We start from the raw sequence: 55336 nt of genomic DNA, 5'->3' as shown, positions 1-55336 counted from the left end.
GGCCTGGCGACGGGGATTTCGGGTGCGCCTGCAACTCAGCATGGCCGGCCCTTTGTTCCTCGACGGTGTGCGCGACGCGCATAAAAAAGACGTCATGCGCCTGGTGCACGACGAGTTCACACTGCAATTGCAGGCCACCGATGTCGAGTGTGTGATGGGCGGGGCGTTGAACCTGCCACGACTGCTGGAGCACGGGGGACAGCCGTTGGTACTGATCAGCAGCTATCGACTGACCCGTTCGAAATCTCCGCATTGGGTGATTGTCACCGATTGCGACGACGAATTCGTCTACCTGCATGATCCCGATGTGGATCACAGCCAGCATCGCCAACCCATGGACTGCCAGCATCTGCCGGTCAGCCACGGGGAATTCGACAAGATGTGCACTTTCGGCCGGGACAAGCTGCGGGCGGCGGTCATTTTGTATCGTTGTGAGTGAACGCCCCGTTTTCTGTGGCGAGGGGGCTTGCCCCACGCCACAGGTATCCGCGTTACTTCAATCCCACCCTGTACAACCCGCCGTTTTCTTCATCGGTCAGCACGTACAAGTAACCATCCGGCCCCTGTCGCACATCGCGAATGCGTTTGTTCAGCTCACCCAACAAGCGCTCTTCGTGGACCACCCGATCACCGTCGAACTGCAAGCGGATCAACTCCTGAGTCACCAATGCACCGATAAACGCATTGTGCTGCCAGGCCTTGAATCGGTCGCCGTCGTAGAACGCCAGGCCGCTGAGGCCGGGGGATTGCTCCCAGACATGGTGCGGTGCGACGGTACCTACGGCGGTTGTGCCTTGAGCTTCCGGGATCGGCTGGCCGGAGTAGTTAATACCATGGGTGGCCAGCGGCCAGCCGTAATTCTTGCCACGCTCGATGATATTGACCTCGTCTCCGCCCTTGGGACCGTGTTCGTTTTCCCAAAGAGTGCCGGTCCAGGGGTTAAGCGCAGCGCCTTGCGGGTTGCGATGGCCGTAGGACCAGATTTCCGGACGCACACCGGCCTGACCGACAAAAGGGTTGTCGTCCGGCACCTTGCCGTCGGGGTAGATCCGCACCACCTTACCTTGCAGTTTGTCGAGGTCCTGGGCGGTCGGGCGGTCGTTGTTTTCTCCCAGGGTGATGAACAGATAGCCATCCCGGTCGAACACCAGCCGCGAGCCGAAATGGTTGCCGACCGACAGTTTCGGTTCCTGGCGAAAAATCACCCGAAAATCCTTGAGTGACGTCAGATCTTCGGACAGCCGCCCGCGACCGACGGCGGTCCCTGCCTTATCCCCCTGGCCACCGCCTTCGGCATAGGACAGGTAGATCGTACGGTCTTGCTTGAAGTCGGGTGACAGCGCCACATCCAGCAATCCACCCTGCCCCCTGGCCCAGACCTTGGGCGCGCCGCTGATGGGTGCCGACAGTTTTCCGTCAGGCGTCACCAGCCGCAGATGGCCGGGCCGTTCGGTCACCAGCATGCCCTGGCGGTCAGGCAGAAACGCCAGGGCCCAGGGATGTTCCAGCCCAGTCACAATCGGAGTGACTTCAAGCCTGCCCTGCTCGCTCTGCATTTCCTGAGCCGGCGCTGCCAGGGCGGACAAAGTGGTGGTCATCAAGGCGCTGGCGCAGACAGTGGCCAGCAGCGTTCTACGCAACATGCACGATTCCTTTTGTCAGGAAAATGCCCAACAGCCTGGCTGCCGGCCATCAAGGATTACGGGTGTCCGAGTCTCGATGAGGCGGATTGGGAATGAATTTGGGTGGGCTGGCGGGCGCCGGGCGATCCTGGGGATAGCGATTGCCGATACCGCCGTTATCGAGGGTCGGTGGCCTCGGTACCGGCACAGTGTTCGGCCCGCGGATGGCCGGCGCATTGGGCTGCGTGCCCTGCATGCTGTTTGGATTGGCGCGGCGAATCGGGCTGTTGTAGGGGTTGTTGTTGCCCGGCAGGTTTTGGGCGATCTGCAACGACGCACCTGCCCTTGCAACTTCAGCCTGCACCGATTGGCTGATGACGCCGCTCAGGGCGAGCGTGATGAGGACAAGCATGCCTCGGTTCATGGGGAGCCTCTCGACGTGAGCCAGAATAGAGTCTTCGATAGCACGCTACGCTCGGGGTTCGTATTTGTTAACAAAAACCTCCGACAAGATGTAACACGACGTTGACGCCCCATCGCGGCAGGGCTCAAGGCGGCTGAAACTTTTTCAAGAGGCCATGGGTCACCTGATCATCACTCACGAGTAGACGACCATGGCGCGGGCAATCTGGAAGGGCGCAATCAGTTTCGGCCTGGTGCACATCCCCGTGGCGCTGGTCTCGGCAACGTCTTCCCAAGGGGTGGATTTCGACTGGCTCGACAGCCGCAGCATGGATCCGGTTGGCTACAAGCGCGTCAACAAGGTCACCGGTAAAGAAGTCACCAAGGAACACATCGTCAAAGGTGTCCAGTTCGAAAAGGGTCGGTACGTGGTGCTCAGCGAAGAGGACATTCGCTCGGCGCATCCTTTGTCGACCCAGACCATCGACATTTTTGCCTTTGTCGATAGCGACCAGATTCCCTTGCAAAACATCGACACACCTTACTATCTGGCGCCGGATAAACGCGGGGGCAAGGTTTATGCGCTGTTGCGCGAAACGCTCACCCAAACCCAAAAAGTCGCCCTGGCCCGCGTGGTGCTGCATACCCGCCAGTATCTGGCCGCGCTCATGCCGCTGGAATCGGTCATCGTCCTGATGAAATTGCGCTGGCCGGCGGAAGTACGCAGCCTGGACGAGTTGGCGTTAGGCCCTGACGTGACCAAGGCTGAGCTGACCAAGGGCGAACTGGATATGGCCAAGCGACTGGTGGAGGACATGAGCGCCGAATGGTCGCCGGATGACTACCGGGATGAGTTTGAAGACAAGATCATGGCCCTTGTGGAGAAGAAAGCCCACGAAGGCAAGATTGAGGACGTTGAAACAGCCACCGGCGAAGAGCAACGCAAAACAGCGGATGTCATTGACTTGACCGAGCTGCTCAAACGCAGTCTGGGCAGCAAGGCGCCAGGCAAGGCGACCGCAAAGCCCAAGCCGTCCGCCAAACCGGCGGCGAGAAAAAAAGCCAGCACGTAATGGGCGGGCCGCCCAGGATCATCGCAGGCAAGCCCGCGACGCCCTCGGTCGGCCCGGCGAAAGAATCAGACGAGGATGAAGATGGCCAGCAACCCGCCAAAGATTGCCCACTTTTCCAGGTAATAGCGTGTGCGGTTGCGCTTTTTCAGGTCTTTGCCGCGCAGACGAATTTTGTAGATTCTGCCGAACAGTCGATTGATGCCGCCGGTTTTGTCACCCGCCTCATTCGGCGCGCCGGCCGCCGCCATCACATTGCGGCTGAACCAAGTGTTGAACGCGGCCGCCCAGCGATACTTCATCGGGCGTTCAACGTCGCAAAACAGAATGATGCGGTTCTGCTCGGTGGCATTTTCAGCGTAATGGATGTAGGTCTCATCGAACATCACCGCTTCACCGTCGCGCCAATGGTAGTTCTCGCCATCGACATTGATGTAGCAACCTGCATCGTTGGGGGTTTCAAGACCCAGGTGATAACGATAGGAACCGGCATACGGGTCGCGGTGACGTACCAGTTTCGAGCCCGGAGGCAATTCGGCGAACATCGCAGCCTTGATCGAACCGATGCTCTGCACCAGTTCGGTGGTGCGCGGACAGAGTTTCATCGCCGATGGATGGCTGTCGCCGTACCACTTGAGGTAGAAGCGTTTCCAGCCTGATTTGAAGAACGAGTTGAAACCGACATCGTCGTACTGGCTCGAGCGTTTGATCTCCCCTGCCCGCAACAGGTTTTGGCCTTCGGCGCGGATTTCTTCCCAGTGAGCCTGCAACGGGCTCAGGTCGGGAAAGTCGGCAGGATTGAGGAAAGGTTTGTTGGGTATCTTCGAGAAGAGATAGAGGAAGCAATTGATCGGGGCCAGAAACGTCGAGTGATCACTCAACTGGCGGCCCAGCTTGTGTCGCACCTGCCCTCGCAGATGGACGTATGCGATGGAGACAACATAGATAGCGGCAATAATGAGTTTCACGGAAATCGTCACACGTCAGAAGTGAACAAACTGCACCCCTTGGCAGCCCTGGCCCAGGGGTTTGTGCAGAGTCTTAATACGAAAGCTGTCCCGAGGGCACATCCTTGAGCCGGCGCTGCTTATCGGCACCCGATGATCGGTGGCATTTTAGCCACAATTTGTAACCAAAAGTGAACCGAAGCCGCGAAAAACTGTCCGCTCATACCGCCAAAACATCGCCACTGCCTTTTTGCCTTATGGCTTAGAGAGCCAGCCCACCCAAACTTTACGGGCCCCCTGATTGACCGGCCTCAGCGCGCTTCGACTTGGGCCAAGCGCTTCACATGCTCCTGTCCACTTATTGCCAGATGGATCTTCCGCTTCTGACCGGGGTGCGTTTCCCGTGATCCGAATGGCGGAACGGGGACTGATTCGGTACTGCCTCAACCCTGGCTATGAATCGCCCCCTGTTACTAGAATAATTCGGATTGCCAAATTTCTCTCTGCTCCGAAAGTTCAAGAGCATCCGCAACCTCAATCTCGCGTTGAGCCTCGACCTTCCTGACGAATTCTGGAATTTGATCTGTGGGCAATGGCCGGCTAAACAAATATCCCTGAGAAACTCCCACTGCGCCGGTGTTTCCACCCCCTCGGCAATAGTGATTAAACCCACGCTATGAGCCATTTGTACGATGGTCTTGACTATGGCTCGATCATCGGCATCGATTGCGATATCACGCACGAAAGACTGATCGATTTTGAGTTTAAAAATCTTGAACTTCTTGAGATAGCTCAACGAGGAATACCCGCCCCAAAGTCTTCACTGGACATGCGTACCCCGCGCGAGTGCAAGTTGTCCATGATCTCGATGGCGGAATGAAAAGGTGAGGCAGCCAAACCTGGTAGTAAATGACCAACCAATGGAAGCACCATGTGAAGAGTGCACCCGCCAAATTGCAATCTGTTCGATCTGAGGCTATTTGTTTAAGCATTGACATGATTACCACCACCCTCCTGCGCGGCCACGGCGTGGCCTTCTCCGGGTGTTCGTCGCCATGCTCTGATCAAGCTCTCGGCGACTCTGGAAGCCGCAGTTGCCCAAGCGCTGATCAAGAAGAACCCGGCTAACGCACCAAAACCGGAAAAATCGTTTCGTACCACTCAACGAACGTGCACTGCATGCGCTGGAGTTCGCCCGCCAGTACGCCGTGCGACCTGCAAAAGGCGTCGGCCTGGTAAAGACCACGCCCCAGGTGTTCCCGCCGTTGAAGAACAGCGAGTCCACCAAACAGACCTCCGATCTGCACAACCAGTGGGTGCCGGCACTCCAGGCACTGGCGATGCCTTATCGACCACCGTACAACTGCCGTCATACTTATGCGACAATATGCTCAATGTCCAACATGAACCCCGCATTCATCGCTCAGCAGCTTGGCCACAGTGTCCAAAGGTTGCTGACGACGTATGCGCGTTGGCTCAACTCAAGCTCAGACTGGGCGGAGCTGGAAAAGCTCCAGATTGGTATCAAATCGGTATCAGGCAAAAAAAGACCAGCTCTAACCCATTGATAGGTAAGGTAATTGATCTCCACAGCTAACATCACCATGCAGTTCGGCGCCAAGCCGTTGTTCGAAAACGTTTCGGTTAAATTCAACGGCGGCAATCGTTATGGCTTGATCGGCGCCAACGGTTGCGGCAAGTCGACCTTCATGAAGATTCTCGGCGGTGACCTCGAGCCATCCGGCGGCCAGGTCATGCTGGAGCCGAACGTACGCCTGGGTAAATTGCGCCAGGACCAGTTCGCCTACGAAGAATTCACCGTGATCGACACCGTGATCATGGGTCATGAAGAATTGTGGAAGGTCAAGGCCGAGCGCGATCGCATCTACTCGCTGCCGGAAATGAGCGAAGAAGACGGCATGGCCGTGGCCGAGCTGGAAACCGAATTCGCTGAAATGGACGGTTACACCGCCGAATCCCGCGCCGGTGAGCTGCTGCTGGGCCTGGGGATTCCCCTGGAACAGCATTTCGGCCCGATGACCGAAGTCGCTCCAGGCTGGAAACTGCGGGTATTGCTCGCCCAGGCCCTGTTCTCCAACCCGGAAGTGCTGTTGCTCGACGAACCGACCAACCACTTGGACATCAACACCATTCGCTGGCTGGAAACCATTCTCACGGCGCGTAACAGCACCATGATCATCATTTCCCACGACCGTCACTTCCTCAACAGCGTCTGCACCCACATGGCTGACCTGGACTACGGTGAGCTGCGCCTGTTCCCGGGCAACTACGACGAGTACATGACTGCCGCGACTCAATCGCGCGAACAATTGCTGTCGGACAACGCCAAGAAGAAAGCCCAGATCGCCGAACTGCAAACGTTCGTCAGTCGCTTCTCGGCCAACGCCTCGAAAGCCAAACAGGCCACTTCCCGCGCCAAGCAGATCGACAAGATCCAGCTGGCCGAGGTCAAGCCGTCGAGCCGCGTGAGCCCGTTCATCCGCTTCGAACAGACCAAGAAGCTGCACCGTCAGGCCGTGACCATCGAGCAGATGTCCAAGGGCTTCGACGGCAAGACCCTGTTCAAGAACTTCAGCTTCACCGTAGAAGCCGGCGAGCGCGTTGCGATCATCGGGCCGAACGGTATCGGCAAGACCACCCTGCTGCGCACCTTGATGGGCGAGCTGACCCCGGACGCCGGTTCCGTGAAGTGGACCGAAAGCGCGGAACTGGGCTACTACGCCCAGGACCACGCCCACGATTTCGAAGACGACGTCAGCCTGTTCGACTGGATGGGCCAGTGGACGCAAGGTGAGCAGATCATTCGCGGCACGCTGGGCCGCATGCTGTTCTCCAACGATGAGATCCTCAAGTCGGTCAAGGTGATCTCCGGTGGTGAACAAGGTCGCATGCTGTTCGGCAAGCTGATCCTGCAAAAGCCGAACGTGCTGGTGATGGACGAACCGACCAACCACCTGGACATGGAATCCATCGAAGCACTGAACCTGGCGCTGGAGAACTACCCGGGCACGCTGATCTTCGTCAGCCACGACCGTGAGTTCGTGTCCTCCCTGGCCACCCGCATCATCGAGCTGAGCCCGAATGGCGTGACCGACTTCAGCGGCACCTATGACGACTATCTGCGTAGCCAGGGCGTGGTGCTCTAAAGGCAGCTACCAGCCTTTAGCTGCAAGCTTCAAGTGAAAAGCCCTGTCTTTTGTGACGGGGCTTTTTGCATTTCAGACCAAGGTTTCTTGTCGGTGCATAAATCATCGCGAGCAACAGCGATAATGCCATGGCAAAGGTAGTTAGCCTGCTTTCTTTTATATCAATGCCAAGCCATCATGCCGCTCTCCCACCGCCGCCCGCGAACGAGCTCTCATGTCTGCGCAGCACCAGCCACCGCAAAGCTCCATGGCGATCACCCTGCAGATCGTCTCCATTGTTTTCTATACCTTTATTGCCTTTCTCTGCATCGGCCTGCCGATTGCGGTGCTGCCCGGCTATGTCCATGAACAACTGGGGTTCAGTGCTGTTGTCGCAGGGCTGACCATCGGTTCGCAATATCTCGCAACCCTGCTCAGTCGCCCCATGGCGGGACGCATGTCCGACAGTGTCGGCACCAAGCGGGCGATCATTTACGGGTTGTCCGGGATTGTGTTGAGCGGCGTGCTGACGTGGCTGTCGACCTTGTTGCAAAGCGTTCCTTTATTAAGCTTGTTGATCCTGATCGCCGGCCGCTTGCTGCTTGGGATTGCCCAAGGCTTGATCGGAGTCGGCACCATCAGTTGGTGCATGGGCCAGGTAGGGGCCGAACACACCGCGCGTTCGATCTCCTGGAACGGCATCGCTTCTTATGGCGCGATTGCCATCGGCGCGCCACTGGGCGTGGTGATGGTCGATCAACTGGGCTTCGTCAGCCTGGGCATCGCCCTGTCTGTGCTGGCCCTGGCAGCACTGCTGCTGATTCGTAACAAGCCGTCGGTGCCAGTGATCCGGGGCGAGCGGTTGCCCTTCTGGGCGGTGTTCGGGCGCATTGCGCCGTTCGGTGCGAGCCTGAGCCTGGCCTCCATTGGCTACGGCACCCTGACCACTTTCATCACTTTGTATTACCTCAACCGTGGCTGGACCGGCGCCGCTTATTGCCTCACCGTCTTCGGCGTGTGCTTCATTCTGGCGCGCCTGCTGTTCATCTCCAGCATCAGCCGTTTCGGTGGATTCACCTCGGCCATCGCCTGCATGACCATTGAAACAGTCGGCCTGATGTTGCTGTGGTTCGCGCCTTCGACCGCCTATGCCTTGATCGGTGCCGGCCTGACCGGCTTCGGCCTGTCATTGGTGTACCCGGCGCTGGGTGTCGAAGCGATCAAGCAGGTGCCCAACTCCAGCCGTGGTGCCGGGTTGAGCGCATATGCCGTGTTTTTCGACCTGGCGCTGGCGATTGCCGGCCCCTTGATGGGGGCGGTGGCGTTGAACTTGGGTTACAAGTGGATATTCTTCGCGGCTGCGTTGTTGTCAGTTACCGGCCTTTGCCTAACGCTGCTGCTGTCACGCCAAAGTGCGCGTCAAACCCGTTGAACGCTGACACGGACAAGGCAATAGATTAAAGCATTACAGAAGGATTCCAACGCAACATTCCGCATCGATTGATGCAAAGAGCCAGCATTGTTTGAAGCGTCAACTTTCACAGATGCTTATCGCGGCTCTTATGTAACAATCGATAAATGGAGATTAATAAGTATGCGTATATTGCCTTTAAGCCTGCTCGCGCCTGCATTGCTGTTTTGCCTCCACGGCACGGCCCATGCGCAAAGCTCCACACCGCAGCAAATCTGCCATAACGGTCAATGCTGGGACATCGGCGACGATATTGGAGATGAGTGCTGCCCATTCAGTGATGAACGACTGAAAAGCAACGTTCAACGCCTACAAAATCCCATGGAAAACCTCCTGAAACTCAATGGTGTAACGTTCAACTGGAAGCAAAACGACCAAGCCGATGTCGGCCTGATTGCCCAAGATGTACAGAAAGTTTATCCCCAGTTAGTGCGCGCTGATCGAGGCCACTTGCAAGTTGATTACCAAAAACTGGTGGCACCTCTTATCGAGTCCGTACGCGAACTTAATGCAAGGGTAGTAACACTGGAAACTTCTTTAGCTGATAAGTAACTAACGATAAACAACTGCCGATCTCCGTCACTGATCGGCAGTCTGCATCCCGGCCCGCGTCGCCTTGCCCAGCGTGCGGGTGAAGAAGCGTCCGGCTTCGGAGATCATGTTGCGGTGAATGTCTTCGCGGTCAACGCCATCGGCATCAGTACACAGCGCCGGCATGATGACGATCTGCTCGTCGTTGCACGGTGCCATGAATACAAAGTGCCCTGCCCCGGCCAGCAACTTGAAGTCCGGCGCGACTGGCAGCTTGCGCGCCAACGCCACCGCGTTTTTGTCGATGGGCACCAGATTGTCGCCGTCACCGCTGTAAAGCAGCACGGGCACGTGCACATCGGCCAGCGTGTGGCGACCGAACTTCAAGCTCAGCGGCGCCATCAGCATTAGCGCGTGGACGCGTGGATCGGCCACCGGTTGCAGGTCATCGCGGTCGACGATCAATTCCCCCCGGGTGTTGCAGGCGTCACGGTCATCCGGACGCTCCTGGCAGTAACGGCGCAGGCGGTCCAGGTCCGGAGTCGCACCGGACAGAATCAATGCCGTCTCGCCTCCGGCCGAGTAACCGATTACGCCCACCTGATCAGCATTGACGAACGGCGACAGCATGCTGTCGCCCAGGGTCGCTGTGATGGCTTCGGAAATCTGAATCGGCCGCCCGTACAGATTGCTCAAGGTGCCAAGACGACTGTGATCCTTGGAGTTGTCGCCGGGGTGAATCACCGCCACCACCACAAAACCCTTGCGCGCCAGCGAGGTGGCGAGGTCATGCAGGGCCAGCGGGGTTCCGGTGTTGCCGTGGGACAGCATCAGCATGGGGAATCGGCCGATGGCGACTTTCGTGTCTTCACCCGCCTCGACGGTGTAACCCTCGAGGCGGCTGGAATGTTCCTTTTCGCTCGATGGGTAGAAGGCGATGGCACGCATCGGTTGCAAGTCCAGCGGGTCGAGAAACTTCATCTCGTGGTAGCCGACGCTCCAGTGAGGATGCGGCGCAGGGGCGGCGTGCACTGTATTCAGGCTGCTGAGCAGGCAAATCAGTAAAGTTGCACAAAGACGCACCATGGGATGCCCCACCTTGTTACCGGATTAAAGACATAAACCCTCGACTGCATAACTTGGGCCACAAAACGAAATGGACAGAAACAAAAAACTCCGTATCTGATACTTGCGCATTCAGAATACAGAGTTTTTTGAGGGTTTGCCCAACCGGCTTGAAGTCTTTATGCAAGCCTTACGCGGCGGCGAACAACTGCTCGCTGATCTGCTCGTGAGCGTCGCTCATGGCTTTGTTACGGACATCGTCACCATAGGCCAGGCCATGGGCACGCACGAATTCGATGTCAGTGATGCCGATGAAACCGAACAACACTTTCAAGTAGTCTTCGTGGGCAACGCCGGTTGCCTGGCCGGCATGCAGCCCGCCGGAAGTCGAAACGATCACCACTTTCTTGCCACCGCACAGCCCCTCGGGACCGGCTTCGGTATAGCGGAAGGTCTGACCGGCAACGGCGATGCGATCGATCCAGGCCTTCAGTTGGGTCGGAACAGTGAAGTTGTACATTGGGGCTGCAATCACCACGGCATCGGCGGCGAGGAATTCGGCCAGTGTAGAAGCGCTGAGTTCGGCTTCGTGTTGCTGTGCGGCATTGCGCAATTCAGCGGCGGTGCCGGCAGCAACCAGGGTGGTCGACGAAAAATGACTGATGGCATCGGCCGCCAGGTCGCGGTAAGTCACCACAGCGGATGGTTCGGCGACTTGCCAGGCTTTCACGACTTCACTGCTCAGCTGACGGGAAGCCGAGTTGTCGCCAAGAATGCTCGAATCGATATGCAGCAGTTTCATGTGGGATCTCCAGGTGAGGATCGCTACAAGAGCGATCTGATGGAAACAATCCTACAGATGAAACCAATAGGTGATTAGACCGCAACAATGCGATAGTTTGTCTCACTGATAGAACGATCGAGTCATCAGCCATGCAAGACCTCAATGACCTTTATTATTTCGCCAAGGTGGTGGAATCCGGCGGCTTCGCGGCGGCCGGGCGTTTGCTGGGCATTCCCAAGTCGCGGTTGTCGCGGCGTATCGCCGAACTGGAAGAACGCCTTGGCGCGCGCCTGCTGCAACGAACCACTCGCCAGCTGAAACTGACCGCCGTGGGCGAACGCTACCTGCGACACTGTCAGGCCATGCTGCTGGAAGCCGAAATGGCCGATGAAGCCGTGGCCAGCATGTCCAGCGAACCCCGGGGACGTTTGCGGGTGTCCTCCCCGGTCGGCCTGGCCCACGAGATTCTGCCGGCAGTCATCAGCAACTTTCTGGAGAAATTCCCCCAGGTGCAACTTGAGGTAGTGCTGGTCAATCGCCGCGTCGATCTGGTCACCGAAGGCGTGGATGTCGCGCTGCGCGTGCGTGAACCGGGCGATGAAGATCCACTGTTGGTGACCCGCCGCTTGCGCCAGGCACAGATGCTCCTGGTGGCCAGCCCCACATTCCTGCTGGGACGTGAGATCAACCGCCCCGAGGATTTGAAAGACCTGCCAGTGCTCGGTGCCCTCGAACCGGATCGGCTGGTGCACATCCGCCTGGTCGATCGCCAGGGCAAAAGCCACGATCTGGCAATGGAAGCGCGCCTGGGCGTCGACGACTTCATCGTACGCAAGACCTGCGCCCTCGCCGGGCAGGGGTTTACCACGCTACCGATGATGTATTGCGAGCAAGAACTGGCCAATGGTTCGCTGGTGCAGCTGTTGCCTGAATGGTCGCTGCCGGGTGGCTGGCTGCAAGCGGTCTACCCTCATCGACGCGGGGTGATGCCGGCCGTGCGCGCCTGGCTCGACCATTTGATCGAAACATTCAATGCCTGCGGGGACCGTTTGATATGAAGGCTGGACGCATGAGCGAAGTGGACGTCGCGACATTCTGCCTGGCACTGCCCGGTGCGCGGGAAGACTATAAATGGGGAGGCGTGCGAGTGTTTTCGGTTGCCGGAAACAAGATGTTCGCGCTGCAGAACCTGCGTGGCGAATCCCTGGCGTTCAAGGTCGACAAGGATTTGTTCCTCGGTCATTGCGACCGTCCGGGCATTCATCCAGCGCCTTATCTGGCTCGGGCCCAGTGGATCATCATGAACACGCCCTACCCACTGGTTGCCGAAGAGCTGCAAGGCTTGTTGCAACGCTCTCATCAACTGGTGGTGAGTAAATTGCCCAAACGAACGCAGGTCGGGTTATTGCTTTAGAACAGTGCCAACAGGTTTGCACCGAGAAACAGCATGTCGATCCAGAACACTTGGTGCAGCATCACGATGAGCCAGAACACCAGTTGAAACGAGACCTTGCGCGTCTTGTGCCGAAACACTTGTTGCGCCAGCAACGCCCCCGGCCAGCCACCCGCGAACTCCAGTGCATGCAGCACGTTTTCCGGTGTTCGCCATTGATCGACACGGGCCTTGCGCTTATCGCTCCAGTACAGCAAAAACGCCAGCAGGCTGACGATGCCGTAGGCCGCGAGGGGAATCAGCGACACCCCACGCAACCACAACGACATCGACCCGAACAATGGCAGCGCGCACAGGGTCGCGAACACCAGCAGCTTGAGGCGTAGATGCTGGATATGTCCCCCGGACTTGCCTGCGGAACGATAGCGCGCGCTGGAATCACTCATGGCTTGGCCGCGGTCCAGTCTATCCAGCCAAACTGCCACGTGGCCAGAATCAGCAGGCCGAAGGCGATGCGATACCAGGCGAACGCCGCGTAGCTGTGGCTGGCGATGAACTTGAGCAACCCGCGCACGGCAATCATCGCGAAAATGAATGCAGTCACGAAGCCAAGGGCAAATACCGGAAAATCAGCCGCCACGAACAGCTTGTGGTACTTGTAGCCCGAGTACACGGCCGCACCCACCATGGTCGGCATGGCCAGGAAGAACGAGAACTCGGTGGCGGTTTTACGCGACAGACCAAACAACAGGCCGCCGATGATCGTCGAGCCGGAACGCGAAGTACCCGGAATCATCGCCAGGCACTGGGCGAACCCGACTTTGAGTGCGTCTTTCCAAGTGATCTCGTCCACGGTATCGGCATGCACTTCATGCTGACGCTGTTCAGCCCACAGCATGATGATGCCACCCACCACCAGGGCCGTCGCCACGGTGATCGGGTTGAACAGGTAGTGGTGGATCAGGTCAGCAAAAATCACTCCCAAAACCACGGCGGGCAGGAAGGCGATCAACAGGTTCGCGGTAAAGCGTCGCGCACTGGGCTGGGTCGGCAAACCGATGACCACGTCGAAAATCTTGCGGCGGAACTCCCACACCACCGCCAGGATCGCCCCGAGTTGGATGATGATGTTGAATGCCATGGCCCGCTCGCCACCGAAGTCGAGCAAGTCGGCCACGATAATCTGGTGCCCGGTACTGGAAATGGGCAAAAACTCTGTCAGCCCTTCTACAACGCCAAGAATCAAAGCCTGAAAGGCAGTCCAAAGATCCATTAATCCCCCAAAAGGCTATGCAACGTTGCATGCCCCGTTAGTATTTTTAAAAACTTTTATCGCGATCAGCGTAGTTGAATTCGCACGCTTTCAGGCTCCACACCTGGCCATGAACGATCCGTGAAACATTTGGATTCAGGTTTTCCCGTGCGGGGCCGAAATCCTATCAGACAAGTCCGATAAGTGCTTTCGCGTTATCGGGCCTGGCCGAATGCTGGCGATCATTCATTACAAGAACAAGAAAACGGAGCACCACGTTATGAACAGCTTGCGCAATATGTCGATCAGCCGGCGCTTGTGGCTCATCCTGGTCGTGGCCGTCATGATGCTGCTGGCCTTGGGTGTCTTGATGCTCAAGCAGATTCACGATGACTTGTATGTCGCCAAGGCACAGAAAACCCAGCATGTGGTGCAAACCGCCAGTGGCATCCTCACTTACTATCACGACCTGGAAACCGCCGGCACGCTCACCCGCGAAGCCGCGCAGAAACAGGCGCTGACAGCCGTTCGCGGACTGCGTTACGACCAGAACGATTACTTCTGGATCAACGATCTGACGCCGGTGATGATCATGCACCCGGCCAACCCCAAGCTGGACGGCCAGAATCTCTCGGCGATCCGCGACCCCGACGGTGTTGCGATATTCAATGAGATGGTCACGGTGGCCAGGAGCAAGGGCGCCGGGATCATCAATTACCGCTGGCCAAAACCCGGTGCCAGCGAGCCCGTGGGAAAAACCTCCTACGTCAAACTCTTCGAGCCCTGGGGCTGGATGATCGGCTCGGGCGTGTACATCGATGACATGCAAGCCGAATTCTATGGTCAGTTCTGGAAAGCCTCGGTCATTGGCTTTGCAATCGCGCTGATCATGGCGGCACTGGTGATCCTCATCGCCCGTAGCATCGTTCGCCCGCTTCAGGAAACCGTCCACGCGATGGCCAATATCGCCAGCGGTGAAAGCGATTTGACCCGCAGCCTCGACACCCACGGCCAGGATGAAGTCACACAATTGGCCCGGCACTTCAATGCCTTTACCGCCAAATTGCGCCAGGTCATCGGTGAACTGCAGGTCTGCGCCAGTGCGCTAGGCCAATCGTCCAGCGAATTGGGCAACGACGCGACCCAGGCCCAGCAACGCAGCCAGCAACAGTCGCAGCAGATGGAACGGGTGGCCACGGCGATCAATGAAGTGACTTCCGGCGTGCAGGATGTGGCAAAGAATGCCGAACATGCCGCCAGCGAAATGCGCGATGCCGAAGCTCAGGCCCAACAAGGCCAGGTCAACATTGATGGCAGCCTGCAGCAGATCGACACGCTGTCGTGCACCATCAATCAGGCCGTGGACGTGATCCGCACCCTGGCCACCGAAAGCACACAGATCGGCAGCGTGCTGGAAGTGATCCGCTCGATTGCCGATCAGACCAACCTGCTGGCTCTCAACGCCGCCATCGAGGCAGCAAGGGCTGGCGAGCAAGGTCGGGGTTTCGCGGTGGTAGCCGACGAGGTTCGCCTTTTGGCCCAGCGGACCCAGAAGTCCACGGCGGAAATCCAGTCGATGATCGAACAACTGCAAAGTCATTCCGAGGCGGCGGTCAAGGTGATTGGCGACAGTAGCCGGGCTTCGCAGCTGACCATCGAACAGGCGGGTCTGGCCGGGACAAGTCTGAATGCCATCGGCCAGGCGTTGCGCAACCTCAACGGCCTGAATGCGTCCATCGCCAGCGCCACCCTGCAACAGGCCCATGTGGTCGAAGACATCAACCAGAACGTCACCCAAGCCGCCGGGTTGTCCCACAGCACCGCGCTGGCGGCTGAACAATCCAGCAAGGCGAGCCTGAGACTGAAGGAATTGAGCGAGCAATTGAACGGTTTGCTCAGGCAGTTCCGGGTTTAATTCGAAAAAGATCGTCCGAACACGATCCGTGCCTCTGGCAGCGCCTGCAGGGTAAACGTCACCCTGTGAGGCGCCGCCAAAGGCTGCGATCGTTTGATCTTCAGTTACAATCCGCCCCCTCTTCGACTTCCCCCAAGGAAACTCCATGTCCGGGCTTGAACTGTTTGCCGCCGCCCTCGGTGTCATTGCCGTCTGGTTGACGGTCAAACAGAACCCCTGGTGCTGGCCGATCGGTCTGGTCATGGTGCTTGTCTATAGCTGGATCTTTTTCGAGGTGAAGCTGTATTCGGACATGCTGCTGCAAGTGATTTACGCCGCATTGCAGCTCTATGGCTGGTGGCAGTGGACCCGCGCTGGCGATGCGCATCATGGACGCGAGGTCAGCCGGCTAGGCAAACATGCGGTGGCGTCGGGACTGGCCATCGGTGCGGCGGGCAGTCTGTTGCTGGGCGCCGCCATGGCGCACTGGACCGATGCCGCCCAGCCTTGGCTCGATGCTTTCCTCACCGCCTTCAGCCTCGTGGCGCAATGGTGGATGGCGCAAAAGCGCTTGCAGTGCTGGCCGCTGTGGATCGTTCTGGATTGTATTTTCGTCGGTCTGTTCCTGTACAAGGGGATGTACGTGACGGCAGCCCTGTATGGCCTGTTCACCCTGCTGGCCATTCAAGGCTGGCGCTCATGGCGCAGCGATCCGGTGCTGTGCCCATGAAGGTGCTGGTGCTGGCAGGGCCGGAATCCAGCGGCAAAAGCTGGCTTTCGAGTGAGATTCACGCCAACTTTGGCGGCATATTGGTCGATGAGTACGTCAGGCACTTCATCGAAAGCGAAGCCCGGGAAACCTGCTACGATGATATTGAATCAATAGCACATGGCCAGCTGACCTGGGAGGATGTCGCACGTGCCTCACAACCGTCGCTACTGATCCTCGATACGCATCTTTTAAGCAACATTCTTTGGAGTCGTACGTTGTTTGGCGCTTGCCCGACCTGGATCGAACAGGCACTACTGACCCGGCACTACGACATGCATTTACTGCTGAGCCCTGAAAACGTGGCCTGGCATGACGATGGACAACGGTGCCAGCCGCAACTGGCAGAACGCCAGGCGTTTTTCCAGGCCAGCCGCCAATGGCTTGAGCAGCACCACCAGCGTTATCAGGTACTTGAAGGTGATTGGCAACAGCGCAAGGACGCCGCCTTTGAGGCCGTGACACGCTTGCTCAAGGCCTGACAGGGCTACCCCGCCCTGTCACATATGTCCATTCCTGAAACACCCTCCCCCGCGCAAACCCTCGAACTAAAGCGGCCAGAGCGCTGCAGCAAGAAAATGTTAAGCCACTGATACAACCTGCCTCAAGCCACCTTGACGAGCAATGGCGCCCATCTGGACGGCGTTTTTGCGTGGCTTTGTCTCAGCGGTGATACAAATTTTTTTGACCGCCACGACAAATATTTACAACTTACTGTTTTTTAAAGAAAAACAAAAACCGGCACACCTTCTGCTCTCTTCCCCGCAGTGCTGATTAACACCAGCGCTCCACTTACAGAAGGAATTGCCGCCGTGGGGAAACTTGATAACCACATTTTTAGCCTCCTGCTGATCGGATGTGCATTGGGCTCAAGTGTTTGCCTGCCTGTACAGGCTGACAACGGCATCATCATTATCAAACGTGATGTCCAGGTGCGAAACGCGGTCACTCCGGCGTTAGCTCCCGATCCTAACCCCACGACCGCCAATGCCAACCCGTCGAAACAGATCCTCAATCAGACGAGCGAATTGAGCGACGGTGACTTTGCCAGCGTCGCCAGTGGAGCAGGCATTTCACGCCTGGTCGCCCAAGGCACCAATAACCTGGGCGGCAATATCACTAACCAGACACAACTTTCCAACCTACCCGCCGGGCGTTCGGGAAATTCGGGCAACAACAGCATCGCCAACATGGTCAATTCAAACGTCCAGCAAGGCCTGGGCGCTTTGAGAATCATAACGGGAGACCGTTGAGATGAATCGCACGCTGCTGATTATCGCCATGCTCTGCAGTAGTACATCGGTCTTTGCCCAACCTCCGGTCATCAACAACGCCGAAATCGATAATTCAGGCGCGCAGTACCAAGGCAACTTCTCCGTCAACCAGGCGGCTGGCGATCTACAGCAACAGGCCAACGCCCGAGCCATCGCCATTGGCCATGGAGCCAGCGCGACGGTACAGATTCGCCAACGGTTGCGCGGCCAGGTCGACCCCGCCATGGATGCGCACTCGAGCATCCAGGGTAACTCCTTCAGTAACGGCAACGGCGTACTGGGCGTGAACCAGAGTTCGGGCGCCAATACCCAGCAAGCCAACGCAGTGCGTATCAGCATCAGTGCTCAGCCGCAAAGCATCGACGACAGCGTCCTCATGCAACAGAACGTGACGCTGCTCAACAACTCCGATCCAACTGAGTCTGCACCAGGCTATCGCCAGGTCGCTACCAGCGACCAGGCCTTCACCGGTAGCCGCGGGGTAATTCAGTTGAATCAGAGCGCAGGGGTGGGAAACCGAATGGCCAACACCTTTAGCGTACGGGTCGCGGATTGACCCAAACAGGTAGTTTCAACACTTAACCTAAAATAAGTACGGAGAATCACCATGAAACCTTCGATGGCATTAAAGCCTCTGGTTTTCGCAATTGCTGCGGTCATGGCTGTTGCTGTACAAGCTAACGATCGCCGTAATGACCACCAAAACGGCAATCACACTCCTCCACCAACCGTAATCCCTGTTAATGCAACTGCCAATGCGACCGATAGCCAGACCAGTACCGGTAACCGCATCTATAACGAAGGGACTCAAAACTCAGCCGAGATGAGCAGTTCCGGCTCTGGCGCCAGCGGCAATGTCGGCGTCAACGTGGCGGCAGGCAGCGGCAACCAACAAGACAACGCGGCCGCCATCGCAAACGCCAGCTCCACCTCCAGTCTGGATAACAGCTTCGTGTTCGGCACTGCCAATGCCAACTCTAAAGTCACGCAATACGGCAATAACAATCGGGTCGACAACTACTCCACCACATCGTCTGCGGTGATGAGCGGCTCGGGGAATGGTGGCAGCGGCAATATGGGGATCAACATTGCTGGTGGCGACCTGAACCAACAGAAAAACACCATGGCAATTGCCAACTCCAATGCACCGCTCGGCAGCGCGATGGCCACTGCCTCGGCCGATCAAAGCAGTCCTGGCCTGACTGTGAACAACGGTGCCGATCGGACTACCCGCCTGGATACACTGACGTTTACCAAAACGTCTAGCGGCAGTTCCAATTACAACAAAAACTCCAACTTGAGCGTAGACAAGAGCGCTTCCAGCAACTGGGCCGCGAGCGGTTCCAACAGCTTCGATGCAAGCGGATCGAAAAGCTTTGATGCCAGCGGATCCAGAAGCGCGAATTCCAATGCTTCCAGCAGCGCTTCTTTCGATGCTTCTCTGAACGCTAACCTGGACGCGTCGGCAACTGCTAACAGATCGGTCACCTGGAACAATGGTGGCGCCGATCACACCCGCAGCAGGTCTGCTGATGCATCGCTGACCGCATCGCTTGATGCATCGGCCAGTGGTTCTCTCAATACGTCGAACAGCAACTCGTCCGACTCTTCCTACACAAAATCGCACGACTCCTCGTTCACAAAATCGTATGACTCCTCGTACGACAAATCAGGCGAGAAATCGTCTGCGTCTTCTAAAGACGTAACGAAGAGCTACAGCGAAAGCAGTTCATTTGATTTGAGCAACACCTACTCCTATCAAGTGCTGACTCCAACCGGCTGGGCAAACCCTGTGACCAACACCGCAACCCTGAGTGGTTCGGTGAATGGCGGCAGCGGCAACCTGGGTGTCAACGTGGCTGCTGGTGTGGGCAACCAACAAAGCAACTCGCTGGCCATCTCCAACCAGTCGTTCTAATGCTGTCTCTGGAGGCCCCCTTACGGGGGCCTTTTTTCAATATGACCAGAGGGCATCCCCCCATGCGCATTATCGCCTTGGCATTTTTGCTTTGCGTGACCAGTGTGATCGAGGCTGCACAAATGCCGCTGTCCGTCCTGCCGGGCGGTGCGGTGGTATTCAAGCCGATCCAGAGCATCCGCGAGCGTAAATTTGCCGACCTGGTGCAACAGAAAACCGACTTCAGTTGCGGCGCAGCAGCGCTGGCGACCATTTTGCGCCAAGCCTATTGGCTGGACGTCACAGAAGACCAGATCATCGAAGGCATGCTGGCACACTCCGACCAGGATCTTGTCCGCGTTCAGGGCTTCTCCATGCTCGACATGAAGCACTACGTGGAAAGCATCGGCATGCGCGCCCGTGGCTACCGGGTGGCGCCGGAAACCTTGAGTGAAATCAAAATCCCGGTGGTGGTACTCATGGATATCCGTGGCTACAAACATTTTGTAGTCATGCAAAGGGTCCATGAGGGCTGGGTCTATATCGGAGATCCGGTACTCGGTCATAAACGCTACAAAGTCGACGACTTTGTCAAAGGCTGGAACGGCATCATCTTTGCCGTCATCGGTCAGGGCTACGACAAAACCAATGTGTTGCTCGACCCGCCGTTGCCACTGAGCGCCAAGAATCGCATCAACACCTTCAACCCGGTGCAAGACGCCGAGTTGATGGATTTCGGATTCATCCAAAGCGACTTTTTCTAATAACAAGGGAGCACGAAGCTCCGGGAGTATCCAATGAAGACTCCAATCTGGCTGGCGGTGGCTTGCCTCGCCGCCAGCCTGCCAACCCATGCAGAGACTTTCAAACCCATCGAACTGAATGACCAGGAATTGGCGAGCCTGCGCGGCCGCTTTGTCATGCCCGGACGCATCATCAGCTTCGGCATCGCCATGACCAGCACCTGGCAAAATGCCAACGGTGAAGTGATCGGGGCAACGTCCTCGATGCAGATTCAACAATCCACCATCCAGCCACAGTTCTACGTGTCGAAGATCGATGAAAAAGGCACTGGAACGTCGCAATCACAAGGCACCGGCACCGTCACTGGCGGCAACGGCCTCAACAGCACCGGAGGAGTCACACAAGTCGTGCGTGCTGCCGGTGACTACAACACGGCCTACAACAACGTTGATATCAACGTGACCAAGGCCAATCAGGCACCAGCCACACAACAGCAGGGCCAGGCATTGGCCGCTGGCTCGACATTAACCGGCGCCAACGGTGCGGGTTCGATGAGCGTTTCCTCGACCGGTAGTGGCATACAACTCAACATTCTGGCCAACAACAACCAGGGCAGTACGGTACAACGCCTGGCCCAGGGCGGGCTGCTGCAGAACACGACGCTGCTCGGCGCCGGCAACCAGGTCCGCAACATCACATCGCTCAATGTCGTGCTGCGTGACACCGTTCCGACAGCCGGCTCTCTGAGCGGCAATCTGGACCAGCTCAGAGGGCTACGCACCAGCGGATTCTGATCTACGCTCAGTGTCACCAGACGTGTCAGAAGGGACGGCTCACCCATGCATCGATCTTTAACGTTCAGGGCTATCGTTTGTTTGAGTAGCCTGGCCCCGGCTTCATTGCTGTACGCAGCACCGGACCCCCAGGTCGAAGCACTAAAACAAGAACTCATGGAGCTGAAACAACGTTACGAAGCACAACAGAACGCGCTGATGGTACTCGAGCAGCGCGTTCGCCAGGTCGAAGAAACCCCGGCAACACCGGCGCCCAAGCGCCTGACCAAATCCCCCGCGGAAAAGATCAAGGGTGGCCAGACAGTGGCCACCTCTGGGTCGGGAGCCACGGGCAGTTCATACGGTCAGTCGCTCAAGGATGACTCGGAGCCTGCGCAAAGCGTTTCCAACCTGTATGACGAAGCCAGCGGCTTCTTCGGAGGCGGCAAGTTCAGCGTCGAAACCGGCCTGACCTACACGCACTACGATACCCGCGCGTTAACGCTCAACGGCTTCCTGGCACTGGACTCGATTTTTCTCGGCAACATCAACATCGACCGCATCAAGGCGGATAACTGGACCCTGGACCTGACCGCGCGTTACAACGTGGCTCAACGCTGGCAGTTCGACATCAACGTTCCCGTGGTTTATCGCGAATCGACGTATTCCTCCGGTGGCGCCGGTGGCGCAGGCCCGGTGACGTCGGATGCATCCGTCACCCGCGACCCGACCATCGGCGATATCAACGTTGGCGTTGCCTACAAGTTTCTCGATGAGTCGGAGAACTATCCCGACGCGGTCGCCACACTGCGCATCAAAGCACCAACGGGTGAAGACCCTTACGGCATCAAGCTGATCGAGGACCCGAACAACAATAACCTGGCGGTACCCGAAAGCTTGCCGACCGGCAACGGGGTCTGGTCGATCACCCCGGGCATCTCGCTGGTCAAGACCTTCGACCCTGCCGTGCTGTTCGGCAGCCTGGCGTATACCTACAACATGGAAGACTCGTTCAGCGACATAAGTCCCCAAGTCAACTCCAAGGTGCCAGGAGACGTGAAACTCGGCGATTCCTGGCAGATCGGTGCCGGCATCGCATTCGCCTTGAACGAGAAGATGAGTATGTCGTTCTCGTTCACCGATCAGTTCGCCCGCAAGAGCAAGATCAAGCCGGACGGGGGTGAGTGGCAATCCATCACCAACAGCGATTACAACTCGGCCAACTTCAACATCGGCATGACCCTGGCAGCAAGCAATAACCTGACGATCGTCCCGCAACTGTCCATCGGGATGACCGATGACGCGCCCGACTTTTCCTTCAGCCTGAAATTCCCTTACTACTTCTAATGCTGCGACAACAAAAAGCCCGCTGTTTCAGCGGGCTTTTTCGTGGGTCCTACGCGCTATTGGAGCATTGACCTGCAGCCATACACCCCGCTACTCAACGTATCTGATGCTTGTGCAGCAAACGGTAGAAGGTCGGCCTGGATATCCCTAATACCTTGGCGGCGATGCTCAAGTTATCGCTATGACGGTTAAGCACATCACACAACGCCTGACGTTCTGCCCGGTGTTTGTAGTCTTCCAGCGTGCCCATCGGCGCGGAAACAGTTTGATGGCTGATCAGCCCCAAATCTCGCGCTTCGATCTGCCGGCCTTCGGCCAGAACCAACCCGCGCCGTACCCGGTTGGCCAGTTCGCGAACATTGCCCGGCCAGTCATGCTTGCCCATGGCTATCAACGCATCCTCACTGAAGCTGCGCGGACGGCGGCCGGTTTCATGACTGTAGAAATGGGAAAAGTGGTTGGCCAACATCGACAAATCGCCATTGCGCTCACGCAGGGGCGCGGTCGAGACCTGCAAGACGTTCAGGCGATAATACAGATCTTCGCGAAAGCGCTTCTTCTCGATCGCAGCCTCAAGATCGACGTGGGTCGCGGCCAACACCCGCACATCCACGGGAATCGGCTGACTGCCACCCACCCGCTCGATGTGCTTCTCCTGGAGGAAGCGCAACAGGTTCGCCTGCAGTTCAAGAGGCAGGTCACCGATTTCGTCGAGGAACAGCGTACCGCCATTAGCCGCTTCTATTCGCCCGACCTTGCGTTGATGGGCGCCAGTAAAGGCCCCCTTCTCGTGACCGAACAGTTCGGACTGGATCAGGTGCTCGGGAATCGCGCCACAATTGATCGCGACAAAGGGTTTGTTGTGGCGCAACGATTGCCGATGCAGCGTGCGGGCGACCAACTCTTTACCTGTCCCGCTTTCGCCGCGAATCAACACTGGAGACTCCGTAGGCGCCAGTTTGCTCAGGAGCTTGCGCAACTCGCGTATTGGCTTGCTGTCACCGAGCAACTCGTGCTCGGGCTGATCGATATGCACCGTGCCCTGGCCGCGAAGACGGGCCATGCCGAAAGCCCTGCCCAGCGTCACCTGGACTCTGGAGACATCAAAGGGCAAGGTATGGAAATCGAAAAACCACTCGCAGACGAAATCCCCGACATTCTGCAGTCGAAGCACTTCCTGGTTGAGCACGGCGATCCACTCGGTGCCGCTGCGGCTGATCACCTCTTTGACGGCGTCCGGGTGCTCGAGATGCCAAGGCTGCAAACGCAACAAGCCAACGTCACACGTTCGGTCGGTGGCGTTTTCCAGCGTGCAGCTGTCAACGTCCCAACCCACGGAGCGTAATCCGGGCAACAGCTGATGGCAGTCGTCGCACGGATCCACCACAAGTAAACGTCTTAAGGCAGGCGCATCGCTCATGACTGTTCCTTGGCGCCAAAGTCAGGAAAAATTATTAAAAACAGTCATTTGGCAAACCTGACTGTAACATTAGCAAGAATTTGACAGGGCCTTGTATCGTTTGACTATAGAGCGGTCCTGGTATTAGTTATAAGAAGAGACTTCGATAAAAATACCTGACGAGCCCAGGTTTTCATTCAGCGTTCAAAATGAATCGGGCCAACCGGGTATATGAAAGAAAGTTGAAATTTCTTTTGATTGCATGTGACCCGAACCACCCTTGCGGGCATCAGTACAAGTAACCAGCCGAAGGGTCAGCCCAACCGTCGGCCTATCACTTGATTGGGCATACCGAGGGAACATCCAATGAACGCCCCGCTCCGTATCAACGAAGCTCTTCTGATTGCCGACCGCGCATTCCAGCCTTTCCAGTGCGTGGCCTGGGCGCCACAGGACGGCAACGGTGAACTCAGCCTGACCGTTATCGATCGCACCAAAAACAGTATAGGCCGCAAGCTGATCCCGAGCAGCGCCTACACCGACCCGGCACAACTTGAACGCCTGCTCGAACAGGCTCGTGCCGAGTTGAGCCACGAAGGTTACACGCTCCAGTCGTGGTCGATGCCGCATTGATATTTTTTTGCGGATTACTCCGGGGTAATCCGCGCCCTTCCCCCGTCGTTAACAGGTTGGCTGATCATTGCCAGCTGAACTTATGACATGCCTTTATTCGAACTTCCCGTGTGCCTTTAAACATTGCAGGCTTGCCACTGGTTCGAAAAGACACTGTTCTGGCACACAGCGACCCTCCACCTGTTAGTTGTGACAGTTGTGCATTCAACCATTCAGGTTTTGAATATTCTCCTTATACAGTCGCCACCCAATTCCCGGATCAGGACGACTCGCAAGGAGATGCGTGCATGTCAAGCCAGTCCGTTGTGGCTTCGCCCTCAACACTCAGTCATGCAGGGCAACTGGATCCTGCATTCGCCACCCAAGGCAAATCCCAGGTCTATTTCGCCGGCAGTCTTTCAAGCATCGCCCATGACGTCGCAATAGATTCCCAGGACCGCCTGTTGGTGGCGGCCAAGGTAGGCACCCCGGGCGGCAGTCGCTTCGGTCTGGCTCGCCTGCTGGAGGATGGCTCGGCGGATCTCGCCTTTGGCAATCAAGGCAGTGTCATCGGACAGTTCCAACAAGGTTTCGAAGCCATGGCTACCAGGGTTCGCGTGCTCCCCGATGAGCGCATTCTGGTCGTCGGCCTGCACTACGAAAATACGCACTTCACCCTCCCCGCACTGGCATTGTTTGACCCACAGGGCTGTCCCGTTCAGGACTTCGGTGACAATGGTCGCTGCATCGTGCGTCTGCCAGGCAATCTCTCCCATGGTATGCGTGATGCCTGGCTTCCACCCGGTGTACCGGGCGCCGAAGCCTGCGATGTGGACGTTCAAGCGGACGGTCGGATCCTGCTGATGGCCAACCATCACTTCGAACGGGCCGATCATGCCGGCCTGCTCATTCGGCTGAACCCCGACGGATCGCTGGACAGCACATTCAATGGCCGCGGGTTCGTGATCGTCAGGCACTTGCTGATGAACACGTGGCTCAGCAGCCTGAAGATTCAGTGTGACGGGCGAATCCTTGTGGGCGGGTCGATCAACCTCCCCGGAGAAGGATTGCTGGCCCGTTATCGCGCGGACGGCAGTCTCGACACCCATTTTGCCGTGGACGGTTTCATGAGTTTCGAGGCGCGGGGGCATAGCGCTCAGGTCAACCGGATCGTCCAGCAAGACAATGGCGACGTGCAGTGTTTCGGCAGCAGTCGTGAGCCGATGCGCTGCTTGGCCTTGAAAGTCCACATCAATGGCCGCCCGGACAGTCACTGCAACGGCGGGCAGCCGCAATTGCTGGAAATCGCCAATAACGGTTGCCAATGGACCGCCGCACAGGCGCAACCGGACGGCAGTGTGGTGGTAGCCGGCGCAACCATTGGTGGCGTCGAGGCCGACTTTCTGCTGGGTCGATACTCGCCTGACGGCCAGCTCGATCCAGACTTTGGCGATGGCAACGGTTGGGTTCGCACCCGTCTCGGTCGCAGCCTGGACACCGCCACCTCGGTGGCCGTGCAGCGTGATGGAAACATTGTCGTGGGCGGTTATTCCCTGGACGGCCACTATCGGGCGATCGTCGCCCGTTACCTGGCTTAGCCCACTGGATTTTTCCTACACTTGATCTTCCCTTCCGCTTACGGCAAGTTGCGCGCTTCTTAATACAAGGAGCAGCCAATGTCCGGCTCGATGGCCCAGGCGTTCGCGCGTAATTTTCTGGGCAACTCACCCCGCTGGTACAAGGTTTGTATTGTCGGTTTCCTGATTCTCAATGCCCTGGTGCTGTGGACAGCAGGTCCGGTGGCAGCCGGCTGGTTGCTGGTGCTGGAATTCATATTCACCCTGGCCATGGCGCTCAAGTGTTATCCACTCATGCCTGGCGGCTTGCTGCTCGTCGAAGCGTTGTTGCTGAAAATGACCACGCCACAGGCGCTCTATGACGAGCTGGTTCACAACTTTCCGGTGATCCTGCTGCTGATGTTCATGGTGGCCGGCATCTACTTCATGAAAGACCTGCTGTTGTTCCTGTTCTCGCGGTTGCTGCTTGGGGTCCGCTCCAAGGCGCTGCTGTCGTTGATGTTTTGCTTTTTGTCGGCGTTCCTGTCGGCCTTTCTCGACGCCCTGACCGTGACAGCCGTCATCATCAGTGCTGCCGTCGGTTTTTACTCGGTGTACCACCGGGTGGCCTCGGGCACCGATCCCCGCCAGGATGGCGAGTACGGCGATGATCGGCACCTGCCTTCCCTTCATCATGGCGATCTCGACCAGTTTCGTGCGTTTCTGCGCAGCCTGTTGATGCACGGTGCCGTCGGTACGGCGCTGGGTGGCGTGTGCACGCTGGTGGGTGAACCGCAGAACCTGCTGATCGGCCATGAAATGGGTTGGCATTTTTCCGAGTTCTTCCTGAAAGTCGCTCCGGTTTCACTCCCTGTCCTGGTCGCGGGTCTGGTCACCTGCGTCCTGCTGGAAAAATTGCGCTGGTTCGGCTACGGCACCTTGCTGCCGGACAACGTCCGCGCCGTGCTGGCCAATTACGCCGCCGAAGACAATGCCGAACGCACCTCGCAACAGCGTGCAGCCCTCATCGTACAGGGCGCGGCCGCACTGATCCTGATTGCCGGCCTGGCCTTTCATGTGGCGGAAGTGGGCTTGATCGGTTTGATGGTGATCGTGCTGATCACAGCGTTCACCGGCATCACCGATGAACACCGTCTCGGTAACGCGTTTAAGGATGCGATGCCATTCACCGCGCTACTGGTGGTGTTTTTCGCCGTGGTGGCAGTGATTCACGATCAACAACTGTTCACGCCATTGATCCAATGGGTGCTGGCGCTGCCTGCCGATCAACAACCGGGCATGCTGTTCATCGCTAACGGGTTGCTCTCGGCGATCAGTGACAACGTGTTCGTGGCGACCATCTACATCACCGAAGTGAAACAGGCGTTCCTTTCCGGGCACATGAGCCGTGAGCATTTCGAGACCCTGGCCATCGCGATCAACACGGGCACCAACTTGCCGAGCGTGGCGACACCCAATGGTCAGGCTGCGTTTCTGTTTCTGCTGACGTCGGCGATTGCGCCGCTGGTTCGCCTGTCGTATGGACGGATGGTGTGGATGGCCTTGCCATACACCATGGTGATGGGCGTCCTGGGTTGGTACGCGGTGAGCTACTGGCTGTAAACAGCGCCCCGATAACGTGGGAGCGAGCCTGTTCGCGAAGCGGCGACATCAGCCAATATTGACGCTGAAGGACATACCGCCGTCTCGAGCAGGCGCCCACGATGGGGTGTGCGTGGTTATCGAGGGAGGATATACCGCTCAATCGCCAGAGCCGCACCGTCCTCGGTATTGGCGCCCGTCACCACATCGGCCTGGCGTCTGACTTCTTCCTCGGCCTGCCCCATGGCGATCGACAGACCGGCGCGATGGAACATGGCCGGATCATTACCGCCATCGCCCATGGCCGCCGTCTGTTGCAGCGGTACACCGAGAAACCCGGCCAATGTCGCGAGGGCGTCACCCTTGTTGGCACGCATCGCGGTCACGTCCAGATACACCGGCTGCGAACGTGAAACCTGAGCCTGCCCTTCCACCAGCGGTAACAACCGCGCCTCCAGCTCAACCAGCAACTCGGCGTTGCTGCTGGCGGCGACGATCTTGTCGATGCGAGCAAGAAACGGCTCGAAACTATCGACGCTCACCGGTGGGTATCCCAACCCGTACTGCTCTCGCGGCACCATGGGGCCGCTTGGATCTTTCACCAGCCAGTCGCCACCACTGAACACCCACACCTCGATATCCGGCTGATCGGCAAACAATGCCAGGGCGATCAGCGCCGCCGTGGCAGGCAAGTAATGCGCGACCAGCAAACTGCCATCCGGATTGACGATCGTGCCGCCATTGAAGGCCGCCGTCGGCAAGTCGACGCCCAAGGCCTCAATCGCCTGCAACATGGCTTTGGGGGGCCGGCCGGTGGCGAGACTGAACAGCACCCCGGCCTCACGCAACGCGCGTACCGCGTCGATGGTGCGCTGACTGAGGCTGTGATCGGGCAGCAGCAACGTGCCGTCCATGTCACTGAGCAAGAACCGGATGGGGTGTTGCGCTACCTCACTCATCCGAGACCATGCCAGACGCGACCGTCGCGAGCCAGCAACTCTTCGGCGGCCTGCGGCCCGTTTTCACCCGCGGCATAGCTCTGTACCGCTGAATCCTGCTGCCAGGCGTCAAGGAACGGTTGTACGGCCCGCCAGCCGTTCTCGATATTGTCGGCGCGCTGGAACAGCGTCTGATCGCCAGTCAGGCAGTCATAGATCAAGGTTTCGTAGCCGGTGGACGGCTGCATTTCAAAGAAATCCTTGTAGGCGAAGCCCAGTTCTATGTTTTCCATCTTCAGTGCCTGGCCAGGCCGCTTGGCCAGCAGATCGAACCACATGCCTTCATTGGGCTGAATCTGGATCCGCAGATAGGTCGGTGCAAGCTCTTCGACCTCGGTATCACGGAACTGCGCATAGGGCGCAGGCTTGAAGCAGATGACGATTTCGGTGTCGCGCACGCTCATGCGCTTGCCGGTGCGCAGGTAAAACGGCACGCCGACCCAGCGCCAATTGTCGATCATGACCTTCAGGGCCACATAGGTTTCGGTGTTGCTGTCCGGCGCGACCTTATCTTCCTGGCGATACCCCGGCAGTGGTTTGCCGTCGATTTCGCCGGCGGTGTATTGACCGCGTACCGAATTGATCCGCGCGTCTTCGACCGACCAGGGGCGGATCGCGCCGACCACCTTGGCTTTCTCGCCACGAACCGCATCGGCGCCAAAGGCCGCCGGAGGCTCCATGGCCACCATCGCCAGCAACTGGAACAGGTGATTGGGCACCATGTCCCGCAGAGCGCCGGTGTGCTCATAAAAACTGCCACGGGTTTCCACGCCGACGGTTTCAGCGGCAGTGATCTGCACGTGGTCGATGTAATGGTTGTTCCAAAAGGCTTCGAACAGGCTGTTGGAAAACCGGCTGACCAGAATGTTCTGCACGGTTTCCTTGCCCAGATAGTGATCGATCCGGTAGATCTGCTTTTCCGTCATGACCTTGAGCAGGCATGCATTCAAGGCTTCGGCGGTTTGCAGATCGGAACCGAAAGGCTTTTCGATCACCACCCGCCTGAAGGATTCCGGGCTTTCCTCCAGCAAGCCGGACGCGCCGAGACGACGCGCCACCTCACTGAAAAAACGTGGCGCGGTGGCCAGGTAGAACACCGCATTGCCGGTGCCGCTGGCGGCGATTTTTGCCCCCAGCGCTTGATAAGTGCTGTCGTCCAGGAAATCGCCCTGGACGTAGCTGATGCCCTTGGCGAGTTTGGCCCACACCTGCGGGTCAAGGGCCTGATCGCCCTTGCCGACTTTGGTGGCCGCCTCGTTGCGAATGAAGTCTTCGAGTTTTTGCGCGAAGCCTTCATCGCTGATGGCGTTGTGGTCAACGCCGATGATCCGCAGTCCATCCCCGAGTAACCCGTCGCGCATGAGGTTATACAGCGCCGGCATCAGCAGGCGCTTGACCAGGTCGCCATGGGCGCCGAACAGAAACAGCGTGGTCGGTGGCGCGGGTTCCGTCTTGGATTTTCTGCGGATCACATGGGTCATTTTTTAGGTGTCTCCACATGACCGCCAAAGCCGAAGCGCTGGGCCGAGAGAATTTTGTCGCCAAAGGTGCCCTGGCCACGGGAACGGTAGCGCGAGAACAGCGAATTCGACAGTACTGGAACCGGTACCGCTTGCTCCATGGCCGCTTCGATGGTCCAGCGACCTTCACCGCTGTCCGCTACCGAGCCGGAGTAGCCATCGAGTTTCGGGTCGCTGGCCAGAGCGTCGGCGGTCAGGTCGAGCAGCCAGGACGACACCACGCTGCCACGACGCCAGACTTCGGCAATGTCGGCGACGTTCAAGTCGAAACGCTGGTCTTCCGGCAGGTTGGTGCTGGCCTTGGTCTTGAGAATGTCGAAACCTTCGGCGAAGGCCTGCATCATTCCGTACTCGATACCGTTGTGAATCATCTTGACGAAATGCCCGGCACCCGCCGGACCGGCATGGATGTAGCCGTGCTCGGCACGGTTATCATCGGATTGGCGGTCTCTGGTGCGCGGAATGTCGCCCATGCCCGGTGCCAGGCTTCGGAACAGCGGATCGAGGCGCTCAACGGTCTCGGCATCGCCACCGATCATCATGCAGTAGCCGCGCTCCAGGCCCCAGACGCCGCCGGAAGTGCCGACATCGATGTAATGCAGGCCTTTTTCCGAGAGGGTTTTCGCGCGACGGATATCGTCCTTATAGAAGGTGTTGCCGCCGTCGATGATGGTATCGCCGGCTTCGAGCAGGCTGCTCAGGGTGTCGATGGTGTCTTCGGTCGGCGCGCCTGCCGGCAGCATGACCCAGACCGCTCGTGGTTTGGCCAGGCCAGCGACCAGGGCTGGCAAATCGGCAACCCCGGTGGCGCCCTCTTCGCTCAACGCGTCGACGAAGGCGGTATTGCGGTCGTACACAACGGTGGTGTGCCCGTTGAGCATCAGGCGCCGCGCAATATTCCCGCCCATGCGGCCCAGTCCAATAATCCCGAGTTGCATGTGCTGATGCTCCCTACTACAAATAAAAGTGTGTCAAAGGTTATAGCCCAACGCGACTAATGAAGCTTAGTCCAGAGCGTCGGGATGAAGTTTCCGGGCATTGTGCCCGATCCAGATTGATAACGTCGGGAATCGTGCCGAAGACACAACGACCGCAAAAAATAAAAAAGTTCCCTTCTGGAGCGAAAGAAATCAAAATCGGCGCCGATAGTAGATCAGACGCTGATGTGGGCGGATCTACAGTTGAGACACGCCATTTGCGAGGTGAGCAATGGGCACAGTACACACCGCACTGCCAGCACAAACCCTTTATGTCACTGTCCGTCGCGATGAATTGCGCCAGTTGAAAGACGAACGCGATCAGTTGAAACACGAGTTGGCGCAATTGCGCTTGCTGCTCCAGGGTCAACAGCCCTTGCCCGTGATTCAGGGCGCCCCCCACGCCTGACGCCCTCGCTCGAATCGGAAGCAGCACTGCACTGCTTCCGATGCATGGTAGCCCTTAGCCATTGATGGCAACTCACGAATTTTTCACATTTGCTTGGTAATACTTTGCGCCCTTTAAACGTCGTGGCCACCTCTTGCGTGCGCCTCCCGTCTGTCGCCCGCCCCTCTGACTGACGGTGATGAACTCTGGCTGGAGCGTTGAATGTTTAGGTTTAAGCGCAGCGATGTGGCTGCGAAAGGTTTCGATTGGACCGCCCTTCTCTGGATGTTTCTGTTCTTCTGGTATTTCTCCGGCATCACCCAACTGCTGATCCAGTTGACGGGCACCTCGGGCTTCTCCGGGTTCCGCCAAGCGTTTTTCATGAGTGCCCTCTGGCTTGCGCCAATGCTGCTGTTCCCGAAAAAAACACGCGTCATGGCTGCGGTGATCGGCGTGGTGTTGTGGGCCTGCTCCATGGCGAGCCTGGGTTACTTCTTCATCTATCAGCAGGAATTTTCCCAAAGCGTCATCTTCATCATGTTCGAGTCGAACGTGTCTGAAGCCGGCGAGTACATGACCCAGTACTTCGCCTGGTGGATGGTGCTCGCGTTCCTCGCGCATACCGCGTTTGCCTATTTCCTCTGGACGCGCCTGCGCCCCGTGTACCTGCCCCGTGGCAAGGCATTGGTGGCCGCGACCGCCATCCTGGTGGCAGTGGTCGGTTATCCCCTGATGAAACAGACGGTGCGGGCAGGCAGTTTCGCGCAAGGATTCGACAAATTCGAAAGTCGCATCGAACCTGCTGTGCCGTGGCAGATGGCCGTGGCCTATCACCGTTACCGGGAAACCCTGGCCGGCATGCAGGACATGCTCAAAAGCGCCAGCACGATCCCGCCGCTGCACAATCTCAAGGACGCGATGGCCAACCAGCCCGCGACCCTGGTACTGGTCATCGGCGAATCCACCAACCGTCAGCGCATGAGCCTGTACGGCTATCCGCGGGAAACCACGCCGGAACTGGACAAGCTCAAGGATCAACTGGCGGTTTTCGACAACGTCATCACACCGCGCCCGTACACGATCGAGGCGCTACAACAGGTGCTGACCTTTGCCGACGAAGAACATCCTGACTTGTACCTGTCGACACCATCGCTGGTCAGCATGATGAAACAGGCGGGCTACAAAACCTTCTGGATCACCAACCAGCAGACCATGACCAAGCGCAACACCATGCTCACGACCTTCTCCGAGCAGGCCGACGAGCAGGTGTACCTGAACAACAACCGCAACCAGAATGCCGCCCAATACGACGGCGACGTGATCGAGCCATTCAACAAGGCCCTGGCCGACGCGGCGCCGCGCAAGTTGATTGTGGTGCACTTGCTGGGCACGCACATGAGCTACCAGTACCGTTATCCTGCGTCCTTCGACAAGTTCAAGGACCGTAACGGCGTACCGTCGGGCGTGCGCGACGATCAGGTGCCCACCTACAACAGCTATGACAACGCGGTGCTGTACAACGACTTCGTGGTGTCGAGCCTGATCAAGGATTACGCCAAATCTGATCCGAACGGCTTCCTGCTGTACCTCTCCGATCATGGTGAAGACGTTTTCGATTCCGTTGGCCATGGCACGCTGGGGCGCAACGAAAACAAGCCGACAGCACCGATGTACACCATTCCGTTCATGGCATGGGCCTCGCCGAAATGGCGCGAAACCCATGACTGGAGTTTTGCCGGCGATCTGGGGCGCCCTTACAGCAGCTCGCAACTGATCCACACCTGGGCCGACCTGGCCGGTCTGAGTTTCGATGAACTGGATCGGAGCAAGAGCCTGGTCAGCGACAGCTTCAAGCCACGGCCCTTGCTGATCGGCAATCCGTACGAGCGCCAACAGCGGCCATTGATCGACTTCAGCCTGATGAAACCCAAGGCAGCGTCAGCCGTCGTTCAGCAGTAAACCTTTTCAGGGGCCGGTTCCGGCCCCTTTTTCTTGGGCGCGCGCAAGGCCGAGCTGGCCAAGGCGTACCACCTGCCCGGCAATTGGCGGGCACTGACGGGCCGGCCCCCGATAAATCGACGGCACTCAGCCTGGACTGGAAACTGGACTTGAAATTCCAGATCTCGCCAATTCCCTTTTAATGGAATCGGCGGATAATCGGGATTCGACTACGATTCATTGATTCATTGATTCATGGACGAATGGCATCCGACAGCTATTAGTGGGAGGCACACCATGAAACGTATTACGTTGACCCTCGCCGTCCTGATGACACTTGGCTCCACCTGCGCCTTTGCCGAAGGCGGAGCCGAACGCATGCGGTACTACTACGAAACCCTGCGATACAACCAACAACTGGCGTTGGGCAACGCCACGCAAAGTCAGACGACGCCGATGCGGGTTCCGGACGATCAAACCGCGCAGGTGACCGAGTCCTACAGACCGAAATGATTGTTACACCTCTGACTGTCCTGCTCTTCAGTCAGAGTCGATCATTGGGCGTCCTGATGGGCGCCCCTTTTTTGCCATGATCTGAGCACCTTGATCAAAGCGCCTTGATCCAGAACATCATGCGCCCGTGCGCCGGATCGAACTCGCCCGGGGCAAAGCCGAACTTGCCATACGACGCCTGGGCCACCGCATTGCCCTCCAGCACCTCCAGGGTGATTTTGCAGCAGCCACGCTGGCGGGCGATCTCCTCGACCTTCTGCAACATCCGCTGGCTCAGTCCCAATCCGCGAAACTTCGGCACCACCGCCACATCGTGAATATTGACCAACGGCCGACAGGCAAAGGTCGAGAAACCTTCGAAGCAGTTGACCAGCCCGGCCGGCTCGCCGCCGACAAAGGCCAGCACGCTGAAGGCATGGGGACGCTTGGCCAGCTCGCCCGGCAGGTGTTCCAGCACACTGGCAGGCAAGGAGTGACCGCCCCCCATCGGGTCTTCAGCATAACTGTTCAACACCAGACAGATCGCTTCGGCATGCACCGGATTGGTATAGCTGGCTTGCAGTACTAGTATTTCCGCGGAATCCATTTCCATCCTCGTTTGCAGTAGCCCCAGCGCGTTGTTCGCGCTGGAAGGCTGGGTGAAGATATCGTGGGCGCTGCTGCAAATCAAAGGATCGCAGGCTCAATGCCCCCAAATCAAAGCCTCGGTCCAGCCCAATTCGGCAAAATCCCCGGCCCGCAGATGCGATTCGCCGACACAGAAAAACTCATCCAGCTGTGGCGGCTTGACTGAAGTAGCGCTGAGCATCCCGTGGACCTGACCGCGATGGTGAATCTGGTGCTCGAACAGGTGCGACAACAGGCGCAGGCGACTCTCGTACTGTGGCGTGTCCCGGGCGATGGTCACGGTCCTGCTCAGGTCCGCATCGCGCATTTGCTCGCAGTAGGCGATCAAGCGTCGATCGACATGGGATTGCTCACGCCTGAGGTCGGCGGCCAGGGTGTGCGGCTCGTCGTCCTTGAAAAAAACGTAGCAGTCGGGGTGCGGCTCATCGCCGCGCAATTCGCGCTCAAGGGCATCCACATAAAACCAGTCACAGGTCAGGATATGGTTGAGGGTCGCGCGGAGACTGGGAAAGAAACTGGTGCGCGGCGCCGCCAGCTCATCCTGGCTCAACTGGCACCAGGCCTTGGCCAGTCGATGGTTGGCCCAAGCGTTCTGGTAGGCCATGGTCAGCAAATGGTGTGACAGCGGTTGATTCATCTTCACGCCTCCTGATTGTCACGCCTCGGCGAAGCGTTGCAGCTGCATCTCCTGCAGGCGACTGAGGGTGCGGCGGAACGGGAACTCCAGATAGCCCTGGGTGTAGAGCGAGTCCATGGGCACCTGCGCTTCGAGGTACAGCGGCACCTTGCGGTCGTAGCACTCGTCCACCAGGGCGATGAACCGGCGCACGCCATCATCATGCACCGACAACTGCGGCAACTCGCGATCGCCGGCCACCACTCGCTCGACCCCATCCTCAGTGCCACGGGCTATGCGCCCTTCGCGTTTTTGAGCGCTGAGATTGGGTACATCGCTCAACAGAATAGCGCTGTAGGTGTCACACAGGGCCATGAAATCCATGGCGGAAAACGGCTGCTCACAGAGGTCGGCGTAACGACACCAGACGACGCCCCGGCTGGCCTGGACCACATTGAGCGAGCGGTAGCCAACCTGGATCGGAGCGTTGGAAACCGCCTGACCGACGGTCAACGCCTTGAACACATCGCCAAGGGCACTCGATTGTCCGGGCGTGGCCACCCAATAACGCTGCAAGCCCTGCCCCGGATGCAGGCGATGGTCTTCCCCGCCATCCACCGCAATCACCTGCATGTGCTGCTTGATCGCCGCAATGGCGGGCAGGAAACGGTCGCGATTGAAGCCGTCGGCGTACAACTGGTCGGGCGGCAGGTTGGAGGTGCAGACCACCACCACGCCCTGCTCGAACATGACCTGGAACAAGCGCCCGAGAATGATGGCGTCACCGATGTCATTGACGAACAGTTCGTCGAAGCACAGCACCCGCACCTCGTCGGCCAGCTCCCGAGCCAGTGCCTTCAAGGGGTCGGCAGTGCCGGTCAGTTGAAACGAACGCTGATGCACCCAGCCCATGAAGTGGTGAAAGTGCTGGCGCCGGGCAGGCACCCGCAGGTGTTGGTAAAACTGGTCCATTAACCAGGTTTTACCACGCCCGACCGGGCCCCAGAGGTACACGCCCATGATCGGCGCCCGACCTTCATGCAAGGCTTCGTGGCACTTTTGCAACGCCCAGACGGCATGTTCCTGGGCTTCGTCCTGGACGAAACCCTTTTGTTCTATGGCGTGTTGCCAGGCGCTGAGGGGCGAGTCGACATTCATGCGCGGCAGTATGCCACTCGTCAGCGTTGTCTTCACTGAAATGTCTCAGAGGATTCTGCATCGGGGAAAAGCACCTTGACGAAATATATTATACGAATCATATTTAATAAATGTTGTCTGACATTTAAAAATTGCATCCCTCAGGAGTCTTCCTAATGCATTACAACGTCTTCGGTCGTAAAACAGGCTTGCGGGTATCCGAGCTGGCGTTGGGTGCCGGCAATTTCGGCACCGGTTGGGGCCATGGCGCCGAGCGCGATGAAGCCAAGGGCATTTTCGATGGCTACCTGGAGGCTGGCGGCAATTTCATCGACACCGCCAACGGCTACCAGGCCGGGCAGTCGGAAGCCATGCTCAGCGAATTCATTGCTGCGGAACGCGACCATCTGGTCGTCGCCAGCAAATACACCCTGGGCACGACCCCGGCCGCAGGCATCGCCCACACCGGCAACAACCGCAAGAACATGGTGCGCGCCGTCGAAGAGAGCCTGAAACGGCTGAAAACCGACCACCTTGACCTGTTCTGGGCGCACATGAGTGACGGCATCACGCCCATGGAAGAGATCCTGCGCGGCTTCGACGATCTGGTACGGGCCGGCAAGATCCATTACGCCGGGCTGTCGAATTTCCCGGCATGGCGCATCGCCCGCGCCGACCTGCTGGCTGAAGTGCGCGGGTTCTCGCCCATTGCGGCGATTCAGGTCGAATACAGCCTGGCCGAACGCACGGCGGAGCGCGAGCAACTGCCCATGGCCGAAGCGCTTGGGCTGGCAGCTACCCTGTGGTCACCGCTGGGCGGCGGGTTTCTCACCGGCAAATACCGCACCAACGACGGTGACAACCGCGCCGCGAAACTCGGCATGCTGATTCACGCCGAAAAAAGTCAACGTGAAACCGCCCTGCTCGATGCCTTACTGGCCATCGCCTCGGAACTGGGAGCCAGCCCGACTCACGTGGCCATCGCCTGGCTCATGGAAAAGGCCAAGCGCTCAACCACGGCGCTGATCCCGATCCTGGGCTCGCGTACCCGCGCCCAACTGGATGCAACTTTGGATGCATTGAATGTGCAGCTAAATGCCGAGCATCTGGTGCGACTCGACGAAGTCAGCGATGTGCCGAAGGGCGTGCCCCACGAAACCCTCGCGGGCTCGGCATCGCGGTTCAGCGGGGGCAAGATTCTGGCCCCCGCCATAATCCCCGTGGCCTGACACACCGCCATCGCGAGCAAGCTCGCTCCCGCAGGTTTTTCGGTCGTTCGCCCATTCCGGCTACACCTACCAACCCTGCGGGAGCGTGGCTTGTCGGGTCGCCGCATCGCAGCGATGGCGTCAGCACGTTCAACCTCTACGTCGCCTGACGCACCGCTCCCCAGTCCCGGGGCGCGTTCAGCGGTCGACCTTGTGCCTGGCCGCGTACAAGCACAGCATTTCCATGGCCAGGGTCGCGGCCGCCAGCGAGGTGATGTCGGCGCTGTCATAGGCCGGTGCTACTTCCACCACGTCCATGCCCACCAGGTTGATCCCGCGCAAGCCGCCGAGAATCTCCAGCGCCTGCACCGTACTCAAACCGCCGCACACCGGCGTTCCGGTGCCCGGAGCGAAGGCCGGGTCGAGGCAGTCGATGTCGAACGTCAGGTACACCGGGTGGTCGCCGACCCGCGAGCGGATGGCTTCGACGATCGCGTCCACGCCACGCCGATGCACTTGCCGTGCATCCAGCACTTCAAAGCCCTGGTGATCGTCGTTGGTGGTGCGCAAACCGATCTGCACCGACCGCGAAGGATCGACCAGCCCCTCCTTGGCGGCGTGCCAGAACATGGTGCCATGGTCGATGCGCTTGCCCTCCTCGTCCGGCCAGGTGTCGCTATGGGCGTCGAAGTGAATCAGCGACAGCGCGCCGTGCTTGCGGGCATGGGCCTTGAGCAGCGGATAGGTGATGAAATGATCGCCGCCGAAGGTCAGCATCGCACTGCCGGCATTGAGGATGTGTTCGGCATGGGCTTCGATGCATTCCGGCGTCGACTGCGGCGATCCGTAATCGAAGTCGCAATCGCCAAAGTCAACCACCGCCAGATGATCGAACGGGTCGAAGGTCCACGGCCAGTGGCGTTCCCAGGCGATCCCGGTAGACGCGGCACGGATGCCCCGTGGTCCGAAGCGGGCTCCGGGGCGGTTACTGGTGGCCGTGTCGAACGGCACACCACTGACCACGACGTCGACACCGCGTAAATCGCGACTGTAGCGACGACGCATGAAACTGGTGATACCGGCGTAGGTACTTTCGGCGGCAGTGCCGTAAAGGCTGTCACGGGTGATGGCTTGGTCGTTCTGTGCTGGGACGTCCATTGAAGGTTCCTTGTTATTGGCGGCTACGGAAAGCGGTCCACATACGAGTGCGCTGACGCATGTCCTTGAGGCTCATGCTGCGGTCGGCGTACAGGCGGTCACGAATGTCGGCGGGCGGATAGATGTCCGGATCGGTGCGCACCGCCTCATCCACCAGCGGCGTGGCCGCCTGGTTGGCCGTGGCGAAGAACAGCGTGTTGGTCAATGAGGCGACGGACTCGGGGCGCAACATGAACTCGATGAACTGGCGGGCGGCTTCGGGGTGCGGTGCATCCTTGGGGATCGCCAGGTTGTCTTGCCAGACGAGGGTGCCTTCCTTGGGAATCCGGTAAGCGATTTCGTACGGCTTGTTGGCCTTGCGCGCTTGATCCGCCGCCATGCTGGCATCGCCGTTGTAAGCCAGTGCCAGGCAGATGCCGCCGTTGGCCAGGTCGTTGATCTGCCGCCCGCTGGCGACGTACAGCACCGATGGCTGCAATTGATGCAACAACGCCTGCGCCGCATCCAGCTCATTCTTGTCGGTGCTGTAGGGGTCTTTGCCCAGGTAGTGCAAGGCGAGGCCGATCACTTCCTGCGGCGAATCAATGATCGCAACGCCACAGTCCTTGAGCTGGCTGGCGTATTCCGGTTTGAAGAGCAGATCCAGGCTGTTGAGCGGCACGTTCGGCAGGCGCTTGCGCACGGCTTCGACATTCATTCCCAGCCCCAGGGTGCCCCAGGTGTAGGGCACGCCATATTGATTGCCGGGATCGACCGCGGCGAGTTTCTCCAACAGGTCCGGATCAAGATTCGCGTAGCCCTTGAGGCCTTCATGGGGAATCGCTTTAAGCGCGCCCGCCGCCAGACCACGCGCCAGTACGCTGGACGACGGCACGACCACGTCATAGCCGCTGCCACCGGTGAGCAACTTGGTTTCGAGCACTTCCGGTGCGTCGAAGGTGTCGTAGCGCACATGAATGCCGGTTTCCTGCTCGAAACGTTGCAAGGTTTCGGGGGCAACGTAATCGGCCCAGCTGTAGAGATTGACGACTTTGTCTTCAGCCTGGACCGAGGCGGCCACGGCCAGGAGCAACGCGGGTAAACACAGCTTGAACTTGGGAGCCATGACGAACACCTGTCAAGAGGAAGTGACTGCAGGATGCGTCGTCGGATACATTGGTGAAATATCAAGTTTATTAACCTGACATTATCCAGGAGTAATGTTTGATGCTCGGTCAACTCCACGATCTGGACCTGCAACTGCTGCGCCTTTTCGTCAGCGTGGTGGATTGCGGCGGCTTCAGCGCGGCCCAGGGCGAACTGGGCTTGAGCCAGTCAAGCATCAGCCAGCAAATGGCCAAGCTGGAGACCCGGCTCGGCTATCGCCTGTGCAGTCGTGGCAAGGGCGGATTCAAGATCACGCCCAAGGGCGAACAGTTGCTCTCGGCCACCAAGGCTTTGTTCGAATCCATCGAAGCGTTCCGCCATCAATCCAACGGCGTGGCCGGAAGATTGATCGGCGAGGTGCGCCTGGGCCTGTCCGAAGCGCTGGATCAATCGGTCCTGCAACACGTGGCCGGCGCGATCCGGCGTTTCCGTGAGCGAGACGAATCGGTGCGCATCGAGTTGATCAGCGCGATGCCCGGCGAAATGGAGCGCTTGTTGCTGCAACAGCGACTGGACCTGGCCATCGGCTACTTCTCCCAGGCACAAAGCGCTTTCGACTACCGCGAGCTGTTCAGCGAAACCCAACACCTGTATTGCGCCCCCGGTCATCCGCTGTTCGACAACGACGCGCCGGATGATCAGGCATTGCAGGCCTGCGACCGAGTCGATCACCCCTACCGCTTCCTGCGCAGCGACGAACCGTTCCAGGGCACATTGTGTTCGGCGCGCTCGGAGCAGGTCGAAGGCACCCTCGCCTTTATCCTGTCCGGCAAGCATGTCGGGTATCTGCCCAGCCACTTCGCCCGAAGCTGGGAAGACAAAGGCTTGCTGCGAGTCGTCCGCCGTGAAGGCATGAGCTTCGATGTAGCGTTTCACCTGGCCCGCCATCGCGCCCTGGTCCCGGGGGATGCGCAGAAGGCGTTCGAAGAGGATTTGCTCGCGGCGTTTGCCTGAAATCCAGCGAATGCCTCTGTGGGAGCCTGCTCGCGATGGAGTTGAGAACACCGCGGGGTGTCTGACTCCCCGCGTTTTCGTTGACGTCCATCGCGAGCAGGTTCGCTCCCACAGGTTGTCCGGGGTTTCGGGGGCTTTGCTCGCCACAAAAGGGGCTTTCTGGCATCCTGCGCCTCCATTTTCTGACCCGGCCCGCCTCCTGGCTTGCACAACCCCATGACTGCTTCTGAAAAACCGCCTGCCCCGCGCCACAACGACCTGATCTATGGCCTCAACGATCGCCCGCATCTGACCGCCACCGTCTTCGCCGCCCTGCAACATGTGCTCGCCAGTTTCGTCGGCATCATCACCCCGACGCTGATCATGGGCAGCGCCCTGGGCCTGCAAAGCGAAATCCCTTACCTGATCAGCATGGCCCTGTTCGTCTCGGGCCTGGGCACCTTCGTTCAGGCGCGGCGATTCGGGCCGGTAGGTTCCGGCCTGCTGTGCCTGCAAGGCACCAGTTTTTCGTTCATCAGCGTCATCCTCAGCGCCGGCTTCATGGTCAAGGCCCGAGGGGGCGGCACCGATGAAATTCTCTCGACGATTTTCGGCGTGTGCTTTTTCGCCGCGTTCATCGAAGTGGTGTTGAGCCAGTTCATCGGCAAACTGCGCATGCTGATCACCCCGGTGGTGACCGGCACGATCATCACGCTCATGGGGCTGTCGCTGATCAAGGTCGCCATGACCGACATCGCCGGCGGTTTCGGCGCCAGCGACCTGGGTGCAGCCAGCCACCTGGGCCTGGCCGCGCTGGTGCTCGGGACGATCGTGGTGCTGAACCGGGTTGATGTGCCGTTCCTGCGTCTTGGCGCCATTGTCATTGGCCTGACCCTGGGCTACGGGGTCGCCTGGCTGTTGGGCCACGTCGACTTCGCCAGCCTGCCCGCCGTGCCGCTGATGAGCGTGCCGGTGCCGTTCAAATACGGGTTTTCGTTCGATTGGGTGGCGTTCGTGCCGGTGGCGGTGATTTTCCTGGTGTCGCCACTGGAAGCGGCGGGTGATCTGACGGCCAACTCGATGATTTCCCGGCAGCCGGTCAAAGGCCCGGTGTATATCCGCCGCATCAAGTCCGGGCTGTTGGCCGACGGCCTCAACTCGGCCATGGCGGCGGTGTTCAACAGCATGCCGATGGTGACCTTCGCGCAGAACAACGGCGTGATTCAGCTCACCGGCGTGGCCAGCCGTTACGTGGCGTTTTTCATTGCCGGCCTGTTGGTGCTGCTGGGGTTGTTCCCGATGATCGGCGCGGTGCTGCAACTGATGCCCAAACCGGTGCTGGGCGGTGCCGAGCTGGTGATGTTCGGCACGGTGGCGGTGGCCGGTATCAAGATCCTCGCCGAAGCCGGACTGCACCGGCGCAACATGCTGATCGTGGCGATTTCCCTGGGCATGGGCCTCGGCGTGGCGGCAGTGCCACAAGTCCTGCGTGAACTGCCCCAGGCCCTGCACAACATTTTCGAGTCGCCCATCACCGTCGGCGCGCTGTGCGCTATCGTTCTGAATATCTTCCTGCCTGAAGAGTTCATCGAGCTGGAAGAGGACGAGTTCGACCCCGAGGCCTCGGTACTGCAAGTGATGCAGAATCCCGATGTCCCGCCCCGGGGTGAACCCCAAACGCCTGCGGGTGTCGCACAGTTGAACCGCTAGATCGCGCTCAAGGGCTGAGTCGCTGGTGGTTCAGCCCTTTTCTCCACGAGAGCACGTCAATGCGCAGTGTCCAAGCGGTCCTTCTTTCCCTCCTGATGCTCTGCCTGAGCGCCTGTAGCTCGTTCCCCAACAGCGATCCGCTGAACGTCAACGTCGTCGGCATCCAGCCGCTGCAAGGCCAGGATATGGAAGTTCGTTTCGCCGTGAAGATCCGCGTGCAGAACCCCAATGGCACCAACGTCAACTACAACGGCGTGGCACTGGACCTGGAAATCAACGGTCAACCATTCGCCTCCGGGGTCAGCGATCAGTCCGGTTCAATTTCGCGCTATTCCGAGACCGTGTTGACCGTGCCGGTCAGCGTGTCGGCCTTCTCGGTGCTGCGGCAGACCATTGGGTTGAGCCAGGTACAAACCCTGAACAATCTGCCTTACGTGCTGCGCGGCAAGCTGGCCGGTGGCCTGTTCGGCACCACGCGTTTCGTGGACAGTGGCAAACTCAGCCTGCCGGGGCCGATGACCGGCAGCCGGTAAGCACGATTTCAAGGAGCGAAAAAGAACATGGAAACCACCCCCACGCTTTCCACAGAGCGCCTGATTCTGCGTCCGCTGGAACTGGCCGATGCCGAAGCCATCCAGCAACAATTCCCGCACTGGGAAGTGGTGCGCTACCTGAACGTCTTGGTGCCATGGCCCTATCCCGCCGATGGAGCGTTCATTTACTTGCGAAACATCGCCCTGCCGGCAATTGCCCGGGGCGAGGAATGGCATTGGTCGATCCGTTTGAAGTCGGTCCCCGGGCAATTGATCGGCAATATCAGCCTGATGAATGAACAGGACAACAACCGCGGATTCTGGCTTGGACCGCAATGGCAAGGTCAGGGACTAATGACCGAAGCGACTGAGGCGGTGACCCGGTACTGGTTTGAAACCCTGGGTCGTGACGTGTTGCGCGTGCCCAAAGCGGCGCCGAATATTGCTTCGCGCAAACTTTCCGAGCGTACCGGCATGCGCCTCATCCACACCGAGGTGGGCGATTTTGTGGGCGGACGATTTCCGAAAGATGTCTGGGAAATCACCCGCACCGAGTGGCTCGAGCAACGCTGACTCATCATTTCCTCGGCGAATGAACACCGACACTTGTAACTCCGCCACTCAAATGTAGGAGCGAGCTTGCTTGCGATAGCGTTGGAACAGTCAACAAACGTGCTGGATGCGCCTCCGTGATCGCGAGCAAGCTCGCTCCCGCAGGTGTCATGCGCTGAATTTCACACCGGGTTTGGCCCGTTCATCCACCGTCAACTCGAATACATCCGGACGCGCATAGTGGCCCACCACGTCGTAGTCGTAACGGGCGCGGACCAGATCATCGGTGTCGATTTCAGCCGTGAGCAAACCTGGCCCGTCACGTAACGGTCCGGCCAGAATGTCGCCCATGGGACCGACGATCACGCTGCCACCGGCAATCAGCGGTCGCTGCGCCGGCCAGTTGGCGATGTCGACGCCCAGGGCTTGCGGCGAATCCTGGACCTGACAGGCGCTGACCACAAAGCAGCGGCCCTCATGGGCAATATGCCGCATGCTAACCTGCCACATCTCCCGTTCGTCCACGGTCGGCGCGCACCATACTTCAATGCCTTTGGCGTACATCGCGGTTCGCAGCAGCGGCATCATGTTTTCCCAGCACACCACCGCCCCAATCCGCCCGACCTGGCTGTCGATCACCGGCAGGGTCGAACCATCGCCCTTGCCCCAGATCAGGCGCTCGGTGCCGGTGGGCATCAGCTTGCGGTGCTTGGCGACCAACCCGGCCTGCGGGTCGAAGTACAGCGCGGTGCAGTACAAGGTGCTGCCGGCACTCTCGATCACACCGATGACCAGATTGGCGTTAGTGCGCGCCGACAACCCGGCCAGCGCGTCCGTTTCCACACCGGGTACATCAATGGCGTTGGCGAAATAGCGGGCGAAGGCTTCGCGGCCCTCGGGCAACCTGTAGCCCAATTGCGTGCCAAAGCCCTCACCTTTCGGATAACCGCCCAGCAAGGCTTCGGGCATCACCACCAGCGCAGCGGCGGATTCGATGATTGCGTTTTCATACGACAGGATCTGTTCCAGGGTTTCGCCCTTGCCACCGGGCAAGGCGCCAATTTGCAGGGCGGCAACAATTGATTTGGGCATCGCGGTCACTCCATTCACATCAGGTGTTGCTGATTCTCCGGCCTCACGCAATCATGAATAAAGCCCCATTCACTGCTGAATGATATGAATAAAATGAATATCACCGACGTCGACCTCAACTTGCTCAAAGTCTTCGAAGCCCTGCATGAGGAGTCCAGCGCCAGTCGCGCCGCCCTGCGCCTGGGCGTCACGCAATCGGCAGTCAGTGCGGCGTTGCGCCGGCTGCGCGAGGTGTATGGCGATCCGCTTTTCGTGCGCACCGGTCGTGGCCTCGCGCCAACGCTCAAAGCCAATCAATTGAAACCGGTGGTCAGCGATGCGCTGAACAAATGCCGGCAGAGCCTGGCCATGGTCGACCCGACGGCCAACCATTACGACGGGCGCGCCGTGACGGTGGGCATGTCCGATGATTTCGAGATTGCCTACGGCCGACGGTTGATCGAGGAAATTGCCCGCAGCGCAGCAAAACTGCGCCTGATCTTTCGCCAGACCCACAGCCAGATCGTCGCGCAGGCGCTTATGGACCGCAGCATCGATCTGGCGATTACCGCCGGCGGGTTTGCCGAACGCTTGCTCAGTCGTCAGGTGCTGGGTGAAGGAAGCTACCTGTGCCTGGTCGATCCACTCAGCCTGGTCGAGGGCCAGCAGCACATCAGCCTTGAGGAGTTCGTCGCCCGCGAACACATTCTGGTGTCGTCGGGTGGATTCATCGGGATCACCGACGAAGGCCTGGCAGCGGTCGGTTTGAGTCGGCGGGTCTGTGCCTCGACCACGCATTTTGCGGCATTGCCGCATCTGCTCAAGGGCAGTCAGGCGGTGGCGACCATCCCGGCCCACGCTGCCCGAAGCATCGCGGCGCTCACAGGGCTGGCGCTGCTGCCCTGCCCCTTGGCGCTACCGCGCTACCCGATCGAACTGGGCTGGCGTACCAGCACCCAGCTCGATCCGGTGGTGCTGAAAGTGCGTGAAGCGATCGTCGCGAGTTTTGCCTAGGCGTTACTTATTGGCCGCCATCAGGCGATTGACTTCACTGCGCACCATGTTCGAGAACTCCGGCGGCGACATGCCATCCAGTTCGGCGCGGACCCACTCGGCCCATTTGCCTTTGCGTTTGGCGCGCTCGCCAAACAACCGTGCGGCTTCGCCCTTGGCTTTGCCCAGGTTGGTTTGCCAGAGTTCGAACAGACGTGATTTCTCATCTTCAAGCGCAGCGCGCTCGGCAAGGGGTTTGTCGGCCAGATTGAAGCTCATGGGAATTTCCTGCTGCGTAAAATAGGCGACATCTTACACTGTAGGATGAATCGTCCTGCGCCGGATTTTTGCAGGATCAAGTCCGTGGGAAAAGTCGCTGCAACTTTTTCAATCGCGGCGCACTCCATTGTTCACTGTCCACTTACCTGCAAGGAGTCCTTAAATGGCCCGGAAAACCGCCGCACAAGTCGCCGAAGAACAAATCAAGGATCAGGCATTCAGTGAGTTATCGGCGCTGATAGAAGAGTCGGAGAAGCTGCTGAAAAGCAGTGCCTCCCTGGTGGGAGAGGAAGCCGAGACGCTCCGCGGGCAGATTGCCCAGAAACTCCAGCTGGCCCGGGACTCGGTCACCAGTGTGCGTGATCGGGCCAAACCTGCGGTCGACGCCACCGAAACCTACATTGGCGGCCATCCATGGCAAACCGTTGCGGTTTCTGCCGGGTTTGGCCTGGTGGTCGGGTTGCTGCTGGCCCGCCGCTGAATTCCGGTCACCCTTGAACCTGTAGGAGCGGCCTTGCTCGCGATGGCGGCGGCACATTCAACATCGATGTGCCTGCTCTACCGCTATCGTCGGAACGCCGCCCGGAGCAAGCTCGCTCCTACATTGATCGGGGGTGTTAATCCAGGATCAAAGCCCCGCCAGTTTCCGCAGATTGGCCAGTGTCTGCTCATCCAGGGCAATACCCGCCGTCGCCGATTTCGCGCGTTGCTGATGACGCCGATCACCCGGCAAGCGCTTCAAACCCACCCCGTGCATCTGCCGCACCAACTCCTGGCTGCGCTCGGCGAAGCTCTGGCCCGCCGCCTTGGAAGGATCGATCACGATCAGCAATTGCCCGGTCCATGGGGTCTTGGCGCCGGGATGGTTGTTCCAGTCGAACTCGAAAGAAAAATTGCCTCCGGTCAGGGCCGCCGCCAACAACTCCACCATCATCGACAGCGCCGAGCCCTTGTGCCCGCCGAACGGCAGCAACGCGCCACCTTCGAGGATCGCCTTCGGATCCTGGGTCGGCTGACCAAGGCTGTCCACGCCCATGCCGGGTGGCAACCGCTCACCCTTGCGCGCGGCAATCTGCACGTCACCATGGGCAATGGCACTGGTGGCCAGGTCAAAGACAATCGGATCACCGTCGGCCCGCGGCGCCGCAAAGGCGATCGGGTTGGTGCCAAACAACGGTCGGTCGGCGCCATGCGGGACGACGCACGTCATGCTGTTGACCACACTGAGCGCTACCAGCCCCTCATAAGCGAACGGCTCGACGTCCGGCCACAACGCGCCGAAATGGTGGGAATTGCGGATCGCCAGTACCGCGATGCCGGCACTGCGGGCTTTTTCCACCAGCAAGGCCCGTGCGGCGGCGAGGGCCGGTTGCGCGAAGCCGTTGTCGGCGTCGACTCGGACAAACCCCGAAGCCACATCCTCGACCACCGGTACGGCCTTGCCGTTTACCCAACCGCTCTGCAGCGTCGAGACGTATCCCGGCATCCGGAACACCCCATGACTGTGCGCGCCGTCGCGCTCGGCGCCCGCGCAGTTTTCAGCCAGCACCCGAGCGACCTCGGCCGAGGTGCCATGACGCTGGAATATCTTCTCAAGCAACGCTGTCAGCTCATCGAGGGACAGGTTTTGCGAGACAACAGTAGACACTTGATCGTGTGGCGCAGACATCTGAAGCTCCAGACTAATTTTTGGAGGGGGCAACAGCGTATATAGACCGCCGATTAACAACGCGGGGCGAGCGACCTGTCAACTTTTAGATGAGGCCGTGGCATCCATCACCCGATCACAATGGCCAGTGCCAGTAGCCGATCGTCCTCGGTGGCACTGTTGAGGCGCTGTTCAAGTTGGCTTTTCAGCGTGACAAGACTGTCGAACTTCTTGATGCCGTCGTAAGGGGTGTAAAGGATCAACCCGTTGTCATCCCGTTGCCCGGCACGTCCGCCCCACAGACCTGAGTGACACGAACAGGCGCAGCCGCGCGGGGCTGCGCATGATTTTTTGCTGCGATGATGGGCACGGCCTGGCACCGCCAGGTTTCCGTGTCTTGCCGAAAAACAAGCGTCCTTTGATGGGTAATTGCCATGACTGATGTTCTCGCCGACTGGCTCAAGGTTAGAATGCGGGAAATCAGGATGAGTCAATGACCGACAACGCTCTCTCGCCAGCCGAATACGATGCCATCACCGATGCGGCAGCGCACTGGTGCATGCGTTTGCACGCCGATGACTGCACCGCGCAGGAACGTCTGGCGTTCGAGCGGTGGCGAGATGCCCACCCGCTCCATGCGTTCGAGTACCAGGCGATGCTGGAAATCTGGGATGTCGCCGGGGATTTGCCCCGTCCCGAACCTGTCGTCGCACCGATGGTTCAAGCCAAACCCCGGACACCCTGGCGTACCTTAGGCATCGCCGCGTCGGTGTGTGCCCTGGCACTGCCGCTGGCGGCCTACAGCGGTTGGAACCTCGGCTGGTTGCCGAATTCGTACCAGCACTTCGAGGCCACCGATTCTGTTCGTCAGGTCACCCTGCAGGATGGCAGTCAGGTCGAGCTGAACCTGGGCAGCGAGCTGACGTACAGCCACTACAAGGATCAGCGTCGGGTCACCTTGAAAAAAGGCGAAGCTTTCTTCAGCGTCACCCATGACACCACCCACCCGTTCGTGGTCAAGGCCGGCGAAGGCAAGATCCGCGTTACCGGAACCCGATTCAATGTCTGGATGTACGAAGACCAGGTAAAAGTGAACCTGATCGAAGGTTCGGTGCTGGTCAGCAGCCACGATGACGCGTCCGGCGATGGCTTGCGACTCCGCCCTGCGATGCAGGCGAGCTATCAACAGGGTGATCGCGTCCCTCGCATCAGTCAGACTGACGACCACGACAATTCGCTGGCCTGGCGTAGCGGCAAACTGGTCCTCGATGACCTGGCGCTGAGCGATGCGCTGCCATTGATCAACCGCTACCTGAAACAACCGCTGATGATCGCTGATCACGGCACCGGTGCGATCCGTATCGGCGGGGTCTACAACATCAAGGAGCTCGACACCCTGGTGGCGACCCTGCCCAAGGTGCTGCCGGTCTACCTGACCCGCAACAAGGACGGCAACCCGGTCCTCAACTCCACTCCGCAACAATCGCCGAAAAGCTGAAGGCCCCACCCTGCCGGGTGCGGCCCTCGGTTCTGCGTACTGACACGCACAGCGCATCCACTGCGCAACGAAACAAACGACGAAAATCCAGGCCATTGGCGGGTAATGCTGCGGGGCTCACGGGTTGCTGACGCAATGACGACGAAATTTCTACATTCGAGTCTTCATCATTTGCGTGGCTCATACGTCCAGTCAGGTACGAGCGCACACGTGTTTTCCTGATGAGCCTCGCAACAGGAGTTTTGCCATGTACAACTCGCAACTGCCGACGGACGGTAGCCATGCGCCAATCAGCACCGCCATCGGGAGCGATACCTTTGACCCGCCTGCCGAACGCCACGGCAATGAGCGGATCAGGTTACTGCTCAAGAGCTTCGGCCTGCGAACCAGTCTGATTCGCCTGAAAGTCATCGACGCCTTGCTGAGGGCCGCCGAACAAGACCGCAGCCTGGGCGTGCGTGGCGTGCACACTCAATTGCTGGAACTGGATATTCCGCTGTCCTTCCTGAGTGTGCGCGAAGTGCTCAAACGCCTGTGCAGTGAAGGCGTGATTGTCCTCAATCCGGACAAAAGCTACAGCCTGCACCCGAAGGCCGCCGCTGTCCTGCAACAGGCATGATCAAACCCTGGGCCTATTGCTCAGGGCTTGACCTTGCGGCGCATCACGCCATTGATGACCACCACAATCACCGCCACGCCAATGGCGATGTACTGAAACAGCTTTTCGCTGATGACCCCTGTGCTCTGCAAATACGAAAGGCCAAACATGATTCCCAGCACCACCAGGGAAATCAGAATCGAGTATTTCAAACGTTGCGACTGGGTCATTGCCATTTCCTGAATGTAAACCTGAACCTGAAAAATGTATCCGCTTTGTATCCGAATGCATGCCAAGACCCTACTGTCTTTCGGGGATGAGTGGCTGCAAACGGGGTCTCATGTTACAGCCGATGAAGAGTTTTAGCTTTATCTCGGCGATAACCATGAGGATTTTCAAATGTTGCGTCGAATCACCCTGCTGATTCCCCTGCTGGCTCTATTGTCCCTGAGTGGCTGCATCGTGTTCCCCCACGGTGGCTGGCACGACCATGACCGTCACTACGATCACGGTGGACCGGGTTACTACCAGCGTCGATAACACCCGTCATTCATCAGACGGCGCTTCATTCAGTCAGCGAACTGACAAACAGGTTTTCTTAGTGGAGTCTTGATCCGGAAAAATAATGGCCTGGCCCGTTCGATTGCCTGAGCGGGCCAGCACTGTTCGAATTCAGGCTGTCGTTCGACGTTCTTGCCAGGTCTAAGCGCCGGGTCGCCGCTCTCGACATCGGTTTCAGGCTCTGCATCCCCCTCTACGAGGTACCTGACAGTTTTGTAATGTCCGCCTCATCGGCATGTCAGACGGGATCTACGAGGCTAGAGCTGAGCAACTCTGTATCAATTAGAAACAATCCTTGAATGCCCGAAAGGATATTTTGGTCAGAATGCTTTCCTTTGCCCGCAAGACGAGACCCATTTTCCATGCGAAACCCTCTGCGTCTGGCTGCCTTGAGCGCCCTGTTGATCTCCTCCCTGGCCCAGGCCGCCGACCTGATCCCTATCGAAGTCCATCGCGACGCCAATTGCGGTTGCTGCAAAAAATGGATCAGCCACCTGGAGGCCAACGGCTTCAAGGTCGAGGACCATGTCGAAAGCAACATGAGCGAATTCAAGCAACAGCACGGCGTGCCACCGCGTCTGGCGTCGTGCCATACCGGTTTGATAAACGGCAAATTCGTCGAAGGTCACGTACCGGCCGATCAGGTATTGGCCCTGAGCAAGCGTGACGATCTGCTGGGTGTTGCCGCGCCCGGCATGCCCATGGGCTCGCCAGGCATGGAGATGGATGGCATGAGCGATGCGTATCAAGTTATCGGCCTGAAAAAGGACGGCACCGATGTGGTGGTGGCGGACTACCCGGCCCATTGATTTTCGGCGCTTACATGGGGCTGTTCCTGGCCGCCTTCGGTGCCGCGACGCTGCTGCCCTTGCAGTCCGAAGCGGTCCTGGTGGGGCTGCTGCTCAGCGACCGGTATGGGCTGTGGTCGCTGCTGGCAGTGGCGACCCTGGGCAATGTCCTCGGCTCCCTGCTGAATTGGTGGTTGGGCCGCGCCATCGAACGTTTTCGCGAGCGGCGCTGGTTTCCGGTCAGTCCTCGGCATCTGGAACGGGCCCGTCATCATTACCAGCGTTACGGTCATTGGTCGCTGCTGCTGAGCTGGTTGCCGGTGATCGGCGACCCGCTGACCCTGGTGGCCGGCGTCATGCGTGAGCCATTGGGGCGTTTCCTGCTGATCGTAACGCTCGCCAAGGGCGCCCGTTATGGGGTGCTGGCCCTGATCACCCTGGGCTGGATGGATTGAACCCACCGCGACGGCGATTGCCTGATTAATGTCGCCCTAATCCAGCCGATCCAGCATCGGCGGATTTCCCATGGAGTTCCCCCATGTCACCCACCCTCTCCCGCTGGTTGCCCGGTCTGCTGCTGAGCGCTGCGCTGCCGGTCAGCGCCTACGCCGAGGGTCCGGCGTATGGTCCTGAGCTGCAAGGGTTCGACTACCCCTACACGGTCAAGCATTTCGAGTTTGAGTCCCAGGGCCAATCCCTGCAAATGGGCTACATGGATGTCGCCGCCCATGGCAAGGCCAATGGCCGCAGCGTCGTGCTGATGCATGGCAAGAATTTCTGTGGTGCGACCTGGGACACCTCGATCAAAGCCCTGAGTGACGCCGGTTATCGGGTCATTGCCCCGGACCAGATCGGTTTCTGCACCTCCAGCAAACCCGAGCGCTATCAGTACAGCTTCCAGCAACTGGCGAGTAACACCCAGCAACTGCTCAAAGCCCTTGGTATCCAGAAGGCCAGCCTGCTCGGCCACTCCACCGGCGGCATGCTCGCCACCCGCTACGCGCTGCAATACCCCGAACAAGTCGAGCAACTGGCGCTGGTTAACCCCATCGGCCTGGAAGACTGGAAGGCCCTCGGCGTTCCCTGGCGCTCCGTTGACCAATGGTACGAGCGCGAACTCAAGCTCAGCGCCGACGGTATCCGCACCTATGAACGCAACACCTATTACGCCGGGCGCTGGAAGCCCGAGTTCGACCGCTGGGTGGACATGCTGGCCGGCCTGAACAAAGGCCCGGGCCATGCGCAAGTCGCGTGGAATTCGGCGCTGATCTACGACATGATCTTCAGCCAGCCGGTGTACTACGAGTTCCAGAACCTGAAGATGCCTACCCTGCTGCTGATCGGCACGTCCGACACCACCGCCATCGGCAGCGACATCGCGGCTCCCGAGGTCAAGGCAAAAATCGGCCACTACGACGTGCTCGGCAAGCAAGTGGCACAACGGATTACGCAATCGACATTGATTGAGTTCCCGGGCCTGGGCCACGCACCGCAGATGGAAGAACCGGAAAAATTCCATCAGGCGCTGCTCGCCTGGCTAAACAAAACCAACCCCGTGCGTTGATGAGGTAAGGCAGATGACGGTGCAGATTGCAGTAATTGACGATTGGCAGGACGTGGCCCGCAACGTGGTCGACTGGTCAGTGCTCGAAGGCATCGGCCCAGTGAGTTTCATTCATCAATACCCGGCGGACGGCGCCACGATGGCGGCTCGCTTGAGTGAGTTTGATGTGATCTGCGTGATGCGCGAGCGCACGCGCTTTGATGAGGCGCTGCTTCGCCAGTTACCCAAACTCAAGTTGCTGGTCACCGGTGGCATGCGCAATTTCGCCCTCGACCTCAAAGCCGCCGGCACCCTGGGCATCCAGGTGTGCGGTACCGACAGCTACAAGCACGCTGCCCCGGAACTGACCTGGGCGCTGATCATGGCCGCCACCCGCAACCTCGTGGCTGAAGCCAACGCCCTGCGTGCCGGTGTATGGCAGCAAGGTCTGGGCGGCGACCTGCACGGCAAGACCCTGGCGATTCTCGGCCTGGGCAGCATCGGCCAGCGTGTCGCGCAGTTCGGGCAGGTGTTTGGCATGCGCGTCATCGCCTGGAGTGAGAACCTCACCGCCGAACGGGCCGAGCAAGTGGGTGTGAGCTATGTCAGCAAACAGGAGCTGTTCGAACAGGCCGATGTGTTGTCGGTGCATCTGGTGCTCAGCGAGCGCTCCAGAGGCCTGGTGGACGCCGAGGCACTGGGCTGGATGAAACCCACGGCGCTGCTGGTCAATACGGCGCGAGGGCCAATTGTCGATGAGGCTGCCTTGATCAAGGCCTTGCAGAAACGTCAGCTGGCAGGCGCGGCGCTGGATGTGTTCGACATCGAGCCGTTGCCCCCTCTGCACCCCTTCAGGACCCTGGACAATGTCCTGGCCACACCCCATGTCGGGTATGTCAGCCAACAGAATTACCAGCTGTTCTTTTCACAGATGATCGAAGACATTCAGGCCTGGTCCGCCGGTACGCCCATTCGCTTGCTGGTCTGAGTACAAGCCCGCTCCCACAGGTTTCGTTCACACCGCGAATCTCTGTGGGAGCGAGCTTGCTCGCGAAGAGGCCAGATCAAACACCACGCCGCCAACTCCTGCACCGCAATGGTGCGCCCCAACTGTTTGCCCACGCACACCGATGTGACAGTTCTGCTTCTTTTTCAGCCGTTTTAACAAAAAAAACTGCACTTCGTCGGTGCGTTTGCCCCGCAATCCGGCACGTCCGTACCTCGTTAAACCGATTGTCGAACAATTTTGCCATCTGAGCTTCACCGCTCTAAGTTCTGGCCTAGACTCACGTTCGCGGGGAAAAACCGGTCGGTCACAAAGTGGAAAAAAAGTCGAAACTTTTGCCTTGGGTGATCGGTCGACTGAAAGGCAGGTGCGTTACGACTGGTGCAATCTTTGCAACGGCTCCTCCACCCATTCTGCTTCAGCGCATTTGGGCAGCACTTGCTCATCGATGTGTAGCGCTTTTGCGCCCGGCCACAGGAATTGGCCATGAAATGCCGTTTGCCAGACCTAAGAATTAGATCAACAACACGGGAGATGCATATGATCAGTGCGGCTTTAGATATTCAGGGAGAGCGTGCTCATCAACAGGTCGGTGAATCGAGCGCCGTGAGCGCCCACAGCGCCCAATCGATTAGTGTGCCCGTCACCAAGGTGCTGACACCGGTTGCCAGTCAGAACCCGAACAAGAAAAAAGTACTGTTTGTGACCTCCGAGATCGCCGATCTGGTGAAAACCGGGGGCCTGGGCGACGTTTCCGCGGCATTGCCCCGCGCGATGTCGCATTTGCACGACGTGCGGGTGCTGATTCCCGGCTACCCGCAGGTGCTGCACAGTGAAAATCCGATTCATATCATCGGTGAGCTCGGGGGCCATGCCGCCTTGCCACCTTGCAAGATCGGGCGCATGGACATGCCCGACGGCCTGGTCATTTATGTGTTGATCTGCCCCGAGCTGTACGAACGCGAAGGTTCGCCTTATGGCGCCAACAACGGTCGCGACTGGCCGGACAACCACATTCGCTTCGCCCGCCTGGGCCTGGCGGCCGCCGATATCGCCGCCAACCTGGCACAAATTCACTGGTGCCCGGACCTGGTGCATGCCCACGACTGGCCGGCCGGCCTGGCGCCCGCCTATATGCACTGGCGCGGGCAACGCACGCCAACCCTGTTCACCATCCACAACCTGGCGTATCAGGGCGTAACCAGCCTCGGCTCCTGCCCGGAACTGGGCATTCCCCACCACGCGCTGCAACAGGAAGGCATGGAGTTCTACGGCAAAATGTCGTTCCTCAAGGCCGGCATGGCCTATTCGAGCCACATCACCACCGTCAGCGCGACCTACGCCCAGGAAATCACCACGCCAGCCTTCGGCTGCGGCCTCGACGGCTTCCTCGCCGCCAAGACCCAGCAAGGCCTGCTCAGCGGCATTCCCAACGGCATCGATGAAAGCTGGGATGCGGCCACCGATACCCACCTGTTCCGCCCTTTCAGCATTGGCGATTGGGAAGGCAAAGCGGTCAACGCCGCCCACGTACGCGAACTGTTTGGCCTGGAAGACTCCGAAGGCCCGCTGTTCGCCGTAGTCTCGCGACTGGTCTACCAGAAAGGCCTGGACCTGACCGAAGCGGTCTCCGAATACATTGTCAAATCCGGTGGCCAGATTGCGATCATCGGCCGGGGCGAACCGGAAGAAGAGCAAGCCATGCGCGAGCTGGCGTTGCGCTTCCCCGGGCAAATCGGCGTACGCATCGGCTTCAACGAGACTGACGCCCGACGCATGTTCGCCGGCAGCGACTTCCTGTTGATGCCTTCGCGTTACGAGCCTTGCGGCTTGAGCCAGATGTACGC

At 59.0% G+C, this 55336-nt stretch carries 59 protein-coding genes and 1 pseudogene (2 of these 60 cut by a window edge); 38 read left to right on the top strand and 22 right to left on the bottom strand.

What is annotated here, in order from left to right; genetic code table 11:
• Nucleotides 1–439, top strand: partial view of a ribosomal protein S18-alanine N-acetyltransferase gene (rimI, locus tag BLV61_RS29675; RefSeq protein ID WP_047528645.1) — the 3' portion only. 659 nt of this gene lie to the left of the window's left edge; 439 of the gene's 1098 nt are visible here — the last part of the coding sequence; its start codon lies off the left edge, out of view; the stop codon is at nt 437–439.
• 52 nt (nt 440–491) lie between these two features.
• Here rimI and BLV61_RS29670 read toward each other — a convergent pair whose 3' ends face one another.
• Together BLV61_RS29670 and BLV61_RS29665 are read right to left on the bottom strand one after the other, a co-directional pair.
• Nucleotides 492–1643 (bottom strand): PQQ-dependent sugar dehydrogenase, encoded by a 1152-nt coding sequence (locus BLV61_RS29670; protein ID WP_090469491.1) that lies wholly within the window; start codon nt 1641–1643, stop codon nt 492–494.
• 49 nt (nt 1644–1692) lie between these two features.
• Nucleotides 1693–2046, bottom strand: coding sequence for a hypothetical protein (locus BLV61_RS29665; protein WP_090469487.1), 354 nt, complete (start codon nt 2044–2046; stop codon nt 1693–1695).
• A 190-nt stretch (nt 2047–2236) separates the two neighbouring features.
• Here BLV61_RS29665 and ku point away from each other — a divergent pair, with 190 nt between their 5' ends.
• The gene (gene ku / locus BLV61_RS29660) at nt 2237–3097 is read left to right on the top strand and encodes a non-homologous end joining protein Ku (RefSeq protein ID WP_090469484.1); all 861 of its coding nucleotides are present in this window, start codon (nt 2237–2239) and stop codon (nt 3095–3097) included.
• Between the two features lie 65 nt (nt 3098–3162).
• Here ku and lpxO read toward each other — a convergent pair whose 3' ends face one another.
• On the bottom strand, nt 3163–4062 hold the full coding sequence (lpxO, locus tag BLV61_RS29655) for a lipid A hydroxylase LpxO (RefSeq protein ID WP_047538560.1): 900 nt from the start codon (nt 4060–4062) through the stop codon (nt 3163–3165).
• Between the two features lie 337 nt (nt 4063–4399).
• Nucleotides 4400–4837, bottom strand: a complete 438-nt coding sequence (locus BLV61_RS32270; RefSeq protein WP_208604218.1) for an EAL domain-containing protein — start codon at nt 4835–4837, stop codon at nt 4400–4402.
• Between the two features lie 332 nt (nt 4838–5169).
• Here BLV61_RS32270 and BLV61_RS31750 point away from each other — a divergent pair.
• From BLV61_RS31750 to BLV61_RS29630, 4 genes and pseudogenes are all read left to right on the top strand, one after another.
• Nucleotides 5170–5609 (top strand): annotated as a pseudogene (locus tag BLV61_RS31750) (site-specific integrase); the annotation flags it as partial.
• Nucleotides 5610–5621: 12 nt separating this feature from the next.
• Nucleotides 5622–7208 (top strand): ABC-F family ATPase, encoded by a 1587-nt coding sequence (locus BLV61_RS29640; RefSeq protein WP_047528572.1) that lies wholly within the window; start codon nt 5622–5624, stop codon nt 7206–7208.
• A gap of 214 nt (nt 7209–7422) precedes the next feature.
• Nucleotides 7423–8619 (top strand): MFS transporter, encoded by a 1197-nt coding sequence (locus BLV61_RS29635; protein WP_047528571.1) that lies wholly within the window; start codon nt 7423–7425, stop codon nt 8617–8619.
• Between the two features lie 162 nt (nt 8620–8781).
• A complete protein-coding gene (locus BLV61_RS29630) occupies nt 8782–9210 on the top strand; it encodes a tail fiber domain-containing protein (RefSeq protein ID WP_090469481.1) in 429 nt (142 codons plus the stop codon).
• A 27-nt stretch (nt 9211–9237) separates the two neighbouring features.
• Here BLV61_RS29630 and BLV61_RS29625 read toward each other — a convergent pair whose 3' ends face one another.
• The gene (locus BLV61_RS29625; protein WP_047528568.1) at nt 9238–10275 is read right to left on the bottom strand and encodes an alpha/beta hydrolase family protein; all 1038 of its coding nucleotides are present in this window, start codon (nt 10273–10275) and stop codon (nt 9238–9240) included.
• A gap of 169 nt (nt 10276–10444) precedes the next feature.
• The gene (locus BLV61_RS29620) at nt 10445–11056 is read right to left on the bottom strand and encodes an FMN-dependent NADH-azoreductase (RefSeq protein WP_047528566.1); all 612 of its coding nucleotides are present in this window, start codon (nt 11054–11056) and stop codon (nt 10445–10447) included.
• A 131-nt stretch (nt 11057–11187) separates the two neighbouring features.
• Here BLV61_RS29620 and BLV61_RS29615 point away from each other — a divergent pair, with 131 nt between their 5' ends.
• Together BLV61_RS29615 and BLV61_RS29610 are read left to right on the top strand one after the other, a co-directional pair.
• Nucleotides 11188–12096, top strand: coding sequence for a LysR substrate-binding domain-containing protein (locus tag BLV61_RS29615; protein ID WP_090469479.1), 909 nt, complete (start codon nt 11188–11190; stop codon nt 12094–12096).
• Nucleotides 12093–12452, top strand: a complete 360-nt coding sequence (locus BLV61_RS29610; RefSeq protein WP_090469476.1) for an MmcQ/YjbR family DNA-binding protein — start codon at nt 12093–12095, stop codon at nt 12450–12452. The genes BLV61_RS29615 and BLV61_RS29610 overlap by 4 nt, the downstream gene beginning before the upstream one ends.
• On the opposite strand, the gene BLV61_RS29605 is transcribed toward BLV61_RS29610, so the two are convergent.
• Together BLV61_RS29605 and BLV61_RS29600 are read right to left on the bottom strand one after the other, a co-directional pair.
• Nucleotides 12449–12877 carry a DUF1294 domain-containing protein gene (locus tag BLV61_RS29605; RefSeq protein ID WP_090469471.1) on the bottom strand — a complete coding sequence of 143 codons (429 nt, stop codon included), beginning with the start codon at nt 12875–12877 and terminating at the stop codon, nt 12449–12451. The two genes, BLV61_RS29610 and BLV61_RS29605, sit on opposite strands and share 4 nt — an antisense overlap.
• Nucleotides 12874–13704, bottom strand: coding sequence for an undecaprenyl-diphosphate phosphatase (locus BLV61_RS29600; protein ID WP_090469468.1), 831 nt, complete (start codon nt 13702–13704; stop codon nt 12874–12876). The genes BLV61_RS29605 and BLV61_RS29600 overlap by 4 nt, the downstream gene beginning before the upstream one ends.
• 259 nt (nt 13705–13963) lie before the next feature.
• On the opposite strand from BLV61_RS29600, the gene BLV61_RS32310 reads away from it, so the two are divergent.
• The 9 genes from BLV61_RS32310 to BLV61_RS29555 all read left to right on the top strand — a co-directional run bounded on the left by BLV61_RS32310 (nt 13964) and on the right by BLV61_RS29555 (nt 22381).
• A complete protein-coding gene (locus tag BLV61_RS32310; RefSeq protein WP_047538519.1) occupies nt 13964–15598 on the top strand; it encodes a methyl-accepting chemotaxis protein in 1635 nt (544 codons plus the stop codon).
• Nucleotides 15599–15743: 145 nt separating this feature from the next.
• Nucleotides 15744–16307: a nicotinamide riboside transporter PnuC gene (pnuC, locus tag BLV61_RS29590; protein ID WP_047528559.1), complete on the top strand. Its 564-nt coding sequence runs from the start codon at nt 15744–15746 to the stop codon at nt 16305–16307.
• A complete protein-coding gene (locus BLV61_RS29585; RefSeq protein ID WP_047528558.1) occupies nt 16304–16828 on the top strand; it encodes an AAA family ATPase in 525 nt (174 codons plus the stop codon). Before pnuC ends, BLV61_RS29585 begins: the two co-directional genes overlap by 4 nt.
• A gap of 330 nt (nt 16829–17158) precedes the next feature.
• The gene (locus BLV61_RS29580; protein ID WP_090469465.1) at nt 17159–17599 is read left to right on the top strand and encodes a hypothetical protein; all 441 of its coding nucleotides are present in this window, start codon (nt 17159–17161) and stop codon (nt 17597–17599) included.
• A gap of 1 nt (nt 17600) precedes the next feature.
• The gene (locus BLV61_RS29575) at nt 17601–18176 is read left to right on the top strand and encodes an adhesin (RefSeq protein WP_090469462.1); all 576 of its coding nucleotides are present in this window, start codon (nt 17601–17603) and stop codon (nt 18174–18176) included.
• A 51-nt stretch (nt 18177–18227) separates the two neighbouring features.
• A complete protein-coding gene (locus BLV61_RS29570) occupies nt 18228–19538 on the top strand; it encodes a hypothetical protein (protein WP_047528554.1) in 1311 nt (436 codons plus the stop codon).
• A 62-nt stretch (nt 19539–19600) separates the two neighbouring features.
• The gene (locus BLV61_RS29565) at nt 19601–20281 is read left to right on the top strand and encodes a C39 family peptidase (RefSeq protein WP_047528553.1); all 681 of its coding nucleotides are present in this window, start codon (nt 19601–19603) and stop codon (nt 20279–20281) included.
• Between the two features lie 33 nt (nt 20282–20314).
• Complete coding sequence (locus tag BLV61_RS29560; protein WP_047528552.1) at nt 20315–21055, top strand: hypothetical protein; 741 nt, start codon at nt 20315–20317, stop codon at nt 21053–21055.
• A gap of 45 nt (nt 21056–21100) precedes the next feature.
• Complete coding sequence (locus BLV61_RS29555; RefSeq protein WP_047528551.1) at nt 21101–22381, top strand: coiled-coil domain-containing protein; 1281 nt, start codon at nt 21101–21103, stop codon at nt 22379–22381.
• Nucleotides 22382–22475: 94 nt separating this feature from the next.
• Here the strand turns inward: BLV61_RS29555 and BLV61_RS29550 are convergent, their stop codons facing one another.
• Complete coding sequence (locus BLV61_RS29550) at nt 22476–23801, bottom strand: sigma-54 dependent transcriptional regulator (protein WP_047528548.1); 1326 nt, start codon at nt 23799–23801, stop codon at nt 22476–22478.
• Nucleotides 23802–24146: 345 nt separating this feature from the next.
• Here BLV61_RS29550 and BLV61_RS29545 point away from each other — a divergent pair, with 345 nt between their 5' ends.
• The 3 genes from BLV61_RS29545 to nhaB all read left to right on the top strand — a co-directional run bounded on the left by BLV61_RS29545 (nt 24147) and on the right by nhaB (nt 27571).
• Nucleotides 24147–24413 carry a hypothetical protein gene (locus BLV61_RS29545; protein ID WP_047528546.1) on the top strand — a complete coding sequence of 89 codons (267 nt, stop codon included), beginning with the start codon at nt 24147–24149 and terminating at the stop codon, nt 24411–24413.
• 287 nt (nt 24414–24700) lie between these two features.
• Nucleotides 24701–25990: an NHL repeat-containing protein gene (locus BLV61_RS29540; protein ID WP_090469459.1), complete on the top strand. Its 1290-nt coding sequence runs from the start codon at nt 24701–24703 to the stop codon at nt 25988–25990.
• Between the two features lie 78 nt (nt 25991–26068).
• Nucleotides 26069–27571, top strand: a complete 1503-nt coding sequence (nhaB, locus tag BLV61_RS29535) for a sodium/proton antiporter NhaB (RefSeq protein WP_047528542.1) — start codon at nt 26069–26071, stop codon at nt 27569–27571.
• Nucleotides 27572–27687: 116 nt separating this feature from the next.
• Here nhaB and BLV61_RS29530 read toward each other — a convergent pair whose 3' ends face one another.
• Genes BLV61_RS29530 through gnd form a run of 3 tightly spaced genes read right to left on the bottom strand, consistent with a single transcriptional unit; the run spans nt 27688 to nt 31006 of the window.
• Nucleotides 27688–28509, bottom strand: coding sequence for an HAD family hydrolase (locus BLV61_RS29530; protein ID WP_090469457.1), 822 nt, complete (start codon nt 28507–28509; stop codon nt 27688–27690).
• Entirely contained in the window at nt 28506–30029 is a 1524-nt protein-coding gene (gene zwf, locus BLV61_RS29525; protein ID WP_090469454.1) for a glucose-6-phosphate dehydrogenase, read from the bottom strand. The genes BLV61_RS29530 and zwf overlap by 4 nt, the downstream gene beginning before the upstream one ends.
• Nucleotides 30026–31006, bottom strand: a complete 981-nt coding sequence (gnd, locus tag BLV61_RS29520) for a phosphogluconate dehydrogenase (NAD(+)-dependent, decarboxylating) (RefSeq protein ID WP_090469452.1) — start codon at nt 31004–31006, stop codon at nt 30026–30028. The genes zwf and gnd overlap by 4 nt, the downstream gene beginning before the upstream one ends.
• 271 nt (nt 31007–31277) lie before the next feature.
• Between gnd and BLV61_RS31385 the strand changes: the two genes are divergently transcribed.
• The 3 genes from BLV61_RS31385 (at nt 31278) to BLV61_RS29510 (ending at nt 33884) form a co-directional block, all read left to right on the top strand.
• Nucleotides 31278–31454 carry a DUF6026 family protein gene (locus tag BLV61_RS31385; RefSeq protein WP_167361822.1) on the top strand — a complete coding sequence of 59 codons (177 nt, stop codon included), beginning with the start codon at nt 31278–31280 and terminating at the stop codon, nt 31452–31454.
• A 201-nt stretch (nt 31455–31655) separates the two neighbouring features.
• Nucleotides 31656–33392, top strand: coding sequence for a phosphoethanolamine transferase CptA (locus tag BLV61_RS29515; RefSeq protein WP_090469449.1), 1737 nt, complete (start codon nt 31656–31658; stop codon nt 33390–33392).
• A 276-nt stretch (nt 33393–33668) separates the two neighbouring features.
• Complete coding sequence (locus tag BLV61_RS29510; RefSeq protein ID WP_047528535.1) at nt 33669–33884, top strand: hypothetical protein; 216 nt, start codon at nt 33669–33671, stop codon at nt 33882–33884.
• 94 nt (nt 33885–33978) lie between these two features.
• Here BLV61_RS29510 and BLV61_RS29505 read toward each other — a convergent pair whose 3' ends face one another.
• From BLV61_RS29505 to zapE, 3 genes are all read right to left on the bottom strand, one after another.
• Nucleotides 33979–34470: a GNAT family N-acetyltransferase gene (locus BLV61_RS29505; protein ID WP_090469446.1), complete on the bottom strand. Its 492-nt coding sequence runs from the start codon at nt 34468–34470 to the stop codon at nt 33979–33981.
• Nucleotides 34471–34566: 96 nt separating this feature from the next.
• On the bottom strand, nt 34567–35148 hold the full coding sequence (locus tag BLV61_RS29500; RefSeq protein WP_090469443.1) for a DinB family protein: 582 nt from the start codon (nt 35146–35148) through the stop codon (nt 34567–34569).
• Between the two features lie 18 nt (nt 35149–35166).
• Nucleotides 35167–36285, bottom strand: a complete 1119-nt coding sequence (zapE, locus tag BLV61_RS29495) for a cell division protein ZapE (protein WP_090469439.1) — start codon at nt 36283–36285, stop codon at nt 35167–35169.
• Between the two features lie 155 nt (nt 36286–36440).
• Between zapE and BLV61_RS29490 the strand changes: the two genes are divergently transcribed.
• The gene (locus BLV61_RS29490; RefSeq protein ID WP_047528529.1) at nt 36441–37493 is read left to right on the top strand and encodes an aldo/keto reductase; all 1053 of its coding nucleotides are present in this window, start codon (nt 36441–36443) and stop codon (nt 37491–37493) included.
• Between the two features lie 177 nt (nt 37494–37670).
• Here the strand turns inward: BLV61_RS29490 and speB are convergent, their stop codons facing one another.
• Both speB and BLV61_RS29480 read right to left on the bottom strand, forming a co-directional pair.
• A complete protein-coding gene (gene speB / locus BLV61_RS29485) occupies nt 37671–38630 on the bottom strand; it encodes an agmatinase (RefSeq protein WP_090469436.1) in 960 nt (319 codons plus the stop codon).
• Between the two features lie 13 nt (nt 38631–38643).
• The gene (locus BLV61_RS29480) at nt 38644–39735 is read right to left on the bottom strand and encodes a polyamine ABC transporter substrate-binding protein (RefSeq protein ID WP_090469433.1); all 1092 of its coding nucleotides are present in this window, start codon (nt 39733–39735) and stop codon (nt 38644–38646) included.
• Nucleotides 39736–39836: 101 nt separating this feature from the next.
• On the opposite strand from BLV61_RS29480, the gene BLV61_RS29475 reads away from it, so the two are divergent.
• From BLV61_RS29475 to BLV61_RS29460, 4 genes are all read left to right on the top strand, one after another.
• Nucleotides 39837–40730: a LysR family transcriptional regulator gene (locus BLV61_RS29475; protein WP_090469430.1), complete on the top strand. Its 894-nt coding sequence runs from the start codon at nt 39837–39839 to the stop codon at nt 40728–40730.
• Between the two features lie 216 nt (nt 40731–40946).
• The gene (locus tag BLV61_RS29470; RefSeq protein WP_047528525.1) at nt 40947–42419 is read left to right on the top strand and encodes a nucleobase:cation symporter-2 family protein; all 1473 of its coding nucleotides are present in this window, start codon (nt 40947–40949) and stop codon (nt 42417–42419) included.
• Between the two features lie 59 nt (nt 42420–42478).
• Nucleotides 42479–42952 (top strand): LEA/WHy family protein, encoded by a 474-nt coding sequence (locus tag BLV61_RS29465; protein WP_047528523.1) that lies wholly within the window; start codon nt 42479–42481, stop codon nt 42950–42952.
• Between the two features lie 27 nt (nt 42953–42979).
• Complete coding sequence (locus BLV61_RS29460; protein WP_090469427.1) at nt 42980–43525, top strand: GNAT family N-acetyltransferase; 546 nt, start codon at nt 42980–42982, stop codon at nt 43523–43525.
• Between the two features lie 147 nt (nt 43526–43672).
• Here BLV61_RS29460 and BLV61_RS29455 read toward each other — a convergent pair whose 3' ends face one another.
• Complete coding sequence (locus BLV61_RS29455) at nt 43673–44596, bottom strand: carbon-nitrogen hydrolase family protein (RefSeq protein ID WP_090469424.1); 924 nt, start codon at nt 44594–44596, stop codon at nt 43673–43675.
• A gap of 84 nt (nt 44597–44680) precedes the next feature.
• Between BLV61_RS29455 and BLV61_RS29450 the strand changes: the two genes are divergently transcribed.
• Nucleotides 44681–45589 (top strand): LysR family transcriptional regulator, encoded by a 909-nt coding sequence (locus BLV61_RS29450; protein ID WP_090469421.1) that lies wholly within the window; start codon nt 44681–44683, stop codon nt 45587–45589.
• A gap of 3 nt (nt 45590–45592) precedes the next feature.
• Here the strand turns inward: BLV61_RS29450 and BLV61_RS29445 are convergent, their stop codons facing one another.
• On the bottom strand, nt 45593–45847 hold the full coding sequence (locus tag BLV61_RS29445; protein WP_047528516.1) for a hypothetical protein: 255 nt from the start codon (nt 45845–45847) through the stop codon (nt 45593–45595).
• A gap of 163 nt (nt 45848–46010) precedes the next feature.
• On the opposite strand from BLV61_RS29445, the gene BLV61_RS29440 reads away from it, so the two are divergent.
• On the top strand, nt 46011–46328 hold the full coding sequence (locus BLV61_RS29440) for an ElaB/YgaM/YqjD family protein (RefSeq protein ID WP_090469417.1): 318 nt from the start codon (nt 46011–46013) through the stop codon (nt 46326–46328).
• A 147-nt stretch (nt 46329–46475) separates the two neighbouring features.
• Here the strand turns inward: BLV61_RS29440 and BLV61_RS29435 are convergent, their stop codons facing one another.
• Both BLV61_RS29435 and BLV61_RS31925 read right to left on the bottom strand, forming a co-directional pair.
• Nucleotides 46476–47516, bottom strand: coding sequence for an Ldh family oxidoreductase (locus BLV61_RS29435; protein WP_047528513.1), 1041 nt, complete (start codon nt 47514–47516; stop codon nt 46476–46478).
• A 107-nt stretch (nt 47517–47623) separates the two neighbouring features.
• Nucleotides 47624–47758, bottom strand: a complete 135-nt coding sequence (locus BLV61_RS31925; protein WP_269082043.1) for a hypothetical protein — start codon at nt 47756–47758, stop codon at nt 47624–47626.
• Nucleotides 47759–47988: 230 nt separating this feature from the next.
• Here BLV61_RS31925 and BLV61_RS29430 point away from each other — a divergent pair, with 230 nt between their 5' ends.
• Both BLV61_RS29430 and BLV61_RS29425 read left to right on the top strand, forming a co-directional pair.
• Nucleotides 47989–48993, top strand: a complete 1005-nt coding sequence (locus BLV61_RS29430; protein ID WP_090469414.1) for a FecR family protein — start codon at nt 47989–47991, stop codon at nt 48991–48993.
• A 247-nt stretch (nt 48994–49240) separates the two neighbouring features.
• A complete protein-coding gene (locus BLV61_RS29425; RefSeq protein WP_047528510.1) occupies nt 49241–49612 on the top strand; it encodes a fe2+ zn2+ uptake regulation protein in 372 nt (123 codons plus the stop codon).
• A gap of 20 nt (nt 49613–49632) precedes the next feature.
• On the opposite strand, the gene BLV61_RS29420 is transcribed toward BLV61_RS29425, so the two are convergent.
• On the bottom strand, nt 49633–49821 hold the full coding sequence (locus BLV61_RS29420; protein WP_047528508.1) for a hypothetical protein: 189 nt from the start codon (nt 49819–49821) through the stop codon (nt 49633–49635).
• A gap of 169 nt (nt 49822–49990) precedes the next feature.
• Between BLV61_RS29420 and BLV61_RS31380 the strand changes: the two genes are divergently transcribed.
• The 6 genes from BLV61_RS31380 to glgA form a co-directional block, all read left to right on the top strand.
• Nucleotides 49991–50131, top strand: a complete 141-nt coding sequence (locus tag BLV61_RS31380) for a hypothetical protein (RefSeq protein WP_167361821.1) — start codon at nt 49991–49993, stop codon at nt 50129–50131.
• 383 nt (nt 50132–50514) lie between these two features.
• Entirely contained in the window at nt 50515–50961 is a 447-nt protein-coding gene (locus tag BLV61_RS29415; protein WP_047528507.1) for a DUF411 domain-containing protein, read from the top strand.
• Nucleotides 50961–51395, top strand: a complete 435-nt coding sequence (locus BLV61_RS29410) for a YqaA family protein (RefSeq protein ID WP_047538517.1) — start codon at nt 50961–50963, stop codon at nt 51393–51395. The genes BLV61_RS29415 and BLV61_RS29410 overlap by 1 nt, the downstream gene beginning before the upstream one ends.
• A gap of 83 nt (nt 51396–51478) precedes the next feature.
• Nucleotides 51479–52504 carry an alpha/beta fold hydrolase gene (locus BLV61_RS29405; protein ID WP_090469411.1) on the top strand — a complete coding sequence of 342 codons (1026 nt, stop codon included), beginning with the start codon at nt 51479–51481 and terminating at the stop codon, nt 52502–52504.
• Nucleotides 52505–52517: 13 nt separating this feature from the next.
• Nucleotides 52518–53471: a D-2-hydroxyacid dehydrogenase family protein gene (locus tag BLV61_RS29400; RefSeq protein WP_047528490.1), complete on the top strand. Its 954-nt coding sequence runs from the start codon at nt 52518–52520 to the stop codon at nt 53469–53471.
• 558 nt (nt 53472–54029) lie between these two features.
• Nucleotides 54030–55336, top strand: the 5' portion of a protein-coding gene (glgA, locus tag BLV61_RS29395) for a glycogen synthase GlgA (RefSeq protein WP_090469408.1). The gene runs 280 nt beyond the window's last position; only the first 1307 of its 1587 coding nucleotides appear in the window; the start codon lies at nt 54030–54032; its stop codon lies beyond the right edge, outside the window.

The sequence above is a fragment of the Pseudomonas mohnii genome, from assembly GCF_900105115.1.
Taxonomy (GTDB): Bacteria; Pseudomonadota; Gammaproteobacteria; order Pseudomonadales; family Pseudomonadaceae; genus Aquipseudomonas; species Aquipseudomonas mohnii.
This window is presented reverse-complemented; position numbering and strand designations above follow the sequence as displayed.

Bases quoted from the DNA above. Each gene is read 5' to 3' on its own strand.
- BLV61_RS29400 (WP_047528490.1), top strand. From the start codon at position 52,518: ATGACGGTGCAGATTGCAGTAATTGACGATTGGCAGGACGTGGCCCGC.
- BLV61_RS29545 (WP_047528546.1), top strand. From the start codon at position 24,147: ATGAACGCCCCGCTCCGTATCAACGAAGCTCTTCTGATTGCCGACCGC.
- BLV61_RS29450 (WP_090469421.1), top strand. From the start codon at position 44,681: ATGAATAAAATGAATATCACCGACGTCGACCTCAACTTGCTCAAAGTC.
- BLV61_RS29560 (WP_047528552.1), top strand. From the start codon at position 20,315: ATGAAGACTCCAATCTGGCTGGCGGTGGCTTGCCTCGCCGCCAGCCTG.
- BLV61_RS29475 (WP_090469430.1), top strand. From the start codon at position 39,837: ATGCTCGGTCAACTCCACGATCTGGACCTGCAACTGCTGCGCCTTTTC.
- BLV61_RS32310 (WP_047538519.1), top strand. From the start codon at position 13,964: ATGAACAGCTTGCGCAATATGTCGATCAGCCGGCGCTTGTGGCTCATC.
- BLV61_RS29435 (WP_047528513.1), bottom strand. From the start codon at position 47,516: ATGTCTGCGCCACACGATCAAGTGTCTACTGTTGTCTCGCAAAACCTG.
- speB (WP_090469436.1), bottom strand. From the start codon at position 38,630: ATGGACGTCCCAGCACAGAACGACCAAGCCATCACCCGTGACAGCCTT.
- BLV61_RS29585 (WP_047528558.1), top strand. From the start codon at position 16,304: ATGAAGGTGCTGGTGCTGGCAGGGCCGGAATCCAGCGGCAAAAGCTGG.
- BLV61_RS29465 (WP_047528523.1), top strand. From the start codon at position 42,479: ATGCGCAGTGTCCAAGCGGTCCTTCTTTCCCTCCTGATGCTCTGCCTG.
- BLV61_RS29600 (WP_090469468.1), bottom strand. From the start codon at position 13,704: ATGGATCTTTGGACTGCCTTTCAGGCTTTGATTCTTGGCGTTGTAGAA.
- BLV61_RS29455 (WP_090469424.1), bottom strand. From the start codon at position 44,596: ATGCCCAAATCAATTGTTGCCGCCCTGCAAATTGGCGCCTTGCCCGGT.
- BLV61_RS29605 (WP_090469471.1), bottom strand. From the start codon at position 12,877: ATGAGTGATTCCAGCGCGCGCTATCGTTCCGCAGGCAAGTCCGGGGGA.
- BLV61_RS29565 (WP_047528553.1), top strand. From the start codon at position 19,601: ATGCGCATTATCGCCTTGGCATTTTTGCTTTGCGTGACCAGTGTGATC.
- BLV61_RS29470 (WP_047528525.1), top strand. From the start codon at position 40,947: ATGACTGCTTCTGAAAAACCGCCTGCCCCGCGCCACAACGACCTGATC.
- BLV61_RS29440 (WP_090469417.1), top strand. From the start codon at position 46,011: ATGGCCCGGAAAACCGCCGCACAAGTCGCCGAAGAACAAATCAAGGAT.
- BLV61_RS29615 (WP_090469479.1), top strand. From the start codon at position 11,188: ATGCAAGACCTCAATGACCTTTATTATTTCGCCAAGGTGGTGGAATCC.
- BLV61_RS31380 (WP_167361821.1), top strand. From the start codon at position 49,991: ATGTTGCGTCGAATCACCCTGCTGATTCCCCTGCTGGCTCTATTGTCC.
- BLV61_RS29420 (WP_047528508.1), bottom strand. From the start codon at position 49,821: ATGACCCAGTCGCAACGTTTGAAATACTCGATTCTGATTTCCCTGGTG.
- BLV61_RS29620 (WP_047528566.1), bottom strand. From the start codon at position 11,056: ATGAAACTGCTGCATATCGATTCGAGCATTCTTGGCGACAACTCGGCT.
- BLV61_RS29415 (WP_047528507.1), top strand. From the start codon at position 50,515: ATGCGAAACCCTCTGCGTCTGGCTGCCTTGAGCGCCCTGTTGATCTCC.
- pnuC (WP_047528559.1), top strand. From the start codon at position 15,744: ATGTCCGGGCTTGAACTGTTTGCCGCCGCCCTCGGTGTCATTGCCGTC.
- BLV61_RS29425 (WP_047528510.1), top strand. From the start codon at position 49,241: ATGTACAACTCGCAACTGCCGACGGACGGTAGCCATGCGCCAATCAGC.
- BLV61_RS29635 (WP_047528571.1), top strand. From the start codon at position 7,423: ATGTCTGCGCAGCACCAGCCACCGCAAAGCTCCATGGCGATCACCCTG.
- BLV61_RS29490 (WP_047528529.1), top strand. From the start codon at position 36,441: ATGCATTACAACGTCTTCGGTCGTAAAACAGGCTTGCGGGTATCCGAG.
- BLV61_RS29630 (WP_090469481.1), top strand. From the start codon at position 8,782: ATGCGTATATTGCCTTTAAGCCTGCTCGCGCCTGCATTGCTGTTTTGC.
- BLV61_RS29505 (WP_090469446.1), bottom strand. From the start codon at position 34,470: ATGGATTCCGCGGAAATACTAGTACTGCAAGCCAGCTATACCAATCCG.
- BLV61_RS29625 (WP_047528568.1), bottom strand. From the start codon at position 10,275: ATGGTGCGTCTTTGTGCAACTTTACTGATTTGCCTGCTCAGCAGCCTG.
- BLV61_RS29500 (WP_090469443.1), bottom strand. From the start codon at position 35,148: ATGAATCAACCGCTGTCACACCATTTGCTGACCATGGCCTACCAGAAC.
- BLV61_RS29575 (WP_090469462.1), top strand. From the start codon at position 17,601: ATGAATCGCACGCTGCTGATTATCGCCATGCTCTGCAGTAGTACATCG.
- BLV61_RS29550 (WP_047528548.1), bottom strand. From the start codon at position 23,801: ATGAGCGATGCGCCTGCCTTAAGACGTTTACTTGTGGTGGATCCGTGC.
- BLV61_RS29405 (WP_090469411.1), top strand. From the start codon at position 51,479: ATGTCACCCACCCTCTCCCGCTGGTTGCCCGGTCTGCTGCTGAGCGCT.
- BLV61_RS29480 (WP_090469433.1), bottom strand. From the start codon at position 39,735: ATGGCTCCCAAGTTCAAGCTGTGTTTACCCGCGTTGCTCCTGGCCGTG.
- BLV61_RS29530 (WP_090469457.1), bottom strand. From the start codon at position 28,509: ATGAGTGAGGTAGCGCAACACCCCATCCGGTTCTTGCTCAGTGACATG.
- BLV61_RS29555 (WP_047528551.1), top strand. From the start codon at position 21,101: ATGCATCGATCTTTAACGTTCAGGGCTATCGTTTGTTTGAGTAGCCTG.
- BLV61_RS29515 (WP_090469449.1), top strand. From the start codon at position 31,656: ATGTTTAGGTTTAAGCGCAGCGATGTGGCTGCGAAAGGTTTCGATTGG.
- BLV61_RS29665 (WP_090469487.1), bottom strand. From the start codon at position 2,046: ATGAACCGAGGCATGCTTGTCCTCATCACGCTCGCCCTGAGCGGCGTC.
- BLV61_RS29570 (WP_047528554.1), top strand. From the start codon at position 18,228: ATGAAACCTTCGATGGCATTAAAGCCTCTGGTTTTCGCAATTGCTGCG.
- BLV61_RS29540 (WP_090469459.1), top strand. From the start codon at position 24,701: ATGTCAAGCCAGTCCGTTGTGGCTTCGCCCTCAACACTCAGTCATGCA.
- BLV61_RS31385 (WP_167361822.1), top strand. From the start codon at position 31,278: ATGGGCACAGTACACACCGCACTGCCAGCACAAACCCTTTATGTCACT.
- ku (WP_090469484.1), top strand. From the start codon at position 2,237: ATGGCGCGGGCAATCTGGAAGGGCGCAATCAGTTTCGGCCTGGTGCAC.
- BLV61_RS29510 (WP_047528535.1), top strand. From the start codon at position 33,669: ATGAAACGTATTACGTTGACCCTCGCCGTCCTGATGACACTTGGCTCC.
- BLV61_RS29445 (WP_047528516.1), bottom strand. From the start codon at position 45,847: ATGAGCTTCAATCTGGCCGACAAACCCCTTGCCGAGCGCGCTGCGCTT.
- BLV61_RS29430 (WP_090469414.1), top strand. From the start codon at position 47,989: ATGACCGACAACGCTCTCTCGCCAGCCGAATACGATGCCATCACCGAT.
- BLV61_RS29610 (WP_090469476.1), top strand. From the start codon at position 12,093: ATGAAGGCTGGACGCATGAGCGAAGTGGACGTCGCGACATTCTGCCTG.
- gnd (WP_090469452.1), bottom strand. From the start codon at position 31,006: ATGCAACTCGGGATTATTGGACTGGGCCGCATGGGCGGGAATATTGCG.
- nhaB (WP_047528542.1), top strand. From the start codon at position 26,069: ATGTCCGGCTCGATGGCCCAGGCGTTCGCGCGTAATTTTCTGGGCAAC.
- BLV61_RS29460 (WP_090469427.1), top strand. From the start codon at position 42,980: ATGGAAACCACCCCCACGCTTTCCACAGAGCGCCTGATTCTGCGTCCG.
- zapE (WP_090469439.1), bottom strand. From the start codon at position 36,285: ATGAATGTCGACTCGCCCCTCAGCGCCTGGCAACACGCCATAGAACAA.
- zwf (WP_090469454.1), bottom strand. From the start codon at position 30,029: ATGACCCATGTGATCCGCAGAAAATCCAAGACGGAACCCGCGCCACCG.
- BLV61_RS29670 (WP_090469491.1), bottom strand. From the start codon at position 1,643: ATGTTGCGTAGAACGCTGCTGGCCACTGTCTGCGCCAGCGCCTTGATG.